The organism is Pseudarthrobacter sp. NPDC058329, from assembly GCF_042879835.1.
Classification (GTDB): domain Bacteria; phylum Actinomycetota; class Actinomycetes; order Actinomycetales; family Micrococcaceae; genus Arthrobacter.
The window spans coordinates 170061-225905 of record NZ_JBHVZR010000004.1 but is presented as its reverse complement, the minus strand read 5'-3'; the positions used below and the strand labels follow the sequence as shown (position 1 = coordinate 225905).

General features: G+C 65.6%; 53 protein-coding genes and 1 pseudogene (2 of these 54 running past the window's edge). 19 read left to right on the top strand and 35 right to left on the bottom strand.

Features of this window, described 5'->3' with window-relative positions; translation table 11 throughout:
- The 7 genes from ACFVYC_RS08470 to ACFVYC_RS08440 all read right to left on the bottom strand — a co-directional run.
- A protein-coding gene (locus ACFVYC_RS08470) for an ABC transporter ATP-binding protein (RefSeq protein WP_387548924.1) crosses the window boundary here: on the bottom strand, positions 1-112 show its 5' portion. The gene continues 647 nt to the left of window position 1, outside the view; 112 of the gene's 759 nt are visible here — the first part of the coding sequence; the start codon lies at positions 110-112; its stop codon lies off the left edge, out of view.
- Between the two features lie 37 nt (positions 113-149).
- Positions 150-1199 (bottom strand): iron chelate uptake ABC transporter family permease subunit, encoded by a 1050-nt coding sequence (locus tag ACFVYC_RS08465; RefSeq protein ID WP_387548922.1) that lies wholly within the window; start codon positions 1197-1199, stop codon positions 150-152.
- On the bottom strand, positions 1192-2199 hold the full coding sequence (locus ACFVYC_RS08460; RefSeq protein WP_387548920.1) for an ABC transporter permease: 1008 nt from the start codon (positions 2197-2199) through the stop codon (positions 1192-1194). The genes ACFVYC_RS08465 and ACFVYC_RS08460 overlap by 8 nt, the downstream gene beginning before the upstream one ends.
- 24 nt (positions 2200-2223) lie before the next feature.
- A complete protein-coding gene (locus tag ACFVYC_RS08455; RefSeq protein WP_387548919.1) occupies positions 2224-3171 on the bottom strand; it encodes a siderophore ABC transporter substrate-binding protein in 948 nt (315 codons plus the stop codon).
- Between the two features lie 236 nt (positions 3172-3407).
- Entirely contained in the window at positions 3408-4571 is a 1164-nt protein-coding gene (locus ACFVYC_RS08450; protein ID WP_387548917.1) for a mannitol-1-phosphate 5-dehydrogenase, read from the bottom strand.
- Entirely contained in the window at positions 4571-6634 is a 2064-nt protein-coding gene (locus ACFVYC_RS08445) for a PTS mannitol transporter subunit IICBA (RefSeq protein WP_387548915.1), read from the bottom strand. The genes ACFVYC_RS08450 and ACFVYC_RS08445 overlap by 1 nt, the downstream gene beginning before the upstream one ends.
- A gap of 84 nt (positions 6635-6718) precedes the next feature.
- Positions 6719-7447, bottom strand: a complete 729-nt coding sequence (locus tag ACFVYC_RS08440; RefSeq protein ID WP_387548913.1) for a TetR/AcrR family transcriptional regulator — start codon at positions 7445-7447, stop codon at positions 6719-6721.
- A 161-nt stretch (positions 7448-7608) separates the two neighbouring features.
- On the opposite strand from ACFVYC_RS08440, the gene ptsP reads away from it, so the two are divergent.
- On the top strand, positions 7609-9294 hold the full coding sequence (ptsP, locus tag ACFVYC_RS08435) for a phosphoenolpyruvate--protein phosphotransferase (protein ID WP_387548911.1): 1686 nt from the start codon (positions 7609-7611) through the stop codon (positions 9292-9294).
- Positions 9295-9453: 159 nt separating this feature from the next.
- Here the strand turns inward: ptsP and ACFVYC_RS08430 are convergent.
- Positions 9454-10113: pseudogene (locus ACFVYC_RS08430) on the bottom strand (alpha/beta fold hydrolase); the annotation flags it as partial.
- Positions 10114-10179: 66 nt separating this feature from the next.
- Here ACFVYC_RS08430 and ACFVYC_RS08425 point away from each other — a divergent pair.
- Complete coding sequence (locus tag ACFVYC_RS08425; protein WP_387548909.1) at positions 10180-10599, top strand: helix-turn-helix domain-containing protein; 420 nt, start codon at positions 10180-10182, stop codon at positions 10597-10599.
- An 8-nt stretch (positions 10600-10607) separates the two neighbouring features.
- Here ACFVYC_RS08425 and ACFVYC_RS08420 read toward each other — a convergent pair whose 3' ends face one another.
- Positions 10608-11825, bottom strand: a complete 1218-nt coding sequence (locus tag ACFVYC_RS08420) for a PucR family transcriptional regulator (protein ID WP_387548907.1) — start codon at positions 11823-11825, stop codon at positions 10608-10610.
- 234 nt (positions 11826-12059) lie between these two features.
- On the opposite strand from ACFVYC_RS08420, the gene ald reads away from it, so the two are divergent.
- The gene (gene ald, locus ACFVYC_RS08415) at positions 12060-13178 is read left to right on the top strand and encodes an alanine dehydrogenase (RefSeq protein ID WP_387548905.1); all 1119 of its coding nucleotides are present in this window, start codon (positions 12060-12062) and stop codon (positions 13176-13178) included.
- A 25-nt stretch (positions 13179-13203) separates the two neighbouring features.
- On the opposite strand, the gene ACFVYC_RS08410 is transcribed toward ald, so the two are convergent.
- The 6 genes from ACFVYC_RS08410 to ACFVYC_RS08385 all read right to left on the bottom strand — a co-directional run bounded on the left by ACFVYC_RS08410 (position 13204) and on the right by ACFVYC_RS08385 (position 21439).
- Positions 13204-14274, bottom strand: a complete 1071-nt coding sequence (locus tag ACFVYC_RS08410) for a Gfo/Idh/MocA family oxidoreductase (RefSeq protein WP_387548903.1) — start codon at positions 14272-14274, stop codon at positions 13204-13206.
- Between the two features lie 222 nt (positions 14275-14496).
- Complete coding sequence (locus tag ACFVYC_RS08405) at positions 14497-16215, bottom strand: ABC transporter family substrate-binding protein (RefSeq protein WP_387548901.1); 1719 nt, start codon at positions 16213-16215, stop codon at positions 14497-14499.
- A gap of 52 nt (positions 16216-16267) precedes the next feature.
- The gene (locus ACFVYC_RS08400; protein WP_387548899.1) at positions 16268-18505 is read right to left on the bottom strand and encodes a dipeptide ABC transporter ATP-binding protein; all 2238 of its coding nucleotides are present in this window, start codon (positions 18503-18505) and stop codon (positions 16268-16270) included.
- Complete coding sequence (locus ACFVYC_RS08395) at positions 18502-19491, bottom strand: ABC transporter permease (RefSeq protein WP_387548897.1); 990 nt, start codon at positions 19489-19491, stop codon at positions 18502-18504. The genes ACFVYC_RS08400 and ACFVYC_RS08395 overlap by 4 nt, the downstream gene beginning before the upstream one ends.
- A gap of 2 nt (positions 19492-19493) precedes the next feature.
- Positions 19494-20477: an ABC transporter permease gene (locus ACFVYC_RS08390; protein WP_387548895.1), complete on the bottom strand. Its 984-nt coding sequence runs from the start codon at positions 20475-20477 to the stop codon at positions 19494-19496.
- A 353-nt stretch (positions 20478-20830) separates the two neighbouring features.
- Positions 20831-21439 (bottom strand): TetR/AcrR family transcriptional regulator, encoded by a 609-nt coding sequence (locus ACFVYC_RS08385; protein ID WP_387548893.1) that lies wholly within the window; start codon positions 21437-21439, stop codon positions 20831-20833.
- Between the two features lie 126 nt (positions 21440-21565).
- Between ACFVYC_RS08385 and ACFVYC_RS08380 the strand changes: the two genes are divergently transcribed.
- From ACFVYC_RS08380 to ACFVYC_RS08355, 6 genes are all read left to right on the top strand, one after another.
- Positions 21566-22123, top strand: coding sequence for an NAD(P)H-dependent oxidoreductase (locus tag ACFVYC_RS08380; protein WP_387548891.1), 558 nt, complete (start codon positions 21566-21568; stop codon positions 22121-22123).
- Positions 22124-22254: 131 nt separating this feature from the next.
- Positions 22255-23499 carry a non-homologous end-joining DNA ligase gene (gene ligD, locus ACFVYC_RS08375; RefSeq protein WP_387548889.1) on the top strand — a complete coding sequence of 415 codons (1245 nt, stop codon included), beginning with the start codon at positions 22255-22257 and terminating at the stop codon, positions 23497-23499.
- A gap of 176 nt (positions 23500-23675) precedes the next feature.
- Positions 23676-24434 carry a hypothetical protein gene (locus tag ACFVYC_RS08370; RefSeq protein WP_387548887.1) on the top strand — a complete coding sequence of 253 codons (759 nt, stop codon included), beginning with the start codon at positions 23676-23678 and terminating at the stop codon, positions 24432-24434.
- Positions 24435-24511: 77 nt separating this feature from the next.
- Positions 24512-25804 carry a PLP-dependent aminotransferase family protein gene (locus ACFVYC_RS08365; protein WP_387548885.1) on the top strand — a complete coding sequence of 431 codons (1293 nt, stop codon included), beginning with the start codon at positions 24512-24514 and terminating at the stop codon, positions 25802-25804.
- Between the two features lie 49 nt (positions 25805-25853).
- Positions 25854-26282, top strand: coding sequence for a universal stress protein (locus ACFVYC_RS08360; RefSeq protein ID WP_104043756.1), 429 nt, complete (start codon positions 25854-25856; stop codon positions 26280-26282).
- A 156-nt stretch (positions 26283-26438) separates the two neighbouring features.
- Entirely contained in the window at positions 26439-26771 is a 333-nt protein-coding gene (locus tag ACFVYC_RS08355) for a hypothetical protein (protein WP_387548883.1), read from the top strand.
- Positions 26772-26820: 49 nt separating this feature from the next.
- Here the strand turns inward: ACFVYC_RS08355 and ACFVYC_RS08350 are convergent, their stop codons facing one another.
- The 5 genes from ACFVYC_RS08350 to ACFVYC_RS08330 all read right to left on the bottom strand — a co-directional run bounded on the left by ACFVYC_RS08350 (position 26821) and on the right by ACFVYC_RS08330 (position 32508).
- Positions 26821-27438, bottom strand: a complete 618-nt coding sequence (locus ACFVYC_RS08350) for a phosphatase PAP2 family protein (protein WP_387548881.1) — start codon at positions 27436-27438, stop codon at positions 26821-26823.
- Between the two features lie 13 nt (positions 27439-27451).
- A complete protein-coding gene (locus tag ACFVYC_RS08345; RefSeq protein WP_387548879.1) occupies positions 27452-28975 on the bottom strand; it encodes a dihydrolipoamide acetyltransferase family protein in 1524 nt (507 codons plus the stop codon).
- A gap of 7 nt (positions 28976-28982) precedes the next feature.
- Positions 28983-29963, bottom strand: a complete 981-nt coding sequence (locus ACFVYC_RS08340) for an alpha-ketoacid dehydrogenase subunit beta (RefSeq protein WP_387548877.1) — start codon at positions 29961-29963, stop codon at positions 28983-28985.
- Positions 29963-31240 (bottom strand): pyruvate dehydrogenase (acetyl-transferring) E1 component subunit alpha, encoded by a 1278-nt coding sequence (pdhA, locus tag ACFVYC_RS08335; RefSeq protein ID WP_387548875.1) that lies wholly within the window; start codon positions 31238-31240, stop codon positions 29963-29965. The genes ACFVYC_RS08340 and pdhA overlap by 1 nt, the downstream gene beginning before the upstream one ends.
- 149 nt (positions 31241-31389) lie before the next feature.
- The gene (locus ACFVYC_RS08330; RefSeq protein ID WP_387548873.1) at positions 31390-32508 is read right to left on the bottom strand and encodes a histidinol-phosphate transaminase; all 1119 of its coding nucleotides are present in this window, start codon (positions 32506-32508) and stop codon (positions 31390-31392) included.
- A gap of 163 nt (positions 32509-32671) precedes the next feature.
- On the opposite strand from ACFVYC_RS08330, the gene ACFVYC_RS08325 reads away from it, so the two are divergent.
- Positions 32672-33094 (top strand): phage holin family protein, encoded by a 423-nt coding sequence (locus tag ACFVYC_RS08325; protein WP_387548872.1) that lies wholly within the window; start codon positions 32672-32674, stop codon positions 33092-33094.
- Between the two features lie 60 nt (positions 33095-33154).
- Here ACFVYC_RS08325 and ACFVYC_RS08320 read toward each other — a convergent pair whose 3' ends face one another.
- Complete coding sequence (locus tag ACFVYC_RS08320) at positions 33155-34522, bottom strand: hypothetical protein (protein WP_387548870.1); 1368 nt, start codon at positions 34520-34522, stop codon at positions 33155-33157.
- A 475-nt stretch (positions 34523-34997) separates the two neighbouring features.
- On the opposite strand from ACFVYC_RS08320, the gene purB reads away from it, so the two are divergent.
- Together purB and ACFVYC_RS08310 are read left to right on the top strand one after the other, a co-directional pair.
- Positions 34998-36440, top strand: a complete 1443-nt coding sequence (purB, locus tag ACFVYC_RS08315; RefSeq protein ID WP_387548868.1) for an adenylosuccinate lyase — start codon at positions 34998-35000, stop codon at positions 36438-36440.
- A gap of 124 nt (positions 36441-36564) precedes the next feature.
- On the top strand, positions 36565-37239 hold the full coding sequence (locus ACFVYC_RS08310) for a histidine phosphatase family protein (RefSeq protein ID WP_387548866.1): 675 nt from the start codon (positions 36565-36567) through the stop codon (positions 37237-37239).
- Here the strand turns inward: ACFVYC_RS08310 and ACFVYC_RS08305 are convergent.
- The 3 genes from ACFVYC_RS08305 to ACFVYC_RS08295 form a co-directional block, all read right to left on the bottom strand.
- Positions 37236-38156, bottom strand: a complete 921-nt coding sequence (locus ACFVYC_RS08305) for a serine/threonine-protein kinase (RefSeq protein ID WP_387548864.1) — start codon at positions 38154-38156, stop codon at positions 37236-37238. The genes ACFVYC_RS08310 and ACFVYC_RS08305 overlap by 4 nt on opposite strands.
- On the bottom strand, positions 38153-38314 hold the full coding sequence (locus tag ACFVYC_RS08300; protein ID WP_387548863.1) for a hypothetical protein: 162 nt from the start codon (positions 38312-38314) through the stop codon (positions 38153-38155). Before ACFVYC_RS08300 ends, ACFVYC_RS08305 begins: the two co-directional genes overlap by 4 nt.
- A gap of 196 nt (positions 38315-38510) precedes the next feature.
- Positions 38511-39026 (bottom strand): MarR family winged helix-turn-helix transcriptional regulator, encoded by a 516-nt coding sequence (locus ACFVYC_RS08295; protein WP_387548862.1) that lies wholly within the window; start codon positions 39024-39026, stop codon positions 38511-38513.
- A gap of 148 nt (positions 39027-39174) precedes the next feature.
- Between ACFVYC_RS08295 and ACFVYC_RS08290 the strand changes: the two genes are divergently transcribed.
- From ACFVYC_RS08290 to ACFVYC_RS08270, 5 genes are all read left to right on the top strand, one after another.
- Positions 39175-39678, top strand: a complete 504-nt coding sequence (locus ACFVYC_RS08290) for a GNAT family N-acetyltransferase (RefSeq protein WP_387548860.1) — start codon at positions 39175-39177, stop codon at positions 39676-39678.
- 67 nt (positions 39679-39745) lie between these two features.
- Positions 39746-40180, top strand: coding sequence for an acyl-CoA thioesterase (locus ACFVYC_RS08285; RefSeq protein WP_387548858.1), 435 nt, complete (start codon positions 39746-39748; stop codon positions 40178-40180).
- Positions 40181-40406: 226 nt separating this feature from the next.
- Positions 40407-41483 (top strand): extracellular solute-binding protein, encoded by a 1077-nt coding sequence (locus tag ACFVYC_RS08280; protein WP_387548856.1) that lies wholly within the window; start codon positions 40407-40409, stop codon positions 41481-41483.
- A gap of 46 nt (positions 41484-41529) precedes the next feature.
- Positions 41530-42594 (top strand): ABC transporter ATP-binding protein, encoded by a 1065-nt coding sequence (locus tag ACFVYC_RS08275; RefSeq protein WP_387548854.1) that lies wholly within the window; start codon positions 41530-41532, stop codon positions 42592-42594.
- Between the two features lie 23 nt (positions 42595-42617).
- The gene (locus tag ACFVYC_RS08270; RefSeq protein ID WP_387549024.1) at positions 42618-44414 is read left to right on the top strand and encodes an ABC transporter permease; all 1797 of its coding nucleotides are present in this window, start codon (positions 42618-42620) and stop codon (positions 44412-44414) included.
- On the opposite strand, the gene ACFVYC_RS08265 is transcribed toward ACFVYC_RS08270, so the two are convergent.
- Positions 44415-45470 carry an FAD-dependent monooxygenase gene (locus ACFVYC_RS08265; RefSeq protein ID WP_387548852.1) on the bottom strand — a complete coding sequence of 352 codons (1056 nt, stop codon included), beginning with the start codon at positions 45468-45470 and terminating at the stop codon, positions 44415-44417.
- 56 nt (positions 45471-45526) lie between these two features.
- On the opposite strand from ACFVYC_RS08265, the gene ACFVYC_RS08260 reads away from it, so the two are divergent.
- Complete coding sequence (locus ACFVYC_RS08260) at positions 45527-46066, top strand: TetR/AcrR family transcriptional regulator (RefSeq protein WP_387548850.1); 540 nt, start codon at positions 45527-45529, stop codon at positions 46064-46066.
- Positions 46067-46120: 54 nt separating this feature from the next.
- Here ACFVYC_RS08260 and ACFVYC_RS08255 read toward each other — a convergent pair whose 3' ends face one another.
- From ACFVYC_RS08255 to ACFVYC_RS08245, 3 genes are all read right to left on the bottom strand, one after another.
- Positions 46121-47311 carry a 4-hydroxybenzoate 3-monooxygenase gene (locus ACFVYC_RS08255; RefSeq protein WP_387548848.1) on the bottom strand — a complete coding sequence of 397 codons (1191 nt, stop codon included), beginning with the start codon at positions 47309-47311 and terminating at the stop codon, positions 46121-46123.
- A 121-nt stretch (positions 47312-47432) separates the two neighbouring features.
- Positions 47433-48176, bottom strand: a complete 744-nt coding sequence (locus ACFVYC_RS08250) for an IclR family transcriptional regulator (RefSeq protein WP_387548847.1) — start codon at positions 48174-48176, stop codon at positions 47433-47435.
- A gap of 74 nt (positions 48177-48250) precedes the next feature.
- Positions 48251-49318, bottom strand: coding sequence for an FUSC family protein (locus ACFVYC_RS08245; protein ID WP_387548845.1), 1068 nt, complete (start codon positions 49316-49318; stop codon positions 48251-48253).
- 157 nt (positions 49319-49475) lie between these two features.
- Here ACFVYC_RS08245 and ACFVYC_RS08240 point away from each other — a divergent pair, with 157 nt between their 5' ends.
- Complete coding sequence (locus tag ACFVYC_RS08240; RefSeq protein WP_387548844.1) at positions 49476-50327, top strand: ACT domain-containing protein; 852 nt, start codon at positions 49476-49478, stop codon at positions 50325-50327.
- A 60-nt stretch (positions 50328-50387) separates the two neighbouring features.
- Here the strand turns inward: ACFVYC_RS08240 and ACFVYC_RS08235 are convergent, their stop codons facing one another.
- The 7 genes from ACFVYC_RS08235 to ACFVYC_RS08205 all read right to left on the bottom strand — a co-directional run.
- Positions 50388-51308: a diacylglycerol/lipid kinase family protein gene (locus ACFVYC_RS08235; RefSeq protein WP_387548842.1), complete on the bottom strand. Its 921-nt coding sequence runs from the start codon at positions 51306-51308 to the stop codon at positions 50388-50390.
- Between the two features lie 83 nt (positions 51309-51391).
- Positions 51392-52765 (bottom strand): NAD(P)(+) transhydrogenase (Re/Si-specific) subunit beta, encoded by a 1374-nt coding sequence (locus ACFVYC_RS08230; RefSeq protein WP_387548840.1) that lies wholly within the window; start codon positions 52763-52765, stop codon positions 51392-51394.
- Positions 52762-53091: an NAD(P) transhydrogenase subunit alpha gene (locus ACFVYC_RS08225; RefSeq protein WP_387548838.1), complete on the bottom strand. Its 330-nt coding sequence runs from the start codon at positions 53089-53091 to the stop codon at positions 52762-52764. Before ACFVYC_RS08225 ends, ACFVYC_RS08230 begins: the two co-directional genes overlap by 4 nt.
- On the bottom strand, positions 53091-54260 hold the full coding sequence (locus ACFVYC_RS08220; protein WP_387548836.1) for a Re/Si-specific NAD(P)(+) transhydrogenase subunit alpha: 1170 nt from the start codon (positions 54258-54260) through the stop codon (positions 53091-53093). Before ACFVYC_RS08220 ends, ACFVYC_RS08225 begins: the two co-directional genes overlap by 1 nt.
- A gap of 172 nt (positions 54261-54432) precedes the next feature.
- The gene (locus ACFVYC_RS08215) at positions 54433-54762 is read right to left on the bottom strand and encodes an MmcQ/YjbR family DNA-binding protein (protein ID WP_387548834.1); all 330 of its coding nucleotides are present in this window, start codon (positions 54760-54762) and stop codon (positions 54433-54435) included.
- 57 nt (positions 54763-54819) lie between these two features.
- On the bottom strand, positions 54820-55632 hold the full coding sequence (locus ACFVYC_RS08210) for an IclR family transcriptional regulator C-terminal domain-containing protein (protein ID WP_387548832.1): 813 nt from the start codon (positions 55630-55632) through the stop codon (positions 54820-54822).
- Between the two features lie 29 nt (positions 55633-55661).
- Positions 55662-55845, bottom strand: partial view of a 3-oxoacid CoA-transferase subunit B gene (locus ACFVYC_RS08205; protein WP_387548831.1) — the end only. 512 nt of this gene lie beyond the right edge of the window; 184 of the gene's 696 nt are visible here — the last part of the coding sequence; its start codon lies off the right edge, out of view; the stop codon is at positions 55662-55664.

Sequence of the window (55845 nt, the reverse complement as noted above, 5' to 3'; positions counted from 1 at the left end):
CTCCATTGGGACCAATGATGGAGGTGATGCCGCCTTGCGGGATCATGCAGCTGACGTCGTCGAGGACGGCCTGGCCACCATAACTCTTGGAGACGTTGCGGACGTCGATCACGGCCGGACTCCCGTTCCGGTGCGGGGAAGGGGGCAGGTCATTTCAGGGAGCCTTTCAGAAGGAGATACAGGAACAGGATGCCGCCCGCGAATTCGATGACCACGCTCAGGGCGGTGCCGAAGCCGAACACCTTCTCCAGGAGCAGCTGGCCGCCCACCAGGGCCACGGCGCCGATCAGCACCACGATGGGCAGCAGCCAGGCATGGCTGAAGCCGCGGCACAGCTGGTAGCCAAGGCTCACCACCAGTAGCCCGAAGAATGTCACTGGCCCCACCAGTGCCGTGGACACCGCCACCAGCAACGAGCACCCGAGCAGTACGCGCATCACCACTTTCCGGTGGTCCACACCCACGTTGATGGCGACGTCCCGGCCCAGCGCCAGGACGTCGAGTGTGTGGCGGGACCGCCATACAACGGCACAGACAACAGCAACCATGACCGCCGAGACGGCCAGCAGCGCCGGGTCCACGTTGTTGAAACTCGCGAAGAACAGGTCCTGGAGGATGATGAACTCGCTCGGCTCCATCAGCCGCTGGAGCAGCGAGGAGAGGCCGCGGAACAGGCTGCCAAGGATGACGCCCACCAGCAGAAGCAGATGGAGGGAGCGGGTGGCACCAGTGAACATCCAGCGGTAGAGCAGCGCGCTGAACGCCACCATCAACAGCACTTCGACGCCGAACTGTAGTGTGGGCGGGGCGGCCACCACCGCGGCGGCACCAAGCGTGAACGCCATGGCAGTCTGCACCAGGATGTACAACGAGTCGAACCCCATGATGGACGGCGTGAGGATCCGGTTGGCGGTCACGGTCTGGAACAGCAGCGTGGACACGCCCACAGCCACCGCCACCAGCAGCATTGCGGCCAGCTTGATGGCGCGGCGCGGCAGGATGTACCCCACGTTGCCCTTGAGGTCGAAGAACAGGAAGAGGCAGACGACGGCGGCAGTCGCCGCGAGCAGGATGCCCGCCACGAGGCGCGGTGAGGCGCTGCGGACGGCGGCCTTGAGCCTTTGCTGCACACCCGCCGTCGGACTCTTGGGGTGGGCGGATTCGTTGGTGGGCGGCAGCAGCGTGGTGCTACTAGGCATTGCGCTTCCTCAGGATCAGGACGAGGAAGAGTACGGCGCCCAGCACGGACATCACCATTCCCACGGGGACCTCGTAGGGGTAGCGGATGGTGCGGCCGATGATGTCGCAGGCCAGCACGAACGCGGCGCCGAACAGGGCGGTCCAGGGCACGGCGCGGCGAAGGTTGTCGCCAAAAATGAGGGACACGATGTTGGGCACCACCAGCCCCAGGAAGGGAACGGCACCCACGGTGGTCACCACCACCGCAGAAATCAGCGAGACGATGATCAGTCCCAGCCGCATGGTCCGGCCGTAGTTCAGGCCAAGGTTGGTGGTGAAGTCCTGGCCCATGCCGGCCACGGTAAACCGGTCTGCGGCGAGCAGGCCCAGCAGCATCAGGCCGGCGACGATCCATAGGAGCTCGTACCGGCCGCGAAGGACGCCGGAGAAGTCGCCGATCATCCAGTTGCTCAGGGTCTGCAGCAGGTCGTAGCGGTAGGCGAAGAACGTGGTGACGGCAGCGATGACACCGCCCAGCATGATTCCCACCAGCGGGATGAGCAGGGTGTTGCGGGCCGGCAGCCGCCGCAGGATGGCCAGGAAGAGCGCAGTTCCCAGCAGTGCAAAGGCGCTGGCCACCAGCATCTTGGCCAGCACCGGGGCCTGCGGGGCGAAGACGGTGACCACCAGGATTCCCAGGGTGGCGGATTCAACCGTCCCCACCGTGGAGGGCTCCACGAAGCGGTTCCTGGCCATGAGCTGCATGATCAGGCCTGCGACGGCAACCGCCATGCCTGCGAGCAGCACTGCGAGGGTCCGTGGAACGCGGGAAATCCAGAAGACCTCCACCGTGGCCGGGTCGCCCGCCAGGAGAGCCGGCAGGGAGACGTCGCTGACGCCCACAAACATGCTCACGGCGGCGAGGGCAAGGACGGCGGCAGCGCCCGCAGCCAGGCCTGCGCCGTGGCGGGCCTGGCTGCGGGTTGCCGGCGCAACGGGGCGCACGGCGGTGGCGGTCATGGTGGTTGAACCAGGTTTGCGGCGCTAGGCCACTGATGCGGCGACGGCGTCAACCATCGCTTTGACGTTGTTCAGGCCGTATCCCACGAGGTACCAGCCGGACGGATCAAGGTTGATCACCTTGTTGTTCCTCGCGGCGTTGGTGGACTGGACGAGTTCGTTGTCCAGGATGGGATTGGCGGCGGAGGCTTCGGTTCCCACCGCGGTGTCGCGGTTGATGACGTACAGGATGTCCGGGTTGGCCTGCTTGATGTATTCGAAGGAGACCGCTTCGCCGTGGCTGCCGTCAACCTTGACGTCGGCGGCCGTGGGGACGCCCAGGACGTCGTGGATGATGCCGAAGCGTGAGCCGGCGCCGTAGGCGGTCACTTCGCCGCCGGAGGTGAGGACGATGAGGCCCTTGCCTGCACCGGCAGCCTTGGCCTTGGTCTCGGAGATGGTGGCGTCCACCGCGGCGAGTTTCTCCTCCACTTCAGCTGACTTGTCGAAGATGGTCCCGAGCTTTTCGGTCTGGGCCTTAAAGCCTTCCAGTGGCTGGGCCGCATCAATGGACAGGTCGATGGTCGGAGCGATCTTGCTCAGTTCCTCATAGGCTCCCGCCGTACGGCCGGAGATGATGATGAGGTCCGGATCGCCGGCACTGATGGCCTCGAAGTCGGGCTCCTTCATGGAACCGATCTTGGAGTACTTGGCGTCCGAGAACTTCGCCAGCGCCTCGGGGTAGGCCGCTTCCGGCACGCCGGCAGGCTCCACGCCCAGGGCATCCAGGGTGTCCAGTACGCCCAGGTCGAACGTAAAGACCTTTTCCGGATTCACCGGCACGTTGGCGGTGCTGCCCTGGGCATGCTCAACGGTGATGGTGGCGGTTTCGTCAGCGGGCGTCGCCGTCGCGCTTCCTCCGCAGGCGGTGACGGTCAAAAGTGCCGCTCCCGCCGCAAGTGCCCCCACATAGCTCGACAGCTTCTTCTTCACGTTCTTCTCCGCTCGGGTAATACGTCACAACTTCGTTGCCTAATGGCCAGAGCCTATAAGTAAGGGAAGGCTAACTTCAAAACGGGAGCGGCTATTGGCGTCATAAGTGGGAGAGGTCACACAGAACGACGCCGGCACCCTGGTGGGTACCGGCGTCGTGATTGCAGGAGGGGTGCCCGGAAAGGGGCAGGATCTGCAGGAGGGTTGCCCCAAAAGCGGCAGAAAGTGAGAGAGCGTCAGGCGGGGGTGCCGGCCACCTCTGCCTGGCGTTCTTCGACCAGCGTCGCGACGGCGTTGAACAGCGGGTGCCCCGGCTCCAATCCGGTGATCCGGACTGTTGCGTCCGGGGCGTTGGCGGAGGTGAGGATTTCCGCCAGTTCCGTTGCCTCGGTATCGGCGGGATCGTTGAAGCGCAGGGCAGCGGCGATGGCGCCGAGCAGCGCCTCCGGCACCACGCCGCGTTCGGCGAGTTCTGCGGCCGGCCCGATGAACCGTTCGTGCCGGCTCAGCTTGCGCAGGGGCGCGCGGCCCACCCGGTTCACGGTGTCCGGCAGGTGCGGATTGGAGAACCGGACCAGGATCTTCTGGACGTAGGCCTCCTGTTCGTCATGGCTGAAGCCGTGCTTTGCCACCAGTAGCTGCTTGGTTTCCTCGAGCACGGCCCTGACATCCTCCGCAACGTCCTGGTCAGCCATGGCGTCGGAAATCTTCTCCAGGCCCGCTTCGAACCCCAGGTAGGCGGCCGAGGCGTGGCCGGTGTTCACGGTGAAGAGCTTCCGTTCGATGTACGGCGAGAGGTCGTCCACGAAGGTTGCACCGGGAATTTCCGGGACGGTGCCGCCAAAGGCAGACCGGTCGATGACCCACTCGTAGAACGTTTCCACCGTGACGTCCAGGCCCTGGCCGGCTTCCTGGTTGGGCACGATCCGGTCCACTGCGGTGTTCGCGAACACGGCCTTGCCGTCCAGTGCACTGGCGGCGGCCCCGGGTTGGGAGGCCACCTCCTGGGCCAGGATGTCCGTGGCGTTGATGGCGTTCTCGCACGCCATCACCTGCAGCGGCGCCAGCCCGGGGGCCCGCGCGGCGATGCCCTTGGCGATGGCCGGTGCCACGAACTTCAGGACGTGCGGGCCCACGGCGGTGGTCACGATGTCCGCCGTGGCGATCTCCGCGATGAGCTCGGCTTCCTGGGTGCTTGAGTTCAACGCCCGGAAGTTGTTCACGGTCCGTACCGCGGGGTTCTCCCCCACCTCATGCACCGCGTAGCTGTCCGCGGCGGCGAGCTGGTTGATGAGTTCCTCGGCGACGTCGGCGAACACCACCTCGTAGCCTGCGTTATGCAGGAGCAGGCCCACGAAGCCCCGGCCGATGTTTCCGGCGCCGAAATGTACTGCCTTCACTATGCGTTGACCTTTCCGAAGAGCTCCAGGACCTCGTCCTCGGACGTGGCGGCCTCAAGCCGGGCCACCTGTTCTTTGTTGGTGAAGACCTTCGCGATGGAGGACAGGATGTGCAGGTGTTCGTTGTTCACGCCGGCGACGCCCACTACGAACTTGACCTGCTTGCCGTTCCAGTCGATGCCTTCGGGATAGCGGATCACGGACACCGCGGACTTCCGGATGTGGTCCTTGGCCGCATTGGTTCCGTGCGGGATGGCCAGGAAGCTGCCCATGTACGTGGACACTGACTGCTCGCGCTCGTGCATGGCCCTGATGTAATCCTCGTCCACCGCGCCGCGGGCCAGCAGGAGCCGGCCGGCTTCCTCGATGGCTGCATCCCGGGTGGTGGCTGTTCCGCGGAGCACCACACTTTCCCGGGCGAGGATCTCCGGGGCACCGGCCGCTGGCGCTTTGGCGGCGGAGGTTCCGACGGCGGTGCCGGGGGCAGCTGCGCCGGCTGCTCCCGTTGCGGGTCCTGCGGAGGCTCCGCCCGGCGTTCCCGCACCGGCGTCCGGCCCTTCCGTTGCCACGGTGCCTTCGGTGTTGCTTCCCCGGACCAGCTCAACGATCTCGTCGTATTCCGGGCTGCTCATGAAGTTGTCAACGGAGTAGTGGACCGCACTGGACGTAGCCGGCCTGGCGCGTTCGGTCAGGTCCTGGTGGGTGACCACAACGTCATAGTCGTCCTTGAGGTTGGCGATCGAGGCGTTGGTGACCTTCACGTCCGGGAACCCGGCAGCCTTGATCTTGTTCCGCAGCACGGAGGCGCCCATGGCACTGGAGCCCATGCCGGCGTCGCACGCGAAAACAATGTTCCGTACCGGACCGGCGAGGACGCCCACGCCGCCTGCCCCGGAAGCGGCACCGGTGAGCGTGGAGGAAACCGAGCTCTTCTTGCCCTTCATGGCCTCCATCTTGGAGGTGGCTGCGTTCAGGTCTCCCTCGTCGCTGTGGCGGGTGGTCTTCATAATGACCGAGGCCACCAGGAAGGAAGCAGCCGTGGCCAGCAGCACCGCGAGGATGACGCCCACGTAGCTGTCGCGCGAGGTCTGGGCGAGCACGGCGAAAATGGAGCCCGGAGCCGCCGGTGCAACCAGGCCGGAGTTGGTGATCGCCAGGGTGGCGATGCCGGTCATGCCGCCGGCAATGGCAGCCAGGATCAGCAGCGGGCGCATCAGCACGTAGGGGAAGTAGATCTCGTGGATGCCGCCGAGGAAGTGGATGATAGCGGCACCGGGGGCTGACGCCTTGGCGGCCCCGCGGCCAAAGAACATGTACGCCAGCAGGATGCCCAGGCCCGGGCCGGGGTTGGCTTCGAGCAGGAACAGGATGGACTTGCCCTGCTCCAGGGACTGCTGGATGCCCAGCGGGGTGAGCACGCCGTGGTTGATGGCGTTGTTGAGGAAAAGTACCTTCGCCGGCTCAATGAAGATACTGGTGAGCGGCAGCAGGCCGTTGTTGACCAGGAACTGGACCACGTTGCCGGCCCCCGCGCTGAACGCCGAAACCACCGGAGCGATGGCATAGAAGCCCAGCATGGCCAGCAGCGCGCCCCAGATGCCTGCGGAGAAGTTGTTGACCAGCATCTCAAAGCCGGGGCGGATCTTGCCGTCCCAGATGGAGTCAATCTTTTTGATGGTCCAGCCACCCAGCGGGCCCATGATCATGGCGCCGATGAACATCGGGATGCCGGCGCCCACAATCACGCCCATGGTGCCGATGGCACCCACCACGCCGCCGCGGACGTCGTAGACCATCTTGCCGCCGGTATACCCGATGAGGAGCGGCAGCAGGTAGGTGATCATTGGCCCCACCAGGCCGGTATTCGGCACACCGTTGGTCTCACCGAAGCCGCCCAGCTGAGGAACCGGCAGCCAGCCCTTTTCAATGAACAGGGCCGTGATAAGGCCCCAGGCAATGAAGGCGCCGATGTTGGGCATGATCATTCCGGACAGGAACGTCCCGAACTTCTGGACGCCAACCCGCACGCTGGTGCGGGGTTTTGCAACTGTCTCTGTTGCCATGTGATTTCCTAACCGTCATTCCTGCGGCTGCGCAGGATGGTCCGATACTTACGACGACGTGCTGGTGGAGCTGGGTGGCGCTTTTCAGCCGGCAGGGCTGGTGGAGATCCGGTGGAGCCATTCGAGGAAGAGTTTGAGTTCCGAGCTGGAGAGCTGGTCTGAGTGCGAAGCCTGAAGTGCGGCGTTCAGGGCGATCGCGGCCACCACCACCGAGGATTTTCCGGTGTCTCCCGGGGCCGCGCCGCTGGCGGGCTCGGCGGACACCGCGAAGATCATGGCATCCCGGGTCATGGTGGACAGTTCGAGGTTCCGGTCCGAGGCGGGTTCCGCAATCAGCATCAGCGTCACACCCACGTTTGCGGCCAGGATGGACCTGGCTGCTTCCCTGGGCTGGACGTTCAGCTGGCCCGCCACTGCTGCCTTGTTCAGCATCTCCTCCATCAGCGCCTCGGCATCGGCAACGATGGCGGGGCGGCTTTCCGGGCGGATATTGCCGAACATCACCAGGTACAGCTCCGGCTGGTTGAGCCCAAACTGCACGTGGTTGTCCCACATTCTCCGGATATCCACGAGCGGCTGCCCGGAGGGGGCGAAGTCTCTTTCGCCCGCAACATACTCTTCAAACCCTGCGGCGACGACGGCGTCAAACAGGCCTTCCTTGTCACCGAAGTGGTGGTACAGCGTGGGAGCTGTCACCCCTGCCAGCTGCGTGATCTGGCGGGTGGAGACGGGCGCCCCCGCGGAATTTGCCAGCAATTCCGCGGCTGCACGGAGCAGCCGCATTTTGGGGGGAAGCTGGCCATCCAAACTCATAACCGCTACCCTAGCACCTATAGCATTGCTATATGAACTGAATCACATACAATTTTTTTCAGGCACGTTTCCCGCTTCCGGACGTAGCAGTCCTCCGGCGGGCCGGCATGGCGCCGGACATATCGGCGGGCCTGGCAACCGGCAGAGAATGAGGACCTTCAGTGCAGAACTTCCCAGGAGTAGGCGTCAGTCCAGGCCGCGTTATCGGCACCGTCCGGCAGATGCCCAAACCCATCAGCGAACCTCCGGCCGGCGAACTGCTGGCGCCGGACACCACCGCCGAGGAAGCCACAGCAGCCCTGAAGGCGGCATCCCAGGCAGTGCACGATGAACTCAAGGCGCGGGCCGCCCACGCCACCGGCGACGGCAAGGCCGTCCTGGAGGCCACGGCACTGATGGCCAAGGACACCATGCTGATCAAGGGCGCCGCCAAGCTCATTGCCCGTGGCACCTCAGGCGAGCGCGCCATCTGGGAGTCCGGCTCCTCCGTCTCGGAAATGCTCCACAACCTCGGCGGCTACATGGCCGAACGAGCCACCGACGTCCTGGACGTCCGCGCCCGGATTGTGGCCGAGCTGCGCGGTGTCCCCGCCCCAGGCATCCCCGCCTCCAGCACCCCGTTCGTCCTGGTGGCCGAGGACCTGGCCCCGGCCGATACCGCCACCCTTGATCCCAACAAGGTCCTGGCCCTCGTCACCGCAGGCGGCGGCCCCCAGTCCCACACCGCCATCATCGCGCGTTCCCTCGGCCTTCCCGCCGTGGTCGCCGCCGTCGGCGTTGACGAACTCCCGGACGGCACCGAAGTCTATGTGGACGGCGCCGGCGGCAGCATCACCGCCGATCCGGACGAAAGCCTGCGGGCAGCAGCGGAAGCATGGGCGGCCACCGCTTCCCTGCTGGCTGAGTTCAGCGGCACGGGCGCGACGGCGGACGGCCACCTGGTCCCGCTGCTCGCCAACGTGGGCGGCGGCAAAGACGCCGAGGCGGCCGCCAAGCTGGGCGCCCAGGGTGTGGGCCTGTTCCGCACCGAGTTCTGCTTCCTGGAGCGGGACACCGAACCCTCAGTCGAAGAGCAGGCCGCCGCCTACAAGAGCGTCTTTGACGCCTTCCCGGGCAAGAAGGTAGTCCTGCGGACGCTCGACGCCGGCGCGGACAAACCGCTTCCCTTCCTGACCGACTCCACGGAGCCCAATCCCGCACTCGGCGTCCGCGGCTACCGCACCGACTTCACCACTCCCGGCGTCCTGGACCGCCAGCTGGAAGCCATCGCCCTGGCAGAGCAACAGTCCGAAGCCGACGTGTGGGTGATGGCCCCGATGATTTCGACGGCGGAAGAGGCTGCCCGGTTCGCCGCCATGTGCGCAGATGCCGGCATCAAGACCCCCGGCGTCATGGTGGAGGTCCCGTCCGCCGCCCTCACCGCGGAGGCCATCCTCCGCGAAGTGGGCTTCGCAAGCCTTGGCACCAACGACCTCACCCAGTACGCCATGGCCGCCGACCGCCAGCTTGGCCCGCTGGCCAACCTCAACACGCCCTGGCAGCCGGCCGTCCTGCGGCTGGTGGGCCTGACGGTGGAGGGCTCGCGCGCGGAAGGCAGCAACAAACCCGTGGGCGTCTGCGGTGAGGCAGCCGCGGACCCGGCACTCGCCGTCGTACTGACCGGACTCGGTGTGAGCACGCTGTCCATGACGGCCCGGTCCCTCGCCGCCGTGGCAGCGGTACTGAAGACGGTCACCCTGGAGGAGGCGCAGCAACTGGCCAAGCTTGCCCTGTCCGCCCCCAGCGCCACCGAGGCGCGGGCGTGGGTCCGGGAAAAGCTGCCCGTCCTGGAAGAACTGGGGCTCTGATCCTGCCGGTCCCCGCCCTGCCGGCGGGGGCCTCGGCCAGGCCGTGACGCCGAATCCGTTGACGGCCCTGACCCAGCCGCTGATGGCCTGGGCCGCGATGTGCGGGGCGGTGTGCTGGAACACATGGCCCTGGCCAAGGATTTCGGCTATGGTTCCCTGCTGGGCAGCCTCTGCCAGTTTCACGCACCAGGGGCGGCGGGCAATGGGATCTTTGGTGCCGCGGAGCACCAGCACGGGCTGGCTGACGCCGGCCAGCCGTTCCTCCATGGGATACTCCATCATCACTGGCAATTCCGTCAGGTACCAGCGCATCCCGGCACGGAGGTAGTCGCCGAACACAATGACGTTGGACGTCAGGGACTCGCTGAACATCGCGTCCCTGGTCAAGGCCAAGGCCTGCCTGGTCACGGACTTCCTGCCGGTTTCCACCACCGGGCCCATCAGCACAACGCCGGCCACCCGCCCGGGTTCCTGCAGCGCCAACTGCACGGCGAACTGCGCACCCATTGAGTGGCCCACCACCACGTAATTCCGGACCCCGGCCTCCGCCAGGACAGCGCCTACGAATGCCGCAAACTCAGCAACCTGCAGCTGGCGCCCGGGGTTTGACGATTTCCCGAAGCCGGGGAGGTCGAAGGAGTACACGTCCGCTTCCTTCGCCAGCTCCAGGTGCAGCCGGGCAAGGTAGCGGTGGGAGACGCCGATGCCGTGCAGCAACACATAGGCAGGCCGTGTTCCCGTCCCGGACGGGAGGGCGGAGGCGTAGAGCCTTCCCTGCAAACCGCCGGATTCAACGTCCCGGCCACCAGATAATGCCATCAGCCGAGCATACCGCCGGAGAACGGGGCTCACCGGCAAGTCGGGACGCACCGGTAGGCTGGGGCCATGGCACTGATTGCTCCAAGGATGGCCGGCGCGCTCCCGCCCGAGGAGGCCGTAAAGCTCCAGCAGGCCCTGGCCGGCAGCGATGACATCACCGTTTTTGTGGACGGCACCGTCCACCGCCTGCCGCCCGTGGCGAGGGACACCGTCGTTGACCTCCTCCAGCGGTTCAGCCGCGGCGAAGCGGTGACCGTGAGCAGCGTGGAGGAAATGCTGACCACGTCCAAAGCTGCTGAATTGGCGGGAATTTCACACACCTACCTGCGCAACATGACGGACCGCGGGGAAATCCCCGTGGAGTACCGCGGCAGCCACCGGCGGATCCCCCTGGCGGCGATCATGGCTTGGCTGGAGGGGCAGAAGAAGGACCGGCAGAAGAAGGCGGCGGAACAGTCTGCCGGCAACGAGGCCGACGGCGGCTGATCCTTGCGCTAGATGCGGGGCCGAAGAGCCCAGCGTCGCATCTTGAGGGCAGCGTGCAGTTCCAGGCGGGGCAGCCCCTTCAACGGGTCCACGCCCAGAAGCTGGCGGATCCGGCCCAGCCGGTTGTAGATGCTGCTGCGGTGCAGGTGCAGTTTCGCCGCAACGTCCTGGACGGAGCCGTCGTTGTCGTACAGCAGTTCCAGCACCGGGATAAGTTCTCCGTTGCGGTCGTGGTCCTCCAGCATGCGGACGTAGACGGATGCGGAGTCAGCCCAGGCGCCCGCCCCTCCCCCGGCAGAGGCCAGCAGCTGATAAACGCCTGTGGACCGGCAGTCCACCAACTCCCCCAGCTGCGGATCCACCCCAGCGGCCTGGGCAGCCACTTTTGACTGCCGGTACGCCTCGGCGAGCTCCCGCGGCCTGGCAAACCCTTCGCTGATCCCCAGGATGATGCGGTGGACCGGCCTCCCCGAGCGTTTGGCCAACTCCAGCTGGTAATGGACCAGGACCTGCGCATGGTTCGCCCTGCCGGAGGACTCGCGGAACAACACCACCGAGTGCGTCTCGGTCCCGGCGCTGAACAGGGCAGCGTCCACACCAATCGTGGCTTGCAGCGCTGCCGAGCGGTGGATCAGGGTGGAGGCGATGGGATCGGGACCGCCTGCCCACCCGTCGGCGTCCAGTACTGTGACCATCTGCCACGGCCCGCGGCCCTGGACCTCTTTCCAGCCTGCCACGGCCGCCACCGCATTTGCCTCTCCGCCACAAGCGGCCAGGAATTCCCGCTCCCGTCCCCGCCGGAACTCGGATTCTGCGGTGTTCGAATCGAGCAGCAGCCCGGAGAGCATTTCGAGTTCGTTGTTCACTGCCGGCAACTGGGTGAGGATCGCCGTCGGGTTCTCCTCCACGGAGTCCTGCTGCACCCAGAGGTAACCGACGCGGAAACCGCGGACCATCAGCGGGACACAAACACGGCCCAGCATGCCGAGGTGCGGGTTCGCGGGTACCACCACGGGGCGGACTGCTGTGGCGATGCCGTGGGACAGTTGCCAGGTGCTCACGTCCGCCGGCACCTTTTTGCTGAGCAGGAAATTCACGCGGACGCGGTCAGCATGGGACTGGTTCGAGCTGTACGCGAGCAGCACGCCGTCCAGGTCCTCCAGGGACAGTCCGCGGCCCAGCTTCTGTGCCACCTGCTCTACCAGTTGCTCCACGCCCTGCTGCATGGGCCAAGACTACTGCTTTTGCGGCCCATCGGACGAACGAACACGAGGCGACACCTGACGCCCGGCAACTGAACAAACGTCGAGTGCACTCGCCTAAAAACCGCGGAATACCGGGGTTTCTCCTTTGGCCTCCTGCGCACCACATGTCGCCTGGCTCACAAACCGGACTTATCGTGGAAATACGCAAACCGTCCGCATTTTCCGGCTGACCGGCCGAGAACCCTGGAGCCCACAATGATCATCGGTGTCCCTAAAGAAATCAAGAACAACGAATTCCGGGTGGCCATCACCGCCGCCGGCGTCCACGAGTTCCGCACCCACGGCCACACCGTGCTGGTGGAGCGCGGGGCAGGACTGGGCTCGGGCATCACGGACGAGGAATACGCCATCGCCGGTGCCGAGATCGTCAACGACGCCGACGACGTCTGGGCCCGCGCGGACATGGTCATGAAGGTCAAGGAACCCATCAAGGCCGAGTACCACCGTTTCCGCAAGGACCTGATCCTCTTCACCTACCTCCACCTCGCCGCCGAGCCCGAACTCACCCGCGAGCTCATCAATTCCGGCGTCACCGCCATCGCCTACGAGACCGTCCAGGAAGGCCGCGCGCTTCCACTGCTGGCCCCCATGTCCGAGGTAGCCGGCCGGCTCTCCGTGCAGGTGGGCGCCGCCTCCCTCATGGCCCCCGCCGGCGGCAAGGGTGTGCTGCTGGGCGGCGTCCCGGGTGTCCGGCCGGCCAAGGTGGTTGTCCTGGGCGCGGGCGTTGCCGGCACGAACGCGGCCGCCATGGCGCTTGGCCTCGGTGCCGACGTCACCATCCTGGACATCAACATCAACCGCCTGCGCGAGCTGGACGCCCAGTACCAGGGCCGGCTCAAGACGGTGGCATCGAACAAGTACGAAATCGAAAAGTCAGTGGTGGACGCCGACCTGGTGATCGGCTCCGTCCTGATCCCGGGCGCCAAGGCACCCAAGCTGGTGACCAACGACCTGGTGGCACGCATGAAGCCCGGCTCGGTCCTTGTGGACATCGCGGTGGACCAGGGCGGCTGCTTCGAAGACACCCGCCCCACCACACACCAGGAACCCACCTATAAGGTCCACAACACGATCTTCTACTGCGTGGCCAACATGCCCGGCGCTGTTCCAAACACGTCCACCTACGCCCTGACCAACGTGACCCTGCGATACGCCGTGTCGCTGGCCAACCTCGGCGTCAAGGCCGCCTTCGACCGTGACCCGGCCCTCGCAGCCGGCCTGAACATCGCCGCCGGCCATGTTGCGCACCGCTCGGTGTCCGACGCGCACAACCTGCCCCTCGTAAAGGACTGGCACGAACTGGTCTCGGCGTAGTAATAGCCGTACAGCTGCGCTGGTTTTAGGCTTTCGCCGATGTCAGTTGCCTTGCTTGTTCAATGATTTTCAAGGCTTCAACGGCGTCTTCCGGATCTACTGGCAGGGGTAGCGGGGATTCTGCTCCGCCGTCGAGGATCTTGTCCGCCAGGAGCCGGTAGAACTCCGGGTAGGCGCCACGTTCGGTGGGCAGGGCATCCAAATGGCCATCGCGGCCCAGGAGCCCCGCCCACTCCGGCGCCTCTTCGCCGTACTCGGCGTCGAGTGGACTGCCACCGGCCACGATGTACGGTTCCTGCGGGTCAACACCGTTCTTGGTGAAGGCGCCTACGGAACCCAAAACGCGGAACCGCGGGCCCTGTTGTGCGCAGAGCATGTTCATAATGAGGTGGCTCAGCACTCCTGACTCGTGCCGCAGCACCAGGAACACGTCGTCGTCTGCGCGCTCGTCCGCCCGCCGGGCCTTCAGCTCGGCATGGAGTACAGCTGCCGGCCCAAAGAGCAGGAGCGCCTGGTCGATCAGGTGGCTGCCGAGGTCGAACAGGACGCCGCCGCCGTCCGCCGCAGTCGCGTGCGCCTTCCAGGCCTTGGCTATGGCGGGCGACCACCTTTCGAACCGGGACTCGAACCTGGTCACCTTCCCCAGGGCGTTCGCCGCCAGGAGCTTCCTTAGCGTCAGGAAGTCGCCGTCCCACCGGCGGTTCTGGAAGACCGTCAGCACCCGTCCCAGGTGTTGGGCGAGGGCAACCAGCTCCTGCCCTTCCCCGCTGGTCACGGCAAATGGCTTGTCCACCACCACGTCCAACCCGGCTTCCAGCGCCGCCTTCGCGAGCGGGTAGTGCGTCGCCGGCGGGGTGCCAAGTACCACGAGGTCAAGGTCAGCGGCCCGCGCAAGGACCCCATCGCCGTCGTGCACTGTCCTCACGCCTGAATAGCGGGCCGTGGCCGCCCTCTGCCGTTCCACGTTGGACGTGGCGATGACATCCAGCGAGTAGCGATTATCCGCACCTATCAGCGGAGCGTGAAAGACGCTGCCGGACAGGCCGTAGCCGACGACGGCCGTGCGGATGGTGCGTGGAGCGGCGGAGTCAGTCATAGGGCTACGGTACTCCCGCGCACCGTCCGCGGAACCCCCAGGCGCGAAGGTGAGAGAGCGTTGCGGCAAAACCGGCAAAAGGTGAGAGAGCGTCTCAGGAAAACCCGCAGAAGGTGAGAGAGCGTCTCAGGTACGGCGAAGGCCGGCATCCCTTGGTGTTCCAGGAGATGCCGGCCTTGCCGAAGTGCCTGTATTCAGTTGATCTTCAGTCAGCCGGGGCTGCTACTTCTTCTGCCAGCCGAGGGTGGTCCAGTCCGGAACCTGGGACAGGCTCTGGAACAGGGACGGGCCGTAGTTGGCCAGGCCGGTGCGGACGAAGGAGATCTGCGGGCCGTTCATGACCACACCCATGGAGAAGTACTTCGCCATGTGCTCCTTCTCCACTTCCATGGCCGCCTTGTTGCGCTCGGCGTTGTCCTCGATGGATGCCAGGTCCGCGATCTTCTTGTCCAGTTCCTCGTCGCCCAGGCCGTTTTCGTTGGTCTTGGAGTCGTAGTACTGCTTGACGGCTGACGTGGCGTCCGGGCCAACAGTGTAGCCGGAGACGCTCATGTCGAAATCGCGTCCGCCGATAACCTTGCCGAAGTCGGCGGAAGCACGCTGGTCGATGCCAACATCCATGCCGCCGGCCTGCAGCTGCTTCTGCAGGGTCTGCGTGAAGGCGAGGGTGGTGGGATCGTCACCGAAGTTGCTGATCCTGAAGGCGGCCGGCTTGCCGTCCTTCTCCATGATGCCGTTCGCGTTCGCGGTGTAGCCGGCGTCGGTCAGCACCTTCTTGGCTGCTTCCGGCCCGGTTTCCTTCACGGGGTAGTTGTCCTGGTAGTACTCGGAGAACGGCAGGAGCATCATGGAGCCCGAGCTCGGCTCTTCCCAGTTCAGGCCGTTGAAGCGCACCTTGCGGAGTGCCTCGCGGTCCACTGCAGCGAAGATCGCCTCGCGGACGGCAACGTCGGTGACCTTCTGCGCATTGATGTTCATGCCGCCGGCGAAGAGCCGCTGCCCTCGCCGGACCTCTGAGTCCTTGGTGCCTTCGAGCTGCTTGTAGAGGGCAATGGTGTTCGCGGACATCGCGTCAATTTCGCCGTTCTTGAAAGCGGCGATCTGGGCGCTGGTCTCGAGCTGGCGGAACACCACGTTCTCCAGGACGGGCTTGGTGCCCCACCACTTCTCGTTGGGTACCAGGGTCATGGTCTTGGCTGCGGGATCGTACTGGTCCAGCTTGAAGGGTCCAGCCATCCACTCGGCGTGCGGTTCGCCGTTGAAGCCCTCATTGAAGATCTGCGGGGAGTTGACGGCAGGGTGGATGAGGCCGAAGAACAGGTCCTCCAGCGGATAAACCGGCTGGCTGGTCTTGACGACGACTTCCTTGTCGCTGCTGCCGGCCTCGACCGATTCCACAAACGCGTACGATCCGGACGTGACGATGTCATAGCCGGCATCGGGACTCTTGAGGATGTTCCAGGTGTTCTGGAAGGCCTTGACGTCGATGGGGGTGCCGTCGTTGTAGGTGGCCTTGTCATTGACCTTGATGGTGATGGTCTGCTTGCCGTCTTCAACCTTGCTTTCAACGGACTCGCAGAAATCCTTGTTCGGGGATGCCTTGCCCGCGAAGTCCAGCTTCCAGCAGCCACCGATGCCGCCGCTGCCCACGCCCACCGGGTTCATTGGAACCATCAGCGCGGACGTGTCCGAGCTGTTGCCGTTGTTGGAGAACCCGTTGAAGTCCGGGCCGATGCTGCCCAGCGGAAGGGTGACCTTGCCGCCCTGTTCAAGATCGGCCGCGGGCTTCTCGTTGACGCTGATGAGTTTGGACAGGTCGTCGCCTGCCTCCTGTCCCTTGGCCGTCTCCGGCCCCGTGGCCCCGCCACCGCCGCCGCAGGCAGTCAGCGCCAGAGCCGCAGCAATGGCCGCAGCTCCGCCGATCCTGGTGAGATTCCTCATGGTGTTCCCTTCGTTGTTGCTGGTGGTGATGCTGGTGATGGGTCGAAAAAGATTATGGTGCATGGTGGTCCGCTGATTCGTGGACTACCAGCATGTCCTCGTCCAGTTCTCCGTCAGGGAAGAAGCAGGCGAAACGCTGGTCCGCGGCCGGCAGCGGATGCGCGGCCAGCGCCTGGGCCGCTACCGAGGGCGCCACCGGTTCCAGCGGCGGCTCGAGGGAGAGGCATTTTTCCTGTTTCGCCGGCGGCAGGGCCGCGAAGACGGGGCAGCGGGTGGCGAAGTTGCAGCCCTTGGGGGCGTCCAGCGGTGAGGGCAGGTCGCCTCGCAGGATGATCCGCTCCCTGGTCCGCTCAAGCTGCGGGTCCGGCACCGGGATGGCCGAGAGCAGGGCCCGGGTGTAAGGGTGGCGGGGATTATCGAACACCCGGTCGACTTCCCCGATTTCCACGATTTTGCCAAGGTACATCACGGCCACGCGGTTTGAGATGTGCCGGACCACGGAGAGATCATGCGCCACCATCAGGTAGCTGAGGCCCAGCTCGGCGCGGAGCTTGTCCAGGAGGTTAATGACGCCGGCCTGGACGGAAACATCAAGGGCGGAAACAGGTTCGTCCAGGACCACAAGCTTGGGATTCACCGCGAGGGCGCGGGCAATGCCGACACGCTGGCGCTGTCCGCCGGAGAACTGGTTGGGGAAGCGGTTGACGTGGTCCGGCTGCAGCCCCACCAACTTCATCAGTTCCATGATGCGCTTCTTGATGGCCGGCTTGTCCATGCCGGCGTTCTGGAGCGGCTCCGCGAGCACTTCGTACACCGTGAACCGCGGATCCAGCGCTCCGGTGGGATCCTGGAACACCATCTGGAGCTCGCGGCGCATGGCGGCTTTGGTCCGGGCATCGGCCGCCTGCTTGTTGCTGAGCCCGCCAATTGTCACCTCGCCGTCCTGGTCCTTGTGGAACTCCATGATTTCCAGCAGGGTGGTGGTCTTTCCGGAACCGGATTCGCCCACAATGGAGAAGCACTCGCCTTCGCGGATGTCGAAGCTGACGCCGTCCACCGCTTTGACGGTGCCGATCCTGCGTTTGAGCAGTGCGCCCTTGGTCAGGGGGAAGTGCTTGCGCACGTCCTTGAGCTGCAGTACTGCTGCCCGGTCCTCGCGTGGGATGGCGTCAAAACGGGACACCGGCACCGGCGGAGCCGAGAAGACGTCGTGGACGTCGACGTTGGGGCCCAGGGACCCGGACTTGATGCACGCGGCGTGGTGAAGCGTGCTTCCGGGCACCGGGGCCAGTGCAGGCTCGCCGTCCAGGCAGGCGTCGGAGGCCAGCGGGCAGCGGGGGGCAAATGAGCAGCCGGTGGGGGTGTGGATGAGGTTGGGGGGCATTCCCTCGATCGGAACCAGCGAAGATTTCTCGGCCACATCCACGCGCGGCACGGCGCCGAGCAGGCCCATGGTGTACGGCATCCGGGGGTTGTAGTAGATGTCATCCACCGCCCCTGTCTCCACGGGCTTGCCGGCGTACATCACCATGATGTCGTCCGCCATCCCGGCCACCACGCCCAGATCGTGCGTGATCATTACGACGGCGGCGCCTGTCTCCTCCTGGGCGGTATGCAGCACCTCCAGCACCTGGGCCTGGATGGTGACGTCAAGGGCCGTCGTCGGCTCATCGGCGATGAGGACGCGCGGGTTGTTTGCGATTGCGATGGCGATCATAACGCGCTGGCGCATGCCGCCGGAAAACTCATGCGGGAAGGCCTTCAGCCTGTCCTTGGGGCTGGGAATTCCCACCATGGCCAGAAGTTCGACGGCGCGGGCTTCTTTTGCCTGCCTGCTCATCGTGGGGTTGTGGATGGTGAGGGCCTCCACGATCTGGGTGCCCACGGTGTACACCGGCGTCAGGGACGACAGCGGGTCCTGGAAGATCATGGCCAGCTCGTTGCCTCGGTACTCGCACATCGCTTTGTCGCTGAGGCCCAACAACTCCTTGCCTTTGAGCCGGACGGACCCGGAAATGTCCGCGGTGGCGGGCAGGAGTCCCATGATGGCCAGGGACGTGACGGATTTGCCGGAACCCGACTCACCCACGATGCCCAGCGTCTTCCCGGGCAGGAGGTCAAAATCCACGCCGCGGACTGCGTGGACCACGCCGTTTTCGGTGTTGAAGCGGACGTTCAGGTCCCGGACGGACAGGACCGCGTCCGTGGGTGCATGCAGGCCGGTAACGTGAAGCCACTCTACGGCCGGCTGGGGCTGCCCTGCGGGCCCGGCGGCAATTTCACTGCTCATGAAGACTTCCCCTCACCACGGGTATTCAGGGCTCTGCGTTTTTTGGCACTGCCGCTGGAGCTGGAGCTGGGGTCGAAGGCATCGCGCAGGCCGTCGTTCATCATGGCCAGCGATCCCGTGAGCAGGAACATCACGGTCAGTGGCACCCAGAACATCCAGGGAAAGGTCTGTACCTGGGACGTGGCGCCGCCAATGAGGACTCCCAGGCTGACGTCCGGGACTTTGATGCCGATGCCGATGAAGGAGAACGCCACCTCCGCAAGGATGGCGCCGGTAACGCCGCGGGTGATGTCCAGGACCAACAGCGAACCGATGTTGGGGACCAGGTGCCGCCATACGATCCTGCGCGGCGGGACACCCATGTACTGTGCGGCTTTGACGTAGTCCCGCTGCATCAGGGACATGGACAGGGACCGGATCAGCCTGGCGGTGCCCATCCAGCTGAAGACCAGCAACACGATAATCAGCAGCAGCCAGGAGGGCAGGTCCCGCTTCAGCCCTTCGCCGCCGCCGCTGGTGGCAACCGCCACCACCAGCAGGGCGGGCATCATGATGAGCGCCTCCAGGACGAAGAGCATCACCTTGTCCACCTTGCCGCCGAAGTAGGCCATGGTGCAGCCATAGACAGCAGCAATAAGGACGGAGACAAGACCCACTATCAGGCCGATCAGGATGGAGATCCTGGTGCCTTCCACCGTCATGGCGTAGAGGTCGATGCCTGCCTGGGAGGTTCCGAGGTAATGCTCGGCTGATGGAGGCATACCGATGTTCAAAGGATCGATGGTCTCCTTGTCCCACTGGGTGAAGTAGCCCCCCACAAAGGAGAAAACGGTGAGGGCAAGGAAGATGGCCAGGCCCGCCACAGCGGTCTTATTGCGCATGAAGCGGCGGAAGATAATGGTGTTTTTGCCGATGATGACATCGGCATTTTCCAAGTGCGCGTCCTGCGCGACGGCGGCCGGGTCAACGGCGTTGAGGTTGGTCATTGCTACTGCACCCGCACTCTCGGATCAACAAGGGTGGTGGCGAAGTCCGCCAGGATGGCCCCCAGGGCGAAGATAACGGAACCGTAGGCCAGCGTGGCAGTGGCGGCGTTGACGTCCTGGAGTGAAATGGCGTCGATGCTCCAGGAACCCACGCCGGGCCAGGCGAAAATCTTCTCCGCGAAGAAGCCGCCGGCAAAGATGGCCGGAATGGTGAAGGCGATGCTTTGGGCCACGGGGATGAACGAGACCCGCAGCGCATGCCGGGAGATCGCCTGGTTGCGAGTGAGCCCCTTGGCCCGTGCCGTGCGGACAAAGTCGGCGTTGACGTTGTCCAGGAGGTATTGGCGCTGCGCAATCTGGTACGAGCCCCAGCCCACCAAGGTGATGGCAATGGTTGGAACAGCGTAGTGCGCCAGCATGTCCACAAACTGCGCCCAGCCCGGCGCCATGCCAGGGGTGGAGATGCCGGTAACGAAGAAAATCCGCTCCCCCACCGTTTCATTGATGTTGATGGCGCCCAACTGCACCAGGAAGTAGGCGATGGGGGCGGGCACGATGTAGGCGAGGTAGCTGTACGACGTAATGACGCGGTCCTGGAATTTGTACTGCCGCGCCGCCGAATAGACTCCGAGTGCCACGCCGATAACGAGGGTCAGGATGATGGAGGCCAGGAAGAGCCGGGTTGAAATCCACACCCGGTCCCCAAACTCCGCGTTAATAAAGGCACCATTCGGGCTGCGCCCCCAGTCCCACCGGGTGACGATGGCGGTGAGCCATTCCACGTAACGCTCCCACGGGTTCAGGTCCGGGTCCAGGCCCTTGAGCCGCATCGAATTGGCCACCTGCTCCGGGGTAGGCCGGGGAATCCGTTCCTGTTCAAGCAGCGCGGGCTTGAGGGAGCTGACCGCGAGGAAGTATCCCGCCGAGGTGGTCAGGAAGATCATAAAAACGTACGTGATGCCGCGCTTTGCGAGGTACCTGAACATGGCGCTAGATTTGCTTCGCCGCCGGCGGCTGGACGGAGAAAACCCGCGGGGTCAGCAGGCGGGCCAGACTGTTAGGCAAATCAACAAACACGTGCTGGATCCTTCCGTTATCCCCGCGTCAGCGGGGGTTGTGCCGCCTCACCGGGTGCTTTGCCAGCGGATAGCTGGCTCCCGCGGCCTTTGCAGGCCTGGCCCTTGTGGACTATGTCGCGGGTCACATTCCAGAGGAAACTATCACAAGCCAACACCCGAAACAGGCCCGTTGTGGCCAAACCCACCCGCCCGTATCAGATCGTTATGAATATTTCTGTAAATGTGGTTTGACGGTCCCGAAAAATGCCGGTCAACGTGACCTACGCGCCAGTGACAACCCGTGTAACAAGCTCCCTCCACGAGTCGCCCAGCCGGCCCGCATCCACTCCGTGCACCTGGACCAAATTCAGGAGCCGGTCCGGAGCCAGCGTGGCCCCCAAGGACCGCGCCATCAGCCACGGGTCTACTGCGAAGCCCTCCTCGGTGAGCAGCACCTCGATGTGCCGGTACCACAGGGCAGCAGCCGGAACTTCAAAACGGCCCCGCGAGGCGTTCTCTGCGGCAAGGGCCAGTTCGCCGTATTCCATGACATAGGCAATCCGCTCAATGCCAAAAGCGATGAGGCGTTCCAGCCCCGGCGCCCCCGGCCCAAGAGGCGGCGGACCAAACATAAAGCGCGCCTGGAAGGCAGCTTCGGATTCGCTCAGGAGGGTGAGCATGAGTCCGGCGCGGCTGCCGAAGCGGCGGAACACGGTGCCTTTGCCTACCCCGGCATGCTCGGCGAGCCGGTCCATAGTGAGCCCTCCTGCGCCGCATTCCCCGATCAGATCCCGGGCCGCCTCAAGCAGTCGCTCGCGATTGCGCGCAGCGTCGCTGCGTTCCGCCGCCTCGCCCGGCGAAGGTCGGGGGCCTACTGGGATGAAGCTCACATTCCACATTCTAGACCGGGGGAATAAGAAGCGGACCGTAGTCCGTTTAGATGGGTGAAGGCACGAACAAGCCTTAGCTGTTACCGGCCGGTGGCCCCTCCCGCCGCCCTTACCCCAGGAGTTTCCATGACCAAGAGCACCGTACTCACCCTCGTTGGCAGCCTGCGCGCCGAGTCCACCAACCAGAAACTGGCCGAAGCGATCCAGCTGAACGCCCCCGAGCAGGTGGACGTTGTTATCCACGAAAACCTGGGAAACATTCCCTTCTACAACGAGGACATCGACGTCGAGGGCCAGGTTCCCGCCGCCGCTGCCGCCCTGCGCGCCGCAGCCAACGATGCCGACACCCTTCTCCTGGTCACTCCCGAGCACAACGGCACCGTGCCCGCGGCACTGAAGAACGCCATCGACTGGCTGTCCCGTCCCTTCGGTGCCGGCGCCCTCGCCGGCAAGCCCACCGCCGTCGTCGGCACTGCTTTCGGACAGTACGGCGGGGTCTGGGCCCAGGACGAGGCACGCAAGGCTGCAGGAATCGCCGGCGCCCGGATCCTGGAGGACGTCAAGCTCGCGGTGCCGGGGTCCATGGTGCGCTTCGCTGAACTGCACCCCAAGGATGACGAAGAGGTCGTGGACCAGATCAAGGGCGTTTTCGATGCCCTTACAGCTGCCCAACCCGCCGCTTAATTAGCCTTACCCGGTGCCCGGCGCGGATTATCGTGCCGGGCACCGCCGTGTCCATGGACCTTGGTCCGCCCGTAGTGCCCGCCCCCGGCGGTGCTCTGGCTGTGGCTTTCATTCGTTGCTAGCGTGACGGCATGACCCCCTCGAAGGCCCCAGCCGAGATTCTGGACATCAATGGCGTGGAGGTCCGGATCTCGAGCCCGGACAAGGTGGTGTTCCCCGAACCCGGGATCACAAAGCTGGACCTGGTGCGTTACTACCTCGCTGTGGCGGATGGCGCGCTGCGGGGTGCCGGCGGGCGGCCCATGGTGCTGAAGCGTTTCCCCAAGGGCATCGACGCCGAACCCTTCTTCCAGAAGCGCGTCCCCGAGAACCACCCCGCTTTCATCGACACCGCCACCCTGCACTACGCGTCCGGCACCTCAGCCGAGGAAGCCGTGATCCGGGACTCCGCAGGACTGGCCTGGGTGGTGAATCTCGGCTGCCTCGACCTCAACCCCCACCCAGTGCGGGCGGAGGACCTGGAGCACCCCGATGAGCTTCGGGTGGACCTCGATCCGATGCCGGGGGTTGACTGGTCGCAGATCGTGGATGTCGCATATGTGGCGCAGGAGGTGCTCGACGACGTCGGGCTGGCGGGGTGGCCGAAGACGAGCGGTTCCCGCGGACTCCACATCCTGGTGCGGATCGCGCCGCAATGGTCCTACCGCGACGTGCGGCTCGCCGCCGAGACCCTCGCGCGCGAAGTCGAGAACCGCGCCCCCGGGCTTGCCACCGCCCGGTGGTGGAAGGAGGAGCGCGGCGAGAGTGTGTTCGTGGACTTCAACCAGAACGCCAAGGACCGCACCGTAGCCTCGGCATACTCGGTCAGGCCGCTCCCCGACGCCCGGGTTTCCACGCCGCTTTCGTGGGACGAGGTACGCTCCGCACGTCCCGGCCAGTTCACGGTACGCACTGTGCCCGGACGCTTCGCGGACGTGGGGGATCCCCATGCCGGCATCGACGAAGCCGCGGGCAAACTGGATGGCCTGCTCGCACTGGCGGCGGAGCTGGGCCCTGCCGAGAAGGCGCCGAGGAGCGGCGACGGTTCCGGCCGCCGACAATCAGTAATGCCGCTCATCGAGGTGGCCCGCACCAAAACCAAACCCGAGGCACTCGCCGCGCTCGACGAGTGGAAGTCCCGGCACGCTGACCTCATCCCCGCCCTGCACCCCGCGGACGTGCTCGTGGATGGAATGCGCGGATCAAGCTCGCTCTGGTACCGGGTGCGGGTGAATTTGCAGCACATCCCGGATGCCGAACGTCCGGCCCAGGAGGAACTCATTGCCGACTATGACCCTTGGGCGGGCAAGGAGTGGCCGGGGCGCCCGGGCTCCTGACATGGGGCGTCGTCCCGCCAAAGAGGGCTGCCGTGACCAACTCTTGTCCCAACCGGTACCTCAAGGACATCCCCAGGCAGCCGGCCCGGCCGTAACGTTAATCCACGGACGTACCGGGACGGGATTGCGGTGCAGGCATGGCAAAAAGGCCGATTGCTGGAAGGCGGATGGCGGGGGTGCGCGCTGTGATGGCGGCATCCGCCCTGGCGTTTCCACTGTGGGCCGCCGCCTGCGTCACCCCACCCCCTCAGGAAGCGGCACCGCCGCCTTTGGTTGACGCCGGTCCCACCCCTGCGGCCGCGCCTACTGCCCCCGTTCCCCAGCCGCAGGCCCCGCCGCCCGCGGGAACAGCAGCTACGCCGCCTGCCCTGGAGACCCAGGCCGGCGCCCCCGCGGCCCCGGCCGGAACAACCGCGCCCGTCGGCACGCCTGCAACTTCCCCCACTTCACCCCCGCCGGAAGTACGTGCGCCGGAAGATCCCGGTCCTTCCACACCGGCTCCGTCCGAAAAGGCCGCCGACTTCCAGGCGGTCACCGCCTACTACGTGCTCCTGGACGACGGCGGCAGCAACGGCGTGCGCTTCGGCTGCAATGACAGCCTGGTGGGGGTAGCCCACACCAGTTCCGCCGGCGAGGACACGCTCGCTGCCTCCGTGGGCGCCCTGCTGGACGTGCAGGCCGGGGCTGCGCAACCAGGGCCTTCACCGGACGTTTACAACGCACTCACGGGTTCCGACCTGAAGTTCCTCTCCGGAAGCTTCGACGGCACCACCGTCACGGTATACCTTGCCGGAACACTCAGCATGGGCGGGGTATGCGACGTTCCGCGGGTGGAGGCCCAGCTGACGCAGACGGCGGTATCGGCGGTGGGCGCCATCCGGGCGGAGATCTATGTCAACGGAAGCAGCCTCTCGGAGGCCCTGCGCCTGGACTGAGCCGGGAGGCCAAGGCCGTACATGATTACTCAACTGTTGTTGCCTTGCAATCAACACCCGGCTGTATCCTGTTTGATGTGAGCCACGAGACACTCGACGCCGCAGCGCGGACGCTGCCTGCCGAAGCCATTGACGCCATCGAGCGGGCGGCAACGTCCGCCCACCGCCATGAGGAACTTTTCTCAGAGCGCGCCGCCAACATCCGGCAGTCGGCGGTCAGGGATGTCTTCGACATTTCCTTGCGCCCCGGACTGGTTTCCCTTGCCGGTGGAAGTCCTTACCTGCAGTCGCTCCCCCTCAACCGGCTTGCTGCCACGGCGGCAGCGATCATTGCGGAGGACGGCCTGACGGCCCTGCAATACGGCAGCGGCCAGGGCATGGAGGAACTCCGCACGCAGATCTGCGAGGTGATGGCTGCCGAGGGCATCCTCGACGCGCTGCCGCGGAACGTGGTGATCACCGCGGGGTCGCAATCAGCCCAGGATGTGGCCACCAAGGTCTTCTGCAACCCCGGGGACGTGGTGCTGGTAGAGGACCCCACTTATGTGGGCGCACTGAACACCTTCGAGGCGTACCAGGTTCAGGTTGAAACGGTGGAGATGGACGGGGACGGGCTTGTCCCGGACCTCCTCGAGGCAAAGATCGCCGCCCTGCAACTCGCCGGCAAAACCGTGAAGTTCCTGTACACCATCCCCAACTTCAACAACCCCTCCGGGATCACCCTCGCCGGGGAACGGCGGCAAAAGGTCGTGGACATATGCCGCAACGCGAATATCCTGATCCTCGAGGACAACCCCTACGGGCTCCTGCGCTTCGGTGGAGAACCACTGGCACCGCTGCGGGCCAACAACCCCGCGGACATCATCTATATGGGGTCCTTCTCGAAGATCTTCGCCCCCGGGCTTCGCATCGGCTGGGCCCTCGTGCCCGAACACCTCCAGCGCCGCTACTACCTGGCAGCAGAAGCCGTGACCCTGTGCCCGCCGGCACTCAACCAGATGCTGGTGTCCGCCTACCTTCGCGACTTTGACTGGCGCGGCCAGATCGAAACGTACCGCGGACTGTATGCGGAACGGTGCCGCGCCATGCTCGATGCCCTCGAAGCCCATATGCCCGCCGGGACCAGCTGGACCAGCCCGGAAGGCGGATTCTTCGTATGGGTGACGCTGCCGGAAGGTGTGGACACCTACCCGCTGCTGCAAGAGGCCATCGACGCCGGCGTCGTGTTTATCCCGGGAGCCGCCTTCACGCCGTCGGACGAGCCGTCCAACAAGCTGCGCCTGGCGTACAGCGCCGTGCCGCCGGAAGCCATCACCGAAGGGGTTCGGCGCCTGGCGCCGGTACTGCGGGAAGCCATCGCCGGGCTGTAGCCTTGGGCTCACTGGCTTATGCCGCACTAACGGAGCAAAGGAGCAACACATGAGCGGAATCATCGTTGTAGGGGTGGACGGCAGCGGGACGGCAAAGAAGGCGGCAGAGTCGGCCAGGGACCTTGCCGCTGCACTGGGCGCCTCGCTGCACGTGGTCTCGGCCTTCGACAGCGACCGCACCGAAGTCTTCGGCAGCGGCAGCGATCAGTGGATCGTGTCCGACGCCGATGCCGCCGAACATGTGGCGCGCACTGTCGCGGATTCCCTGGGCCGGGACATCAAAGTGACTTATTCGGCAGCCCGCGGCCGGCCGGCGGACGCCCTCATCAAGGAGGCCCTCCGGATGGAAGCCCGGATCATCGTGGTGGGAAACCGGAGGATGCAGGGCATCGGGCGTGTCCTCGGCAGCGTCGCCAACAGCGTCGCCCACAACGCACCCTGCGATGTTTACATCGCCAACACGTACGACGCCGACTGACGGTTGCCGCAGACACTCCCCGCAGTGGCGAACGTCGCGGCGGGGAGTGTCTGGTCTCACGCGCGATACGCCCGTGGAGCCCCTGGCACAACGATAAAATTGGATAAGCCCCCAATGGAGCGGACACCCAGCATCCACGATTATCAAGGGGCCCCATTGCTCACTCTCCAGCGCCGCCAGCTCGTAGGGCACGACATCCTCCTGGCCCGCCATGGAAACCACATCTGCTCCATGCGCGTTGACCGCAGCAATGGCAGGGTAGTTGCGCTGCTTGACGACGGCACCGTGGACAGCGCCCCGAACCTCATTGCGCCGGGCCTCCAGCTTCCTGAGACCCTGGCCAGCGTCATGCGTGAGGATTGGAAAATCATGACGGTTTGTGGGGCTGTTGCCGCCGGAATGGGTGCGTTGATGGTGGCGGCAGCACTTGTCCTCGGAACAACCGCGGACCCGGCCATGCTGGAAATGCTGGCGTATTCGTCCTACTAAAGGACCCGCCGCCTAAAGCACCCGCTGCGGGACCGGCGAATGTCCCGGGCTAGGCGACCATCCATCCCTGCATGACCCACCAGATGCCGGCCATCACTACGCCGCCGAACAGTGAGCCGGCCACCACCTGTGCCCGTGTATGGGCCCGGAGCACCACCCGCGACCAGCCGACGGCGGGGATGAGCAGCAGCAGCGGAATCCACGCCGCCCCGAGCATAAGCACGGCAATGACGGCGGACGAGGATATGGCTGCGGCGTGCCCGCTGATCTTCCAGAACGGGCTGACTCCGGCGAGGACCACCACTCCGCCCACCACGGCCAAGACCATGGCTGTCACGCTCTGCGGGGCTCCTGCCGCATTCAGCACCAGCAGCCCGGCCAGGATCGAGGCCAGGGCCATCAGCAGCACGGGCGCACGCTGTTTACGGTTACTGACGTGATGGTCGGTGACTTTGCCCAGTTTCACCAGGACCAGCAGCAGCAACAACGGGATCACGCAGACAAACAAGGCCGCCAGCGCCCCGTAGGCCATGGTTCCGGGGAAGCCGGCCTGGGTCAGCGGGCTGATTAAGAGCTGTACGCTGACCACCACGGGCGGCTGGAACACTTCGGTGATCCATCTGGCTGCCCTGTTCCTGGCACGGATGGCGCCCGCGTTGGTAACCACTCTTGTCACTTTCCTAGTCCAGCAGCAGTGCCGGTTCCTCAAGGATGGCGGCGACGTCGGCCATAAAGCGGGCGGACAGGTCGCCGTCCACCACGCGGTGGTCGAAGGAGCCGCCCAGGGTGGTGATCCAGCGGGGAATCACTTCGCCGTCCAGCACCCAGGGCTTCTGCTTGATGGTTCCGAAGGCAACGATGGCCACCTCGCCGGGGTTGATGATCGGCGTACCCGTATCGATCCCCAGTGCACCGATGTTGGTGATGGTCAATGTTCCGCCCTGCATCTCGGCAGGCTGGGTCTTTCCCGCCCTGGCAGTGGTGGCCAGGTTGTTGAGGGAAAGTGCCAGTTCCTTCAGGGACAGGTCCTGGGCGTTCTTGATGTTCGGCACCATCAATCCCCGCGGGGTTGCTGCTGCGATTCCGAGGTTCATGTAGTGCTTGACCTGGATTTCCGCGGCGCCGCCGGCGTTGTCCACCCAGGTGGCGTTGACGCTCGGATTACGGGCGGCCGCCCAGATCACGGCCTTTGCGAGGATGAGCAGTGGCGATACCCGGATACCTTCAAAGTCACGCGACGCCTTGAGCCTCTTGACGAATTCCATGGTGCGGCTGGCGTCCACGTCCACAAAAATGCTGACGTGCGGTGCAGAGAAGGCTGAATCCACCATCGCCTTCGCTGTGGCTTTCCGGACCCCCTTCACCGGGATCCGCTCTATCCGCTGGTCCTGCGGCTTTCCTGCCTTGCCCCAGAAACCGTCCGCCTTGTCCAGCTCGGCGTCCCGCTGCGCCTGGTAGCTGACCAGGTCCTCGCGGGTCACCTCGCCGCGCAGGCCCGTGGCCACCACGTCTGCCAGGTCGATGCCCAGGTCCCGGGCGATCTTGCGGACCGGCGGCTTGGCCAGGACCTTGTTGACCAGACCGGTGATGGCGCCGCCAAAGGTGGGACGGTTGTCGACGGCGGCCGACTCACCAGGAAGCCGGGACGCAGTGCGTGCCGGGGCCACCCGCCCCTCCCCGGAGACTTCGGCCGGCGTGCGCGGCTGGACAGGCTCCACCTCCGGAGCATTGACCGTAAGGGACGCTGCAGCACCCCCGCTGGCTGAGCCCCGCGAAATCCGCGGGCGGCGCTTGACGGCGTCCGCTTTGGGGCCGGAGCCCACCAGCGGGCCGCCAGCCAGCGCACTGTCGGTTGCCGGCGCACCTTCGGACGTGCCGGCGTCGGACGCCGGAAGCTTGCCGTAGAGCGGCTGTACAGGTGTCTCGGGAGCGCGCACGTCAGCCGGTGTGGGGTCGCCGGAGACCTCGCTCGTGACGCTGATGATGGCAGTGCCGACGTCGATGGTGACGCCTTCGGGGACCAGCAGTTCGGTGACGGTGCCGGCGAACGGCGAGGGCAGTTCGACGATGGACTTCGCGGTTTCTATCTCGCACAGGACATCGTTGATGGCCACGACGTCGCCGGGCTTGACCTTCCAGGAGACGATTTCCGCCTCGGTGAGGCCCTCGCCGACGTCAGGCAAATTGAACTTGTTGAGAGTCATGGTGTCCTCAGTAGGAGAGGGCGCGGTCCAGCGCCTCGAGGATGCGGTCGATGTCCGGAAGGTAGTCTTCCTCAACCTTGGCAACGGGATAGGGCATGTGGAAGCCACCCACGCGGATCACGGGCGCCTCCAGTGAGTGGAACGCCCGCTCACTGATCCTGGCAGCGATCTCGCCGCCGATGCCGCCGAAGGTTGGTGCCTCGTGGGCCACGATCAGCCGCCCGGTCTTTTGCACCGAGGCGGTGACAGTATTGAAGTCGAGGGGCGAGATGGAGCGCAGGTCAATGACCTCAACGCTGCGTCCGTCCTCCTCCGCAGCGTCCGCCGCGGCCAGGGCCACCGGCACCAGCGGTCCGTATGCCACGATGGTGGCGTCGGTTCCCTCCCGGAGAACGTGCGCCTCAAAAGGGTCCTCCGCCCGGCCCGGCGACTCGACATCAACGTCGCCCTTGAGCCAGTACCGGCGCTTGGGCTCAAAAACGATGACCGGGTCCTGGCACTGCACGGCCTGCTGGATCATCCAGTAGGCGTCGTGCGGGTTGGACGGGGTGATGATCCGCAGGCCTGCCGTATGGGCGAAGAGCGCTTCAGGAGATTCGGAATGGTGCTCCACCGAGCCGATGCCCCCGCCGTAGGGGATGCGGATGACCACTGGAACCGTGAGGTTGCCGTTGCTGCGCGCGTGCATCTTGGCCAGCTGGGTGGTGATCTGGTTGAAGCCAGGGAAAACGAAGCCGTCGAACTGAATCTCGCACACCGGCGTGTAGCCGCGCAGTGCAAGGCCGATCGCAGTGCCGATGATGCCGGACTCCGCCAGGGGGGTGTCCACCACGCGGTCCGGGCCGAACTCGCGGATCAGCCCGTCCGTCACGCGGTAAACGCCACCCAGGGCGCCGATGTCTTCGCCCATCAGCAACGATTTGGGGTTGTCCGTCAGTGCTGCGCGAAGGCCCTCATTGATGGCCTTCGCTATGGTCATGGTGGTCATCAGTGGCCTGCCTCCTGGGACGCCTGCGCTGTTACTGCCTGCCGTTCCTGTGGTTGTTCTTCGCCGGCAAAGCCCGCCGAGTACTCCTCAAACCAGGCCAGCTCTTCCGCCACCAAAGGATGCGCCTCCACATATGTGTTGGCGAAGGCGGACCGGATATCCGGAGTTTCGAGGTCATGGGTGGTCCGCCGGACGTAGGAAGCGAGCTCGTCACCGTCAGCCTTGACCTTGGCGAAGAAGGCGTCGTCAGCCAAGCCTTCGGAACGCAGGTACTTCTCCAGGCGCTTAAGCGGATCCTTGGCCCGCCAGGCGTCCTCTTCGGCCGACTCGCGGTACTTGGTGGGATCGTCCGCCGTTGTGTGTGCACCCACCCTGTAGGTGAAAGCCTCGATCAGGACGGGGCCTTTGCCCTGGCGCGCGTGCTCCAATGCCCACTCGGTCACGGCGTGTACCGCGATGACGTCGTTGCCGTCCACCCGGATGCCGGGGAAGCCGTAACCCTTAGCGCGGTTTGACAGCGGCACCCGTGTTTGCACGTTGGTGGGGACGGAAATGGCCCAATGGTTGTTCTGGCAGAAGAACACCACCGGAGCGTTGTAGGAGGAGGCGAACACCATGGATTCGTGGACGTCACCCTCGGAGCTGGCGCCGTCGCCGAAGTACGCAATCACTGCGGCATTCGGTACGGCCGCCTCGCTCTCACGGCCGGCGGCTTGGGAAGCGGCGGTGGAGGCCGCGAGCTTCTGGTCCCGCTGGATACCCATGGCGTAGCCCACCGCGTGGAGCGTCTGGGCAGCCAGGACCAGCGTGTACAGGTGGAAGTTGGTGTCCTTCGGGTTCCAGCCGCCGTTGGAGACTCCGCGGAACTGGCGCAGCAGCTCGGCCAGGTCCACGTTGCGGGTCAATGCGACGCCGTGTTCCCGGTAGGTGGGGAAGATGTAGTCCTGCGGCTGGCTTGCCCGGCCGGAACCGATCTGGGCGGCCTCTTGTCCGGTCAAGGGGACCCAGAGCGCGAGCTGGCCCTGGCGCTGCAGGGCAGTGGCTTCGACGTCGAACCTGCGGATGGCAGCCATGTCGGCGTAGAGTCCCTGGAGTTTTTCCGGAGTGAGTTTTTCGGCGTACTCGGTATAAACGGGGTCGAAGCCGAGCTTCCCGTCGGCGCCGAGGAGCTGGACCATCTGTGCCGGGGGTTCGCCCATTACAGCTTCGGCATCAGCCTCACGCTGGTCGTCTACAGCTGTTCCGTCGAACTCGGTGGCAGGCAGATGTGTGCCCATACCGTCTCCTTGCTTGCCGCATGCGGATGCAATGCAATGTCGCTGGGATATATGCCGCAAAAGGAATGGATTCCTGCCGGGGCATATATATTGGCTTACTGATCCTAACTTTATCTTCAGTAAGTAACCGCGGGGCTACTTGTTAATTGCTAGGAACCGCGCGGGGCCTTTGTATAGTTCGCACACAGCCCGAGGAACCGCGTATTCGCTTCCTCCTCGCCGATGCTCACCCGGACCCCTTCCCCGGCAAACGCCCTGACTGACAAGGCCTGCGCAGCCGCAAGTTCTGCGAATCCGGCACTGTCGGGGCCGAGGTCCAACCAGACAAAGTTTCCCTGCGCATCCGGAACAGCCCAGCCCAGGCTCCGCAGCCCGGACGTGACACGCTCCCGTTCATCCACGAGCTTTTGTACCCTTTCCACAACTTGGGCGTAATTCTGCAAGGACACAATTGCGGCAGTTTCTGCGATCTGCGACACGGCGAACGGGGTGGCCGCGACCCGGAGGTGTTGGGTCAGCCCGGGATTGGAGACGCTGTAGCCCACCCGGAGGCCGGCAAGTCCGTGCGCCTTCGAAAAGGTCCGGAGCACAACGACGTTGGGGTACTTGCGGTAGAGAGCGATTCCATCCACTGCCTCCGCTGCCCGCACGAACTCCTGGTAGGCCTCGTCAATCACCACCACGACGTCTGCGGGCACGGAGCGGACAAAGGCCTCCGTTTCGGCTGCAGTCAGTACAGGGCCCGTGGGATTGTTTGGTGTGCAGAGGAGGATCACTCTGGTGCGCGCGGATACTGCGGCAGCCATGGCCTTGAGGTCGTGGCGTCCGCCGGCAGCCAGGGGAACGGGAACGCCTTCCGCGCCGGAGAGACCAATGCTGATGGGATAGGCCTCAAAGGAGCGCCACGCGTAAATCACTTCATCGGGCTTGCCGTCCTCGTCCCGCCCGGCGAACGCGGCCAACAGCTGGTTCAGGGCGCCCAGGCTGCCTGCGCCCGTGACGATGTCATCGGCCGGAACATCGAGGAAGGCAGCGAGCTGTGCGCGGAGCCGGCTGCTCAGCGGATCCGGGTAGCGGTTGAAGTCTGTCTGCTGGGCAATGGCTTCGACTACAGCAGGGATCGGCGGCAAGGGATTTTCGTTCGAGGAGAGCTTGTAACTGGCCAGTCCGTCCACGGCGACGGGAGGTTTGCCAGCGGCGTAGCGTGGCAGCTTTGCCACCACAGGACGTGGTGGGATGCCCCCGGCAAGGGTGTTCGATGACGTCATGCAGACCAGCCTACTTCGCATGGTTCCTGACACAGGGCGGATTTCGCCATGGATTGTATGGTCGCCGCGGCCCCGGAACCCGCAAGCCAAGCCATGGGGAAAGGGGCCTGGGTGCTTCACTTTTCCGGGCTGGCCTTCAGGGTGGTGTGAAATTATGGGGGCTATGCGACTGATTGCCCGGATTCTCATCAATGGCCTCGCCCTTTGGGTGGCGAGTTGGATACTGCCAGGGCTGGACATCTCCAGTTCCGCAGCTACGGATGCAGTGGCCAAAACCGGCGTGACGCAGGGGACGGACACCATTGGGATCGTTCTCGCCTACTTGTTCATCGGCGTCATCTTCGGTTTGGTGAACGCCTTGGTCCGCCCGTTGGTGAGCCTCCTCGCACTGCCCATCACCATTCTGACCCTCGGCCTGTTCACTATCGTCATTAATGCGGCGATGCTCTACCTGACATCCTGGATCAGCAGCTATACGCCGGTGCGCTTTACCATTGACTCCTTCTTCTGGACGGCCATTCTGGCCGCAATCATCATCACCTTGATCTCGCTGGTGGCCGGCAGGATTACCGGGGTTCGGCGGTAGCCGGACGGTCTGCCTGTGCCGTGGCCGCCTAAGGGCTGGACTTCGCCGCCTCCCGGCCGGCTAGCGCCCGGCATACCCGCGTTCCTGCCGGCGGGCGTCCGCTGCGTGGAGATCCCGGGCTGGAGCCTTGGTCCGGGTCAGTGAGAACCGGGTGGCCGTCGCGGTTCCACCTGCCCCCAGCACGGCCCCAAGTGCCGCCGTGGATCCCACCAGGGATGGATCCGTGCTGGCCGCCACCAGCCGGGCGCCGTCCTGGTAGGTGCTGAGCGTATGGCCCGGGCCGATGCCCCCTTCCCCCTCAGCGGCCCTCGGAGCCTGGCCCAGGGAAACCGTTACGCGGTCCCTTGTATCCGGATTGGGCGCTCCGTCGGCACCCGGCACCCAGTCCCCGCGGTGTTCCAGATGCAGCGATTGCACTCCGGCGGCGGGAATAATGCCGGCCACCGGGGAGCCCGCCGTGAGCACGTACCGAAGATCGTAATCGCGGAGGAAGCGCGGATCGGCAGCCATGTTCATGGCGTGTATGCCGCCCTGGCTGTAGCCCACTGCCACCACAGGGGCACCGTGCTCCGCGCCTGCTGCCTGAAGGGCCCGGAGCGCCGCAACATTCATGTCCTCTGAGCTGTACACCATCGCTTCGAGAATGCCCACCTCATCGAACGGGTTGTCCCCGCCGCCGCCGGCATGTGCAGGCTGGGTACCGGGAACAACCACCACGTATGTCCTTTCCCCGCCGTTGTTGACCTCGATGACCTCGATGAAGCCGGCGCCGCGGGCGTCTATCTGCCGGATGCGCTCCAGGAGGCCCACCGGCGAAGCATCCAGCTCCACCTGAAAGGTCTCCTCCTGCTGCACGGCCACTTCGCGGCCAACAGCGCCATCCTGCTCGAGGGCATCCCAGATTCGGGGATGGTTTTCCGCCCGCCTTTTGACGTCAGCGGCCTCAAGCCCAAGCATCCCTACGATGGTTTCCGCAGTTTTGTCGTCAGCTGCTCGGTTTGTAGCGAAATTTGCGAGGGAGCCGTAGATCTCCCCGGGGCTGACCATGCCCACCGACCTTTCCGCCCCTGCAAGCCACTCCGCTACCTCGTACTCGTGCTTGCAGGCGCGGACGTCGCTGCTGAGGCGCTGCAGTTCGGTCCGCACCGCCTGGATCCTCCGCTCCGACTCACCTACAGCGTTCAAGGCAACGGTGCCCGACCACCGGGGCAGGTTCTGGAACGGAATGAGGTCCTCCCAGATGCGGCGGACTTCAACCTCCAGTTCGGCGAGACTGCCCGCCAGGTCATCCAGTTTTTGGGCACCGCCCATCAGTTCTTCGAGCTGGAACGTGATGCCACCCACCCCGCCGCGGATTGTTATGGGCCCTTCTTCGGCAGGGCCGGACAGCCGGATGGACCCGGCGCCGGAAGGCGCAGCCTCAGCCATCAGGTCCTGCCCCCAGAGGTGCAGTCAGCCGCCAACGTTTCCTGGCTGTGCCGTTTCACGGCCGCCCTCGCTTCAATCAGTGCTTCGAGGGCACGCCGCAGGGCAGCGGACTGCAATGAAACAGCGTCACGGTACGCGCGTCCGGCCGGAGACTCCCATTGCAGCAATTGAATCTCCCGGAAGCTGTCCAACACAGCTTCTCCACGGACAACGCAAACAGCCACCCTCCCCGCCAGCTGCTCCATCTGCGAGGCACGCAACATGTCCTTCTGCAGATCCGCCCCCGTCAGTTGGCTGCCCATCGCCCTTCCCTCTCCCGAATGGCCTGCGCCTGTAGCACCGGCCAGTAAGCTCTGCCTGGGATGAACGCTACGGAGGCCGGCCGGCGTGCCCAACCGCCGGCGTCGCCTATGTGGACAAGTAACCTCCCGGGAGGGGCTAAAGCCGCCGCTGGAGTTCATGAAAGAATCAGCACATGCCTGAAACCGCCTCCACAGCTGACACCCGTACGCCCTCAGGACGCCTGGCACTCGCCGCGTCCCCGGAAAAAATCGCGCTCGGCCCGCTGGACGGCCGCTACCAGTCCGCCGTCGCCCCGCTGGTGGATTACTTGTCCGAAGCGGCACTCAACCGCGACCGCGTGGCAGTGGAAGTTGAATGGCTCATCCATTTGACCAGCAACAACGTCCTTCCCGGTGCCGGTCCCCTGACGCCCCGGCAGCAGGAACAGCTGCGCGGCGTCGTCACCGAATTTGACGCCAATTCAGTGGCGGAACTGGCGGACATTGAAGCGGTAACCGTCCACGACGTAAAGGCCGTGGAGTACTACATCGGACGCCGCCTCCCCGCCATCGGCATCGAAAACCTCACTGCCCTGGTCCACTTCGGCTGCACCTCCGAGGACATTAACAACCTTTCCTACGCGCTGGGCGTGAAAGGCGCTGTGGAGGACGTGTGGCTCCCGGCAGCGCGCGCCCTGGTGGCCCAGATCAGCAGGATGGCCCAGGACAACCGCGCCGTCCCCATGCTGTCCCGTACTCACGGCCAGCCAGCCACTCCCACGACGCTCGGCAAGGAACTGGCAGTCATCGCGCACCGCCTCACACGGCAGCTGAACCGGATCGAAAAGACCGAGTACCTGGGCAAGATCAACGGTGCCACCGGAACGTACGCCGCCCATGTTGCTTCTGTTCCCGGCGCTGACTGGCAGCAGGTGTCCAAGTCCTTCGTCGAGGCCCTGGGACTGACCTGGAACCCGTTGACCACCCAGATTGAAAGCCATGACTGGCAGGCGGAACTCTACGCCGACGTCGCACGCTTCAACCGCATCCTGCACAACGTCTGCACCGATATCTGGAGCTACATCTCCATCGGCTACTTTGCCCAGATCCCGGTGGCCGGCGCCACCGGTTCTTCCACCATGCCGCACAAGGTGAACCCGATCCGTTTCGAAAACGCCGAGGCCAACCTGGAAATCTCCTCCGGCCTGCTGGACGTCCTGGGTTCCACGCTGGTCACCTCCCGCTGGCAGCGCGACCTCACTGATTCCTCCAGCCAGCGCAACATCGGCGTGGCGTTCGGCCACTCCCTGCTTGCCATCTCCAACGTGGCCAAGGGCCTGGAGCGGCTGGACGTTGCCGAGGACGTCCTGGCCGGGGACCTCGACACCAACTGGGAAGTCCTGGGCGAAGCGATCCAGATGGTCATGCGCGCCGAGGCAATTGCCGGCGTCGAAGGCATGGAGAACCCCTACGAGCGGCTCAAGGACCTTACCCGCGGACAGCGGGTGGACGCCGCCCGCATGCAGGAATTCGTCCAGGGCCTTGGCCTCTCGCCCGACGCCGAGGCGCGGCTCCTCGCGCTGACGCCCGGCAAGTACATTGGCATTGCGGACCAGCTGGTGGACCACCTGAAGTAGGCCCGTACGGCCGGCAGTAAGAGTACGACGGCGGCGCCGGGCCTGGAAAGGCCCGGCGCCTTCTCCATTCGCACGTTCCTCATGGCCTGCCCGGCTGCCCGCTTCCAGATGCGAAACTGGAGGCATGAAGCTGCTCTTGATCCGCCACGGGCAAACCCCTGGCAACGTGCTTGGCCAATTGGATACAGCCCACCCCGGCCCCGGGCTGACGGACCTGGGTGAACGGCAGGCTGAGGCCCTTGCCCGTTCGCTGGCCAACGAGCCCATTGAGGCACTTTACGCGTCCACCCTGGTTCGCACCCAGATCACCGCAGCACCGTTGGGCCGGATGCGCAGCCTTGACGTGGCGGTGATGGATGGCCTGCACGAAATCGAAGCCGGGGCACTGGAAAAGCTGACGGACCACGAGTCGCACAAGCGGTACATGGGGACGGTGATTTCCTGGGCCGCGGGGGATCTTGACCGGCGGATGCCTGCCGGGCCGGACGGCCATGACTTTTTTGAGCGTTTTGACGCCGCCATCGCCCGTGTTCTGGAGCGCGCCTCCGGGGAACAGGCCACGGCGGCAGTCGTCAGCCACGGCGCAGCCATCCGCACCTGGGCCGGGCGCCGGGCAGTAGGCGCAGACCACGAGTTCGCCGCGAAGCATGTGCTGGCCAACACCGGAATCGTGGCACTGGAGGGTGATCCGGACGGCGGGTGGCGGCTGATCCACTGGGACGGCAGCCCGGTGGGCGGACTTGCCCTTGCCGATCCGACCGCTGAGGACCCCATGGGACGGAAGATGGCGGAGCCCTAAACCAGCTGCCTGCTCCGGCGGGCCGGGAACACCGCCATTCTGCGGCAGGTGCTGTTGGCCAGTCCGGCGGCAACCGGGGGTACCAGCCTCGCGGCCATGACAGCGGCCTCAGCCGCCGTTGGCCGTGCGTCACTGTCCATGGCCGTAAGTGCTGTGAGGAAGGAGCACCATCCCGGCCCCAGCGAGTTCGGGATTTCGGGGCTCCGGAGCGTCCTGGCCACCAGTGATTCAATGGCCGTGCCCGGAAAGGCCTTCGAGCCGGTGAGAAGCTCCAGCAGGACCAGGCCCATGGCATAAATGTCCCAGGAGGAATGCGCTGGCCCGCCCGCAGCCTGCTCCGGGCTCATATAGTGCACTGTTCCCGACGAGATTCCAGGCTCCGGAGGAGCTCCGGCAGCGGCCGCGATGCCGAGGTCGATGATGCGCACCGGGCTCCTCCGCAGGCCGCTGAGCATAAGGTTCACGGGCTTGATGTCACGGTGGACGAGGCCCTGTCCATGCAGATGGGCAAGCGCCCCGAGGAGGCCGCCGGCCCAGATGGCTACATCTCCGGCGCGTGGGAGGCGGGTGCGGGTTGCCTCGGCAAGGCTCGCGCCGAGCGCCAGCTCTTCAACCAGGAATGGGCGGCCCTCGAAGGACGTCCCGGCCGGCATCACGGAGTGGGTGATGAATCTGATGATGGAAGGGTGATCCAGCGCTGCCAGGACGGCGGCTTCATCGCGGATCCGCTCAACGTGCTTTTCGGAGTTGCCGACGGCCATCTTGACGGCCACATCCGGACCGCCCTCAAGGTCGGCCGCGCGGAACACCTCAGCCAGTGAACCCCGGCCCAGGCGCTCTTTGAGCAGGTAGCGGTTGGCCACAGGGTCCCCGCGCAGGCCCGCGGGGCTCTGCACAGTGGCGCGCGGGGAAATCATGCGCACAGGGCAGCCGCGTGGGAGGCTCCCAGGCCGGCATCGAGCTGGAAGCCGCAGCCGCAGCGCCACACAGGCGGGAGCTGGACAGGACCGCCGTGGTCCGGTTCGAAGGTGTAGCCGACGGCGACGGGCCCCACAGCAGGGGTGACAAGCTCCATTGCGGTTCCGCAGTGGACTGCGGCGAGGCCGGCCGGACCGTCCGCCTGCTGTGCGTCCTTCAGCTGTCGCGGACCGGCCCACGCATGAGGGAAACCAAGCTTAGTAAAAGAGACCAACGCACTCACGACTCCAGCTGGAAAAACTTTCGGAATTGATCGTAAGCATACATATTACTAGTTGATCTAGCTAGTCCGGCTAGGTACTTTCTGCGTGTCCGGAGTCAGGCAGTTGCAAGGCGTCCGTCATGCGCCCCAGGAATTCAACGACTACCCGTGCTTCATCCGCACTCAGCTCTTCCGCCACGGCCATCATCCGGCGGTGCATGGAACCCAGGGTCACCCGGACCTCCTTGTCCGACTCCACCGTGGGAACCACCACCACGGAACGCCGGTCCGTTGGGTGGGGTTCACGCCGCACGTGGCCGCTGCCCACCAGTCGGTCGATCAGCGAAGTGGTGGAGGCGCTCGTGATCCCCAGGAACTGGCTCAAGTCCTTTGGCGCAGTGGCCTTGCCGGAGGCCTGCATGCGCAGGAGATAGCGAAGGGCGAGGATATCCGTCTCGCCCATACCCATGGAGTCACGCGTGGAACGCCGAACGGCCGTTTCAGCAGCCCGATAGTCCCGCAGGGACTTCAGTACTGCCGCACTGTAATCCAGCTGGCCATCCGGCCCGTACCAATAACCAGAGCCTTCATTACCGATGGAACGCATGGAAACATTCTAGTCCGGCTGGTATCTAGACGACCAAGCGAATCAGACCGCCTCCTGCGTTATCCGAGCGCTTACCGGCCAGAAACATCGGCGTAACCCCACGCTTCTACGCTTGTTATGCATATCCCTTCGGCGAATCGAGGCAGACATGCAAACCAATCCGCGGCTTAACATCCGGCAGGTTGCCTGGTCCAACCCCGTGGGCGCGGACCTGCGCCGGGCGCAGCAGGCGGAACTCGATGCCCGCTTTGGTACCCCTGACCACGAGCCTGGCTCGCCGCCGTCGGACGCTGACTGCGCCGTGTTCCTGGTGGCTTATGACAAGGGATCCGGCCAGCCGGTAGGATGCGGCGGCCTGCGCCTTCTGGACGACAGGACAGCAGAAATAAAGCGCCTGTACGTCATCCCCTATACCCGGGGATCAGGAGTGGCCAGTTCCATCCTGGCGGCCTTGGAAGCTGAGGCCTTCAAACAGGGAATCACCCGCATCAAAGCGGAGGCAGGGTCGGCCCAGCCCGACGGCCGGAACTTCTATGAAAACTCCGGTTTCGAACCCGTTCCCAATTTCGGTCCCTACGTGGGTGTTGACCACTCCTACTGCTACGCCAAAAGCATTCACGCCCGCAGCGCAGCCCACACTGCGATGGCGTAGGAGGGCGGGGTGCGAGGGAGCGCCGTCACACTCGGTGCCGCGCGCGCCGCTCGGCTAACCTCGGCCTATGGAATCAGCAGACATCACCTTCCGCACCCGAAAGTGGGTCCGGCCCGAGGACCTCAACGCCAACGGCACCCTTTTCGGCGGCAGCCTGCTGAAGTGGATCGATGAGGAAGCGGCCATCTACGCCATCCTCCAGCTCGGCAACGGACGCGCCGTCACCAAGTACATCTCGGAAATCAACTTCGTCAGCTCCGCAGTCCAGGGCGACCTGATCGAGATGGGACTGACCGCCACCCGGTTCGGCAGGACGTCCTTGACCATGCGGGCCGAAGTCCGGAACATGATCACGCGGCAGAGCATCCTCACCATCGAAGAGATTGTCTTCGTGAACCTGAACCCAGCCGGCAAGCCGGAGCCCCACGGCTACACCGACATCACCTACGACAGGGACCGGATCCCCACGCATCACCTGACAGACACGCTCCAGCAGGACTGACGCAGCACCACGCCAGGCAGGGCACGCTCTGGAGCAGGGACGGCCGGCGGCGGCTGCAACATTTACCTTCCGTTTACGCGCGGGGCACCCGTTGTTATGGCTGCCGCGCCATGGTGGACAGCCCGGCTGTTTATCGAATCGATAGGAATACAGCCGGACTTTCGGTGTGCCCGGCTATAGGCTGGCCGGACATGCTCCGATTCCAGTCCAGAAATGAGTCCTGATCGTGCGTAAATTGCAGACTTTGGTTGCCGCGGCCGTTGCCGTCACCCTTCTCGCCGGATGTGGCGGGGGCGCGGCAACACCCGCGGCCTCCGGTGATGCCTCCTCGGCCCCGGCAGGGGGTTCAGGAGAAACCCTCGTTGTGTACACCAACTCCAACGGCGAGGGCCGCGGCGAGTGGTGGACCACAAAAGCGGCCGAGGCCGGCTACAAGATCGAGATTGTGGGTGCCGGCGGCGCTGACGCCACCAACAAGCTGATCGCCGAGAAGAACAACCCGATCGCGGACGTGGCGTTCGGGCTGAACAACATGTACTTCTCACAGGTCAAGGCCGAAGACGCCCTTGAGCCGTACGAGCCCGCCTGGGCCGGGGAAGTGGACAAGGCACTGGGCGACGGCGAGGCTTACTGGCCGCTGGTCAAGCAGGCTATCCTCCTGGGCTACAACTCCGACAAGGTTTCCAAGGACGCCGCCCCACAGGACTGGACGGACCTTTGGGCAAGGGATGAGTTCAAGGCCCGCTACGAGCGCGTCACCGGCCTGGGTACGGCGACTGCGCAGCTCGTCTTCGCCGGCATCCTGAGCCGCTACCGGGACGACTCCGGCGATCTGGGGATTTCCGATGAGGGCTGGAAGCAGGTGGAGCAGTACTTCCAGAACGGCAGCCCCGCCGTCGCCAAAACCGACCTCTTCGCGCGCATCGCCTCCGGCGAGGTGGACATGGGACAGATGCCGTCCTCGATCATCGCCGAGCGTGAAAAGTCCTTCGGCGTCAACGTTGAAACCGTGATCCCGTCCGTCGGGGTTCCGCTTGCCGTGGAGCAGATCGCACTGGTCAAGGGCACTGAGAAGAAGGAACAGGCCCAGAAGTTCATCGACTGGTTCGGCAGCGCCAAGGTGCAGGGCGAGTTCGCAAAGCAGTTCAACTCCATGCCGGTGAACAAGTCCGCCGAGGCGGAAGCCAACCCCGAGGTGGTGTCCTTCTTCGCGGACCTCAAGCAGCAGGACATCGACTGGGAATTCGTACAGCAGAACATGGGCGCCTGGGTGGAGAAGATCGAGCTCGAGTACATGACGTAACCGCCGGTCACCAGCCATCACACCCGCTTCGCCAGACAGGTTTGCCATGATCCGCTTGGACAACATCAAGGTTTCCTTTGGAGACTTCACCGCCATTCCACACCTTAACCTGGACGTCCAGCCCGGTGAGTTCTTCACCTTGCTGGGCCCGTCAGGCTGCGGAAAAACGACGGCGTTGCGCACGTTGGCAGGTTTTATCCAGCCTTCCGGGGGAACCGTCCATGTGGACGGCAAGGACGTCACGCGGCTCCCGAGCGACAAGAGGCAGGTGGGCATGGTGTTCCAGAACTATGCCCTGTTTCCCAGCATGAGCGTGTGGGAAAACATTGCGTTTGGGTTGCGGGTGCGGAAGGAGAAGGCTGCGGACAGTGACCGGCTGGTCCGCGAAATCGCCGGCCGCGTGGAACTCAGCGACGAGCAGCTGTCCAAGAACGTGGCCGAGCTGTCCGGCGGCCAGCAGCAGCGGGTGGCAGTGGCGCGCGCCCTGGTGCTGCGGCCCAAGATCCTGCTGCTGGACGAGCCCCTGTCGAACCTGGACGCCAAGCTCCGGCATCAGCTGCGGCAGCAACTGAAGGACCTGCAGAGCCAGTTCGGCATCACCACCGTCTACGTCACGCACGACCAGGACGAGGCACTGGCCATGAGCGACCGGGTGGCTGTTTTCAACAAGGGGGTGGTGGAACAGGTGGGCACCCCGCAGGAGATCTACGATCACTCCGCCACCGAGTTCGTGTGCAACTTCATCGGGGACAGCTCCGCGTTGACGGCCCAGTTCGTGGCGGAGCTGAACCGGCTCACGGGGGCGGGGCTCAGCACGGACGCCAACTCATACCTGCGTGTGGAAAAGGCGTCCCTGGACCCGGCGGCAGACGGGGGCGCCGCCGTCGGACTTCCCGGCACGGTAGTCTCCCGCACCTACCACGGGCTCCACAGCCGCTACGTGGTGCGGAGCCATGGCGCAGAGATCCGCTTGCTGGTGAGGGAAGACGGCGGCGCCCACCCTGAGCCCGGGACGGAAACCACCGTGTACCTCCAGCCTGCACATGTCCTGCAGTACCATCCCGGGACTGGCGCCGCCCTGACGCGGGAAGACCAGGCGGTACCCCTGTGACGGGCGGGACACCGGCCCGCAGCATGGCCCGCTCGCCCTTCGTTTTGGTGGTGGGCGTTGTGCTGACGTGGTTCATCACGGCGTTCCTGGTGTGGCCCAACGTCAACGTCCTGATGGCCACCTTCTTCCCGGACGGCAGCTTCTCCGGCCGGGCGGCAGAGAAACTGTTCTCCTCGCAACGGGCCATCAAAGCCCTGGGAAACAGCTTCCTGCTCGCCGTGGCCCTGTCCATCACCGTGAACGTGGTGGGAATTTTTATTGTCCTGGTGACGCAATACTTCCGGATCCGCGGCTCCCGGATCCTTTTCCTGGGCTACGCCTCCACGTTCATCTACGGCGGCATCGTGCTGGCGGCCGGTTACAAGTTCATCTACGGGGACAAGGGTATTGTCACGTCGTTGCTGGTGAAGGTCTTCCCGGCCATGGACCCGGCGTGGTTTTCCGGATTCTTCGCCGTCCTGGTGGTGATGACCTTTGCCACCACCACCAACCACATGCTGTTTGTGGCCAACGCACTCAAAGGCGTCGACTACCAAACCATAGAAGCGGCAAAAAACCTCGGCGCCTCCACCTGGACCATCCTGCGGCGGATTGTGCTGCCCATGCTCAAGCCGACGCTGTTCGCCGTCACCATCCTGTCCTTCCTCACCGGCCTCGGTGCGCTGAGTGCCCCCCAGGTGTTGGGCGGGCGGGATTTCCAGACCATCACGCCGATGATCCTGACCTTCACCAACAGCCCCACCTCACGTGACCTGGCAGCGCTGCTGGCAGTGATCCTGGGCGTGGCCACCATCCTGATGCTCGCGGTGATGTCCCGCCTCGAAAAGGGCGGTACCTACTTTTCGGTGTCAAAGGTTTCCTCCGCCCTGCAGAAGCAGGACATCACCAACCCGGCCGCCAACGTGGCCGTCCACGCCGTCGCCTACCTGCTGTTTGCCGTGTACACCCTGCCGGTGGTGCTGATCGTCCTGTATTCCTTCGCGGACGGTGCCGCCATCCAGACCGGACAACTTACTCCCGCCAGCCTGACCCTGGACAACTACGTACGGGTCCTGACCCAGCAGTCGGGGCTCCGCCCGTTCATCGTCAGTGTGGTGTACAGCGCCCTGGCCGCCTTGATCGCGGTGGGCGGCCTGCTTTTTGTGGCCCGCCTGCTGCAGAAGTACAGGAACTGGGTGTCCACGGTCTTCGAATACCTGCTGCACATCCCCTGGATTTTGCCGGCGGCGCTGCTGGCCCTGGGCCTGATCCTCAGTTACGACCACCCGAATCCACTGGTGGGTGGTGCGGTGCTCACCGGAACCACCGTGATCCTGCTGATCGCCTTTGTCGTCGTCAAGATCCCCTTCACGCTCCGCATGCTCAAGGCTTCCTTCGCTTCAGTAAATTCCTCGCTGGAGGAAGCGGCCGCCATTATGGGCGCCAAGACCCTGTACGTGTTCCGGCGGATCCTCCTGCCGCTGGTGCTGCCTGCTGCCGCCGCCATCACCGCCCTGAACTTCAACAGCCTGCTGGATGACTACGACACAGCCATCTTCCTGGCCCACCCGCTGGTCCAGCCGCTGGGCCTGGTGATCAAGGCCAACACGGACGGGGCCGAGGGCGTCCAGGGTGTGGCCAACACTTTTGTCTACACGGTGCTCCTGATGGTCATCACCGGCGTCACCATGTACCTGGTGTACGGCAGGTCCAACCGGCGCGGATCCTCGGGGAAGCGCGGGCGGGCGGTTCCGCCGGTTTCGTCCCCGGCAGCGCCTCCCCCCGCCCTCGCGTCAGTGTCCGGTGAGGACAGCAAGCTTCCTGCAGCACCCGTGCGGTGATCAGGCCGTGGAACCGCGCCCGACGGCGGCGCGATCCTTCCGCCGTCGGGCCAGGTTGAGCAGGCGGTCACGGAGCGGCTGGGCGCCCTCCGCGAGCGCTACCCGCCCCAGCGCCGAGGAGGCCAGGCTCAGGGCGCGGGTCCGCAGCCGCCGCTGCCGGTTGTAGGCACGGAGCGCTTGGTCTTCGGGCAGCGTGTTGAGGAGGTCAGCCAGTGTCACCGCGTCCACCAGTGACTCGCAGGCGCCACGGCCGAGTGTGGGCAGCATGGCGTGCGCGGCGTCGCCGATCAGCACCGTCCTGCCGCGGACGAAGGAATGCAGGCCCGGAGCAGTCCAGATGCGCTGGACGAGGCAGGCCTCGGGAGTGGCGGCTGCCAGCACCTCCCGGACGGCCTGCGCGTGCCCGGCGAATCGCTCCCGGGCCTCCTCCAGGACGGCTGTTGAGTCGATGCCATAAGGGCCGCGTCCGGACCGGTAGCTGGCATACCAGAACATACCGCCGTTTGAGGCGGCCATACCGAACAGGTCACCGCGGCCCCAGTACTCGCCCACCACATCCGGCGTGACCGGAAAGGGGAGGGTCCCGCGCAGGGCAAGGTAGGGCGTGAGCGTGGCGGCGCTGCGCGCACCCCAGGCCGCCCGGCGGATCACGCTGTGCACCCCGTCCGCACCGACCACCAGGCCGTCATCGGCCGGAAGCGCCTGGACCTGGCCGGTAAGCCGTCGGACGGTGCCGGGTACGGCCGAGTCAAGCAGCCGCAGCAGGTCAATCCGGGAAATACCGAACATCTCCCCGCCGTCCACGGTAACCCACGGCTCTCCGGCCGCGTTACGGACCGACCCGCTGCCAATCACCGGGCTGACGGCCCGGGCCGCACCAAGCACACCTATCCGGTCCAGGGCCCGTTGGGCGTTCGGCCACATCCCCAGCGCGGTACCGACGGTGGGCAGCTCCGGCCGCTTCTCGTAAACGGTCACCTGGAACCGGGCCGGATCGAGGCAGGCAGCCAGTGCCAGCCCTGCAATTCCCCCGCCAACAATTGAGATTGTTTCCATGCCGGAAATTTTACTACTTTTGTAGTGGTTGGGAAGTGGCAATTACACTGGAGCCCATGCCTGACCGCCGGACCCAACTGCTGGACGCCGCCTTGGACGTGCTGTCGGAAAAGGGCATGAAGGGCCTCACCCACCGCGCGGTGGACGCCGCCGCGCAACTGCCCGAAGGCACCACCTCGAACTATTACCGCAACCGCGCCACCCTTGTCCAAGCGGTGCTTGGCCGCCTGCTGGAGCTGGACGCCGCGCTCCTGCAGGAGCAGGGACCGGCCGGCCCGCCGCAGGACATTGAGGAGCTGGCAGACCAGCTGGCCACGCTGATGCTGGTGCTGGCCGGGAAGCACGCCGGCCTCACCCGCGCCCGGCTGGCCATGTCGCTGGACAAACCCGAGTCCGTAACAGCCGGTCACTTCCGGCTGGTGGGGGGCCTCGAGCAGGCCCTTTCCGCGCTGGGAGTGCCGGATGCGCCGGCACGGGCCCTGGACGTGGCGGACTACGGCGACGGTGTGCTGCTCCATCTGCTCACGGTCAGGCGGGACCGGAAGCCTGACGCTGCAGCCATCGCCGCGGCAGTCCGGCGACTGCTGGCGCCCTGATCCTGATTCATCGCCGCCCGCCGTCGTACCGGCCTCGAGTTTTGGGCAGTGCTGCTAGGACGCGCCGCCCGGCCAGCCGGTGTAAGCCTCCGCAAGGTAGGCCATGCCGTGCCGGGACGACACCACCGAGTGCAGCTCGCCGAGCTGGCGGGCGCGCGAGAAGTCATCGGCGCCGGCGGGGGTGTGCAGCATGGTGGTCATCCAGTAGGAGAACTGCTGCGCTTTCCACACCCGCTCCAGGGCGCGGTCGCTGTACGTTTCGAGCAGCCGGTCCGACCCCGAGTTGTAGTGGCTGTCCAGCCCTTCGAAGAGGACCTTGACGTCGTGGATGGCCAGGTTCAGGCCCTTGGCGCCGGTGGGAGGCACGGTGTGCGCGGCGTCCCCGGCGAGGAACAGGTTGCCGTGCCGCAAGGGGGTGTGGACAAAGCTGCGGAACGGCAGCACCATCTTCTCGATGACCGGCCCCTCCTTGAGCTCGAAGCCGTTGCCGTTGACCCGACCCCGGAACTCGGCCCAGATGCGCTCGTCATCCCACTCCGCCACGTTTTCCTTGGGATCGCACTGGAAGTACATCCGCTGGACCGTCTCGGTGCGCTGGCTGATCAGGGCGAAACCGTTGTTCGAGTTGGCGTAGATCAGTTCGTCGGAGCTGCGCGGGGCTTCGGCCAGGATGCCGAACCAGGCAAAGGGGTACTCGTGGAAGTACCACTTGCGGTGCGCCTCCGGGATCTGGAAGCGGCAGTGGCTGCGGGAGCCGTCCGCGCCCACCAGGAAGTCCGCCTGGATTTCGTACTCCACCCCGTCGGCGTCGGTGAACCAGACCCTTGGCTTGCCCTCGAGATCGTGGACGGAGGTCTCCGTGACGCTGTAGCGGACGTCGCCGCCGTCGGCTTCCCTGCGCTCGGCGAGGTCCAGGAACACGTCTGTCTGCGGGTACAGCCACACGGACTCCCCCACCAGCTCCTTGAAATCCACGCGGTGGCTCTCGCCGTTGAAGCGCAGTTCGATGCCGTCATGCCGGTCGCCGTCGCGCAGCACCCGGTCCGAGACGCCGCTGTCCACCAGCATGTTTACGGTTCCGTGTTCCAGGATGCCGGCGCGGACGGTCTCGGAGATGTCTTTGTGGCTGCGGACCTCGATGACTGTGGAGTCAATTCCCGATTTTGCCAGCAGGTGGGAGAGCATCAGTCCGGCAGGGCCGGCTCCCATGATGGCCACCTGGGTGGTGATGATCTTGCGTGCCATGAGCGCGTCTCGCTTCGTTGCGGGGCTCCGCAGGAGCGGTGCCGGAGGGTGGGTCTGGCACTTAGTGTGCGCCATGCCGGGTGAGTGACGGCACAAGGATTCCGTTCAATGGCAGTCAGTCTCAGGAATCAGCCAGGCGCCTCGCGATTCCGCGGGCGGCGGTCTGCAGGGCGGGCACCAAGGCCTGCAGGCGCATCTCGTGCAAGGGAACCACGACGCCGAGCGACGCCACGGCCCGGTGGCGGCGGTCCAGCACGGGAACGGCAATCCCCCAGGTGTCCGGGTCCACCACGCCCTTGAGTTGCGCGAACCCCTGCTGGGAGGTTTCAGCAAGCAGGGCCCGGACCCGGTCCGTGGTGAGCTTTTCGTCCGGATCGGCGAACTGGTCCAGGTACTGGCTCTGGAGCGTCTTGTCCTGGTGCGCCATCAGCGCCAGGCCGGCTGACGAAATGTGGATCGGCATCCTGCCTGCCACCCGGGCCCGGTTGGCCACGGAGCCCCGCCGGGACAGCCTCTCCACGAAGAGCGCTTCCCAGCCGTCAAGCACAGCCAGGTTCACGTTCTGGTTGAGGACCTGCTGGATGTCCTCCATAAACGGCATGGCCGCCTGCCGCAGGGCCAGGGTTGGCGAGGTGCGGTTCACCAGCTCCCACAGCCGCAGTCCCGGCCGGACCGTGCCGCCGGGGCCGGTCTCCAGGAGCCCGTGTCCGGCGAGCTGGCGTACCAGCCGGTGGGTTGTGGTGAGTGGAAGGCCCGCGCGTTCTGCGAGTTCCGAGAGCTGAAGTGAGTGGACGTCCCGGGGGAAGGCAGCGATCAGCCGGACGATCCTGTCCACCACCGAATCGCCTGAGGCGGAATTGGCCATCACACTCCCCGTTTCCGTTCAATGGGACGATTCCAGCCTACCTTTCCCACGGGCCGCGGCGGCCCCGGCACCCGCTATAGTGCCGCCGTCGTCCGTTCCCGAACACGGCGCCACGCGCCCGGTGCCACCACCACGGCGATCCCGACGGCGGCTCCGATCACGGTCTCGATGATGCGGTCACGGAGCAGGACCGCGGGCGGAGACGGGACCACCAGGAGCGTGGAGATCAGGGCCAGCGGCGTGACGAAGAGCTGGGCGAGCAGGTATTGGCGGATGATGAACATTTCTGCGCCGAACTGGCACACGGCCATCACCAGCACCGTCTGCCAGGGTTCCAGGTTCAGCAGCACAATCCCGGCCAGGATCACCAGACCCAGGACCGTGCCGATGATTCGCTGGACCCCGCGGCGCACGCGGTGCCTCGTGGTGTGCCCCACCAGCGGCACAACAGCCGCCACCATGGCCCAATAGTTGTGCCCAAACCCCAGCAATTGGCCGGCCCAGGTGGCAAGGGTCCCCGCCAGGCCGGCGGCGATGAGGTAGCCGAAGCCCTCCAGCCACGCTGCCCGCTTCTCGCCGGGCGTGCGGCGGACGGGCCGCGGCCGGATCCAGGGGGTCCGGTGCTTGGGCAGGATCCTGGACGAGATACCCACCACCAGGCAGAAGGCAGTGGTGAGGACGGCCACCAGCATGGCCTGCCACAGCGGCGGCTGGTTCGGGATGGAGGCGATGGCTGCGAACGCGAAGATGTGGAACAGCGAGCCGGCCGGGCGCATCCGCCACAAGGAGATGACAAACGAGCAGGCACCGGCCACCAGGGTTGTGGCCGGAACCAGGAGCCAGGCGGTGCCGGCGCCATCCAGCCCCAATAACGGCGCCGTCCGGGCCGCCACAGTGGCCAGCAGGATGACTACCAGCATCAGCAGCCCTGCGTGCAGCTGCAGTGTGAACCGGGTCCCGTGGGGTTCGCCGCGGCCGTAGATGCCGGTGAAGGCGCCGAAGGAAGCGAAGATTGCCAAGTCCAGCCGGCCCAGGAGCACCAGCGTGAGGAGTGGAACGAAGACGCCCACTGCACACCTGATCGCCGGGTGGTGGTCCTTGTTGCCTGGACCAATACTGAACATTTCAGCGAGCAGCTTCACGGGAGCAGCGCCTTCCTGCGGGTGGACTTCTGAAGGGCGGCCGCGCTGACGTTCCTGCTAAATCCTACGGCGCCGCCCCCGGCACCCCGCCATGGCGTTCCCCTGAATGGAACGGCGGGGCAACACCGTTGAAACAGCTACGGCTGATGCTTGAGGCATGAAGCCTCCCGAACGGAACACTTCCGCGGCCGAACTGAGCTGCGAGGTCTGCGGCCTGATGCCGGAGCCGCACAAGGCGCGCCTGACCCTGGCCAACGTGGCCGTGATGCTCCCCATCGAACTCCTGGTCCACGCCCTGGTGGTGGAAACCCACCTGCCTTACGTCGCGAAGGTCCTGGTGCTTACGCTTACCGCCACGGTCCTGGTGATCTGGGTGGCGGAGCCTTCGGCTGCCCGGATGCTGCGCAGCTGGCTGCACGCGCCGGCGCTGAGCCATCGACGGAAATTGGGAGCGGCGCCCGCACTCTGGCGCGCCCGCACGGTGCTGCGCGACGAGCCTGGTTCCCTGCAGAGGCTGACCCGCGCCCTGGCCCGCACCGGAACCAACATACTGAGCATCCATGTGCATCCGGTGGCGGACGGGGTGCTGGACGAGTTTGTCCTCTCGGCACCGGGCCATCTCGGCGAACGCGCGCTCCTGGACGCACTGCACGACGGCGGCGGCACCCGTTCGCACGTCTGGCACACCACAGCGCTGGCCATGGCGGACGGGCAGACCAGGGCACTTAGCCTTGCTGCCCGGATCGCGGACGCACCGGACGAGCTTCCACTCGCGGTGGCGGAGCTTTTGCGGGCCAGGGTTCTGTCCCCTGCTGACGCCGCTTTGGTCAAGCACGACGCCGGCACCCTGCTGAAGATTCCCACGGCATGGCACGGCCCCATCACCTTCGTCCGGCCCGGCGAACCCTTCACCCCGGCGGAGTCAGCGCGGGCCCACCGGCTCGCAGAGCTCGCCGAAACCCTGGCGCACCGGCCGGCGGTCCCGTCCCAGTGGCGCACACCCAACTAGCTCGCACTTGTTGTCGTTTTGAGCCCTGAAAACGGCATTAAATGCGAGTCAGTTGGGGGATTACATCCGGATGGTCAGGGCGCCGGGGTCCATGGTCATCAGGACGTGCTTGCCCTCGCCCTCGTGGTCGCCGTCGAGCTGGTAATCGTCATTGTGTTCCAGGGTGATTTCCACGGTTTTGCCTTGGTAGTACTCCACCGCGGTGTCCTTGCCCCGGCCCTTGCCGATCATTCCGGCAATCACCGAGATCCACCCAAGCCGGCCGTGGTGGGGAGCCAGCACCGCGACGTCCAGCAGGCCGTCATCCATTTTGGCCTCCGGGAAGATCTCCAGGCCGCCCTGGACCTTGCCGCAGTTGCCCACCATCACGCTGCGCACCCCGCGGCGCACCGCCCGTTTGCCGTCAATCACGATGGTCGCCTTGACGGGCTTCCCCGGCAGGTTGCGGATGCCGGCGTCCACGTAGGCCAGCCAGCCCACCTTGTGCTTCAGCTTCTCGTCGGTGTCGGCCATGATGGTGGCGTCGTATCCCACGCCGGCCATGACCAGGAAGAGCTGTTCCTTGTCCGGGTCGCTCCGGCGGGCGCGGACGACGTCGATCTTCCGCTCGGTGCCTGCGAGCGCACCGGCCATGGCGCCGTCGTAATCCGTGACATCCATGCCAAGGTTGCGGGCCAGGAGGTTTCCGGTGCCCATGGGAAGCAGTCCCATGGGGACGTCGCCGCCGGAGAGGACCTCGGCGACGCACCGCACGGTTCCGTCGCCGCCGGCGGCGATGACAATGTCCGCTCCCTGGGCAAGGGCTTCCTTTGCCTGGCCCACGCCCGGATCCTCCTTGGTGGTTTCGAACCACAGCGTCTCGCCCCAGCCGTTTTCCGCGCAGTGCTTGGCAGCAAGTTCGCGCACGTCAATGTCCACCGGCTTGGCAGGGTTGATGATGATGGCTGCGCGCTTGGGGGCAGTGGAGCTGTTGGCAGTCATGATGGTCCTCTGGTGGCAATTGGAAAGGGTGCTTCTCAAAGAAGAGTAGCCTGCCCGCCGAAAGCCAGGCAGCAGCCCGGCGGCTATAGCGTTTTCACTGCCCCGAGGACCTGGGCAAGGGAATCCTTGGCGTCACCGAAGAGCAGGGACGTCTGGGGTTCGTAGAGCAGATCGTTTTCGATCCCGGCGAAGCCCGGCCGCATGGACCGCTTCAGGAACACCACCTGCCGGGCATCAGCCACCTCCAGGATGGGCATGCCGTAAATGGGCGAGCCGGACGACGTCTTGGCAGCGGGGTTCACCACATCATTGGCACCCACCACCAGCGCCACGTCGGCGGTCTTGAACTCGGGGTTGATCTCACCCATTTCCTTGAGCGATTCGTAGGGCACGTTGGCTTCGGCCAGGAGCACGTTCATGTGCCCGGGCATCCGGCCGGCCACGGGATGGATGGCGAAATCCACGTCGATGCCGCGCGCTTCCAGCGCCTGGGCCAGCTCAGCAGCGGTGTGCTGGCCCTGCGCCACCGCCAGGCCGTAGCCGGGAACAATGATCACGCGCTGCGCGTAGCCCAGGAGCACCGCCACGTCCTCAGGACTGGAGGACCTCACGGGACGTTCGCTCACGGCGGTGGATCCCGCCGTCGAACCTCCCCGGAAGGCGCCGAACAGGATGCCTGCAACGCTGCGGCCCATCGCCGCCGCCATGGCACGGGTGAGGATGGTGCCCGAGGCGCCCACCAGCGTGCCCGCCACCACCAGAAGTACGTTGCCCAGCACCACGCCGGACGCCGCAACGGCCAGGCCGGTGAAGGCGTTCAGCAGCGAAATGACGATCGGGACGTCTGCGCCGCCCACGGGGAGCACCAGCAGGACGCCGGCCGCCAGCCCCAGGACCAGGAGCAGCACCGCGGGGGCGGCAGAGCCCGTGATGACGACGGCGGCGCCGGCCGCCACCGCGGCGAGCAGCACCGCGGCCATCACCGCCGGCAAGCCCGGGAACACCACCGGCCGGGTGGTCATCAGTTCCTGCAGCTTCGCGAAAGTAACCCCGGAGCCAGCAAAGGAAACGGCGCCCACCAGCAGGGTGAACACGATGGCCAGGCGGACCCAGGGATCGTTCGCGTGGCTCAGTTCGAGCAGCGCCACCAGTGCCGCAGCACCACCGCCCACACCGTTGAAGAGCGCCACGAGCTGCGGCATCTGCGTCATTTTCACCCGTCTGGCGACAGGGGCCGCTACGCCTGTGCCCACAGCTATTGCCGCCAGGATCCAGGGGATGTTCTCCAGCCGCGAGGACAGGAACACGGTGACGACGGCGATCAGCGCGCCCAGCGCGCCGATCAGGTTGCCGCGGCGGGCGGTCCTCGGGGAACTGAGGCCGCGCAGGGCGAGGATGAAGAAGACGGCCGCGGCAAGGTACAGGAGCGAGGTCCAGACGGGGTCGAGGAGGGTCACTTGCCGTCCACCTTGCCCGCTTTAGTGCCCGCCGCCTTGCCTGCCACTTGTTTGCGCGCGTGGAACATGTGCAGCATCCGGTCGGTCACCACAAAGCCGCCCACGAGGTTCGCGGTGGCCAGGACGACGGCGAGGAGCGCCACCGCGAGCAGCCACGGGTCCGTTGCCTGGCCGGCGACAATGATGGCGCCCACCAGGATGATGCCGTGGATGGCATTGGCTCCGGACATCAGCGGGGTGTGCAGGGTGCTGGAGACCTTGGAAACGACTTCGAAGCCCACAAAAACGGCCAGGACCGTGATGGTCAGCAGGCTCATTCCGTCCATCAGAGCGCCCCTTCCCGCCGGCTGCCGGCCCGCGCGGCGAGCAGTTCCGCGGTGGGCTGGTGCCGCACCGCGCCGTCGTGCGTAAGGCACGCACCCGCCAGCACGTCGTCGTCGAAGTCGGGGGCCAGGACGCCGTCCCGGATCATCAGCGCCAGCAGGTTGGCGACGTTTTTCGCGTACAGGCGGGAGGCGTCGGACGCCATCGCGGAGGGCGCATCCTTCAGGCCCACCAGGGTGACGTGGCCGGAACCGTCGGCCGTGGGAATGGGAATGTCCTGGCCCGGTACAACGCCTTCCACGTTGCCGCCGGACTCGGCGGCGAGGTCGACGACGACCGAGCCCGCCCGCATGCCCTGCACCATTTCAGTGGTGACCAGGAGCGGGGCGCGCCTGCCGGGGACGGCCGCCGTCGTGATCAGGACGTCTGACTGGGCAACATGGGGGGCGAGCAACTGCCGCTGCCGGGTGCCGGCGTCGGAACTGAGCTGGCGCGCGTAGCCGCCGGCTGCCTCCGCGGTTTCAAGGTCCAGCCGGATAAAAGTACCGCCCATGGATGCCACCTCGTCGGCGGAGGCGGGCCGGATGTCGTTGGCGAACACGCGGGCGCCGAGCCGTTTCGCGGTGCCGATGGCCTGCAGTCCGGCAACGCCTGCCCCGAGTACCAGGACCCGGGCGGGCGGGACAGTCCCGGCGGCGGTCATGTACAGCGGGAAAAACCGGGGCAGCCGGATGGCCGCCTCAAGAACACAACGGTACCCGGCCACCAGCGCCTGGGAGCTGAGGGCGTCCATCGACTGGGCACGTGAAATGCGGGGCACCAGTTCGAGGGCGAAGGAGGTGACGCCGGCATCGGCGAGTGCCTGGACGGTGGGCAATTCGGACGACGGCGATGCCAGACCAACAGTCACCGCTCCCCTTTTCAGGGACCCCACGGTGTGCGGGTCGAGCGGCCGGACGTGGGTGAGGACATCCAGCTGGGCTTCGTCGAGTTCCGGGACGATGCGGGCTCCGGCCCGGCTGTAGTCGGCGTCCGGGTGCCCGGCGGCTGCGCCCGCGCCCGCCTCAAGGAGTACTTCCACGCCCAGCGCGGCCAATTGCTTGACGGTCTCCGGCGTAGCGGCCACCCGCCGTTCACCCTCACGGCGTTCCCGCGGTATGCCCAGTTTCACGCGCCGACTCTCCTCGCTGCACGGGTACGGCAGCGCTGCCCTGCAGGGCTGTACCCAGGTTCCCGGCACAGTCGGTTTCGCGGAGCGGCGCTGCTGCACGTAGTTGGCTAGAGTCTATGGCCCGCGCCGCTGCGGCGGGAGTAGTGCGGCGGGCTTGGTGGCAAACAGTTACTTACGGGTTTCCGGGCTGCCGGCGTCGGCGCTCTCCTCCGGCGAGCCGGTAGGAATCCTCCAGCAGTTCCGCCAGCAACTTCCCGTCGATCCGGTCAAGCCGTACCAGTACCAGCTCGGGAGAGCGCTCGTGATGCGGGGTCCAGTAGTACGTTTCCGGTTCGGTTCCGGCCAGGGCCTCGCGCTCTTCGGTTTTGACGGTCAGGACACCAGGCTCCCAGATCCGGGCCATCAGCGTTTTGGCGAACCACGCCGGCTGGCCCCAGCTAAGCCGCTCGGTGACTCCGGGCAATGCGAGGGCAGCCCTCCTGACGTCGTCTTCCGTGGCCATGAGCCACAGTCTGCACGGCTTGCGGACGCTGGACAAGGGCCGGAACCCGGAGTTTGGTCAGCCGCGGGCGGTCAGGTCCGCGGAGACGAGCTTCGCCGTCGCCGCGATTTCCCGGGCCACCGACGCCAGGTACGCCCCGGGGTCCGGCTGCGCCGCCACGGATTGGGCCTGGAGCGAGACGTTCACGGCGGCCACCACCTTGGGGCCGTCGTATACCGGGGCTGCCACGGACATCAGGCCCAGCTCCAGCTCCTGGTCCAGCAGGCACCAGCCCTGCGCGCGGACGGTTTCCAGGACCGCCAGCAGCTCTTTGACGGTTCCGAGCGCGCGCGGAGTCAGCGGCTTGATCTCTGCAGCGGCCAGGTACATCTTCAGGTCTGCGGGCGGCAGTCCGGCGAGAAGCACCCGGCCCATGGAGGTGGCGTAGGCCGGGAAGCGGGTGCCCACCGTGATGCCGACATTCATGATCCGGCGCGTCGTTACCCGCGCGATGTAGGCGATGTCCGTTCCATCCAGGACAGCCGCGGAGGTGGATTCGCCAAGCTTCAGGGACAGCTCCTCCAGGTGCGGCTGCGCCAGCTGCGGCAGCGACAACCCGGACAGGTAGGCGTAGCCAAGCTGGAGCACCTTGGCCGTGAGGGCGAAGGTCTTGCCGTCGGTCCGCACATAGCCCAGCTCCACCAGTGTATGCAGGAACCGGCGGGCAGTTGCCCGGGTGAGATTTGTGCGGGCCGCCACCTCGGTGAGGGTCATGACCGGATTGTCCGTATCAAAGGCGCGGATCACGGCCAGCCCGCGGGCCAACGACTGGACATACTGGTCGCTGGCCTGCGGGCCAGGCTGGGTGTCTGTACGGACGGCTTCGGTCATGGTTACCAATCCTAGGGGCGGCGGCAGGCTCAGGTCCCGGCAGGCCCAACCACTGCGGCGGCTGCGGCCTTGAGCGGTACCGGCACCAGGTCCTGGAGCTCCTCCAGGGTGCAGCCGAAGGTTTCGCGGACGGTGACGCCGTCGGGTCCGGTGAGGAACACCGCTTTGTCCGTGTAGACGCGGGTGACGCAGCCGACGCCGGTGAGCGGGTAG

What these genes read in the sequence shown, in the direction of transcription:
- ACFVYC_RS08465 (WP_387548922.1), bottom strand. Translation starts at nt 1,199, where the DNA reads ATGCCTAGTAGCACCACGCTGCTGCCGCCCACCAACGAATCCGCCCAC.
- ACFVYC_RS08460 (WP_387548920.1), bottom strand. Translation starts at nt 2,199, where the DNA reads ATGACCGCCACCGCCGTGCGCCCCGTTGCGCCGGCAACCCGCAGCCAG.
- ACFVYC_RS08445 (WP_387548915.1), bottom strand. Translation starts at nt 6,634, where the DNA reads ATGGCAACAGAGACAGTTGCAAAACCCCGCACCAGCGTGCGGGTTGGC.
- ACFVYC_RS08440 (WP_387548913.1), bottom strand. Translation starts at nt 7,447, where the DNA reads ATGAGTTTGGATGGCCAGCTTCCCCCCAAAATGCGGCTGCTCCGTGCA.
- ACFVYC_RS08425 (WP_387548909.1), top strand. Translation starts at nt 10,180, where the DNA reads ATGGCACTGATTGCTCCAAGGATGGCCGGCGCGCTCCCGCCCGAGGAG.
- ACFVYC_RS08420 (WP_387548907.1), bottom strand. Translation starts at nt 11,825, where the DNA reads ATGCAGCAGGGCGTGGAGCAACTGGTAGAGCAGGTGGCACAGAAGCTG.
- ald (WP_387548905.1), top strand. Translation starts at nt 12,060, where the DNA reads ATGATCATCGGTGTCCCTAAAGAAATCAAGAACAACGAATTCCGGGTG.
- ACFVYC_RS08410 (WP_387548903.1), bottom strand. Translation starts at nt 14,274, where the DNA reads ATGACTGACTCCGCCGCTCCACGCACCATCCGCACGGCCGTCGTCGGC.
- ACFVYC_RS08405 (WP_387548901.1), bottom strand. Translation starts at nt 16,215, where the DNA reads ATGAGGAATCTCACCAGGATCGGCGGAGCTGCGGCCATTGCTGCGGCT.
- ACFVYC_RS08400 (WP_387548899.1), bottom strand. Translation starts at nt 18,505, where the DNA reads ATGAGCAGTGAAATTGCCGCCGGGCCCGCAGGGCAGCCCCAGCCGGCC.
- ACFVYC_RS08395 (WP_387548897.1), bottom strand. Translation starts at nt 19,491, where the DNA reads ATGACCAACCTCAACGCCGTTGACCCGGCCGCCGTCGCGCAGGACGCG.
- ACFVYC_RS08390 (WP_387548895.1), bottom strand. Translation starts at nt 20,477, where the DNA reads ATGTTCAGGTACCTCGCAAAGCGCGGCATCACGTACGTTTTTATGATC.
- ACFVYC_RS08380 (WP_387548891.1), top strand. Translation starts at nt 21,566, where the DNA reads ATGACCAAGAGCACCGTACTCACCCTCGTTGGCAGCCTGCGCGCCGAG.
- ligD (WP_387548889.1), top strand. Translation starts at nt 22,255, where the DNA reads ATGACCCCCTCGAAGGCCCCAGCCGAGATTCTGGACATCAATGGCGTG.
- ACFVYC_RS08360 (WP_104043756.1), top strand. Translation starts at nt 25,854, where the DNA reads ATGAGCGGAATCATCGTTGTAGGGGTGGACGGCAGCGGGACGGCAAAG.
- ACFVYC_RS08345 (WP_387548879.1), bottom strand. Translation starts at nt 28,975, where the DNA reads ATGACTCTCAACAAGTTCAATTTGCCTGACGTCGGCGAGGGCCTCACC.
- ACFVYC_RS08340 (WP_387548877.1), bottom strand. Translation starts at nt 29,963, where the DNA reads ATGACCACCATGACCATAGCGAAGGCCATCAATGAGGGCCTTCGCGCA.
- pdhA (WP_387548875.1), bottom strand. Translation starts at nt 31,240, where the DNA reads ATGGGCACACATCTGCCTGCCACCGAGTTCGACGGAACAGCTGTAGAC.
- ACFVYC_RS08330 (WP_387548873.1), bottom strand. Translation starts at nt 32,508, where the DNA reads ATGACGTCATCGAACACCCTTGCCGGGGGCATCCCACCACGTCCTGTG.
- ACFVYC_RS08325 (WP_387548872.1), top strand. Translation starts at nt 32,672, where the DNA reads ATGCGACTGATTGCCCGGATTCTCATCAATGGCCTCGCCCTTTGGGTG.
- ACFVYC_RS08320 (WP_387548870.1), bottom strand. Translation starts at nt 34,522, where the DNA reads ATGGCTGAGGCTGCGCCTTCCGGCGCCGGGTCCATCCGGCTGTCCGGC.
- purB (WP_387548868.1), top strand. Translation starts at nt 34,998, where the DNA reads ATGCCTGAAACCGCCTCCACAGCTGACACCCGTACGCCCTCAGGACGC.
- ACFVYC_RS08310 (WP_387548866.1), top strand. Translation starts at nt 36,565, where the DNA reads ATGAAGCTGCTCTTGATCCGCCACGGGCAAACCCCTGGCAACGTGCTT.
- ACFVYC_RS08305 (WP_387548864.1), bottom strand. Translation starts at nt 38,156, where the DNA reads ATGATTTCCCCGCGCGCCACTGTGCAGAGCCCCGCGGGCCTGCGCGGG.
- ACFVYC_RS08300 (WP_387548863.1), bottom strand. Translation starts at nt 38,314, where the DNA reads ATGGAGCTTGTCACCCCTGCTGTGGGGCCCGTCGCCGTCGGCTACACC.
- ACFVYC_RS08295 (WP_387548862.1), bottom strand. Translation starts at nt 39,026, where the DNA reads ATGCGTTCCATCGGTAATGAAGGCTCTGGTTATTGGTACGGGCCGGAT.
- ACFVYC_RS08290 (WP_387548860.1), top strand. Translation starts at nt 39,175, where the DNA reads ATGCAAACCAATCCGCGGCTTAACATCCGGCAGGTTGCCTGGTCCAAC.
- ACFVYC_RS08285 (WP_387548858.1), top strand. Translation starts at nt 39,746, where the DNA reads ATGGAATCAGCAGACATCACCTTCCGCACCCGAAAGTGGGTCCGGCCC.
- ACFVYC_RS08275 (WP_387548854.1), top strand. Translation starts at nt 41,530, where the DNA reads ATGATCCGCTTGGACAACATCAAGGTTTCCTTTGGAGACTTCACCGCC.
- ACFVYC_RS08270 (WP_387549024.1), top strand. Translation starts at nt 42,618, where the DNA reads ATGGCCCGCTCGCCCTTCGTTTTGGTGGTGGGCGTTGTGCTGACGTGG.
- ACFVYC_RS08265 (WP_387548852.1), bottom strand. Translation starts at nt 45,470, where the DNA reads ATGGAAACAATCTCAATTGTTGGCGGGGGAATTGCAGGGCTGGCACTG.
- ACFVYC_RS08260 (WP_387548850.1), top strand. Translation starts at nt 45,527, where the DNA reads ATGCCTGACCGCCGGACCCAACTGCTGGACGCCGCCTTGGACGTGCTG.
- ACFVYC_RS08255 (WP_387548848.1), bottom strand. Translation starts at nt 47,311, where the DNA reads ATGGCACGCAAGATCATCACCACCCAGGTGGCCATCATGGGAGCCGGC.
- ACFVYC_RS08250 (WP_387548847.1), bottom strand. Translation starts at nt 48,176, where the DNA reads ATGGCCAATTCCGCCTCAGGCGATTCGGTGGTGGACAGGATCGTCCGG.
- ACFVYC_RS08240 (WP_387548844.1), top strand. Translation starts at nt 49,476, where the DNA reads ATGAAGCCTCCCGAACGGAACACTTCCGCGGCCGAACTGAGCTGCGAG.
- ACFVYC_RS08235 (WP_387548842.1), bottom strand. Translation starts at nt 51,308, where the DNA reads ATGACTGCCAACAGCTCCACTGCCCCCAAGCGCGCAGCCATCATCATC.
- ACFVYC_RS08225 (WP_387548838.1), bottom strand. Translation starts at nt 53,091, where the DNA reads ATGGACGGAATGAGCCTGCTGACCATCACGGTCCTGGCCGTTTTTGTG.
- ACFVYC_RS08215 (WP_387548834.1), bottom strand. Translation starts at nt 54,762, where the DNA reads ATGGCCACGGAAGACGACGTCAGGAGGGCTGCCCTCGCATTGCCCGGA.
- ACFVYC_RS08210 (WP_387548832.1), bottom strand. Translation starts at nt 55,632, where the DNA reads ATGACCGAAGCCGTCCGTACAGACACCCAGCCTGGCCCGCAGGCCAGC.